This is a genomic window from Sulfurimonas sp. (genome assembly GCF_016744025.1).
In the GTDB taxonomy this organism is placed as follows: Bacteria; Campylobacterota; Campylobacteria; order Campylobacterales; family Sulfurimonadaceae; genus Sulfurimonas.
The window spans coordinates 1-45918 of the sequence record NZ_JADGFC010000009.1; the positions used below are offsets into that span (position 1 = coordinate 1).

The following is a 45918-nucleotide window of genomic DNA, read 5'->3' on the forward strand; positions in this document are numbered from 1 at the left end:
CAATCAATCATTACATCTCAATTTATTATTAACTATCTTTTAGTATAAAACATGACTTTACTCTAATATATACTTCTATTTACTACTTTATTGACTTCCCAGTTATTATTTATTTTTTCCATGTTTACTGTTTTTAGTCTTTTTATAAAATATTCTCTTGTAACTTCTTTAGCACCTAAACTCTTTAAATGATTTGTTGGAACCTGACAATCTATAAAGTCATATCCCCACTCTTTTAAGTGTTTTATTAAAACGGCATAAGCAGATTTAGAAGCGTCACTTACTTGTGCAAACATTGATTCACCACAAAATAATTTACCTATGACAATTCCATATAATCCACCTACTAGCTCATCATTATAATAACTTTCAATGGAATGTGCAATTCCCATCCCGTGTAGTGTTGTATATGCTTCTATAATCTCTTCACTAATCCAAGTACCTGCTTGATCATTCCTTTGTACTGTAGAGCATCTATTCATCACTTCTTCAAAGTTACTATCAAACTTGTATGTAAATTTTTTCATGCTTTTTTTAAGTGACTTACTTATTTTAAAATCATCTAGTTCCATTATAAGTCTTGGATTAGGTGACCACCAGATAATAGGGTCTCCATTACTAAACCATGGAAATATTCCATTTTCATATGCATGAATTAGTCTAGAAGGACTTAAGTCTCCTCCCCAAGCTAAAATTCCATCAGCGTTAGCTTTGGATACATCAGGAAATTTTAGTTCATACTTATTTAGCTGTGGAATCATTTAGTTGCTTAAACCTAAGAATGAGTTTTTTATTAAATCCGACTTCAACCTTACCACCATTTTTTAACTTACCAAATAGTATCTCTTCACTAAGTTTATTTGTAATATTATCTTGAATATATCTTTTTAATGGTCTTGCACCCATTTCTTTAGAATAACCACTCTCCGCGATATAATCTTTAGCCTTTTGAGATATTGTTACAGTTATTTTTTTCTTTTTAAGTTCTAGATTAAGCTCATCAATAAACTTAAGGACTATATCTTTGACCGTATCAATACTAAGTTGACCAAAGTCTACTATTGCATCTAGTCTATTTCTAAACTCAGGAGTGAAAAAAGATTTTAACTCTTCATTTTGCGAGATGTTCTCATCTTTATTAAATCCCATAACATTTCTTGCACTTGCTCCAATATTTGAAGTCATGATAAGAATAACATTTTGAAAATTTGCTTTATAACCATTGTTGTCAGTTAAAGTGGCACTATCCATAATCTGAAGTAAAATATTTACTAAATCTGGGTGTGCCTTTTCTATCTCATCAAGAAGTAAAACTGTATAAGGATGTTTTTTTATAGCTTCTGTTAAAAGACCCCCTTGCTCAAAACCGACATAACCTGGAGGCGCTCCAACTAATCGAGATAGTGCATGTTTCTCCATATACTCACTCATGTCAAATCTTTCAAAATTGACACCAAGTACCTTACTAAGTGAAATAGCGAGTTCTGTTTTTCCTACACCAGTTGGACCAGAAAACAAAAATGAGGCAATAGGTTTGTCTGAGGGAGTAAGTCCAGCTTTAGATATTTTAATAGCTTTTGTTACTTCTAAAACTGCTGCATCTTGACCTATAACTTTTTGTTTTAGATCACTTTCTAGATTCATAAGTGAATTAGTTTCATCTTTTGTAACTTTAGAACCTGAGATTCCAATAATTCCTGAAATTGTTTTTTCAATATCATAAGCAGTAACTTTTCTTTTCTTAGAATTTTTTAAATGAAACGAAGCTGCAGTTTCATCTATAATATCTATGGCCTTATCAGGTAAGAATCTATCAGTAATATATCTTTTTGATAATTCAACGGCATTTTTTAAAGCTTCATTCGTATATGTAACATTATGATGTTTTTCATATCTGCTTTTTAGACCTTTTAAAATTTTATAACTTGTTTTTACTGATGGCTCATTTATATCAACTTTAGAAAATCTTCTGCTAAGTGCCTTGTCTTTTTCAAAACCATTTCTATATTCTGCAAATGTTGTTGCACCCATACACTTTAACTCTCCAGATGCAAGTGCTGGTTTTAGCTGATTTGCTGCGTCCATAGTACCGCTTGTTGCTCCAGCACCGATAAGAGTATGTATTTCATCTATAAATAATATAGCATTTGGATGTGACTTTAACTCATCCATTACACCTTTCAAACGCTTTTCAAAATCTCCTCTGTATTTTGTACCAGCTAGAAGAGAACTCAGGTCTAGTCCAAATAGTTCTGCATCTTTTATAATATCAGGGACACTACCACTTGAGATATTTAGTGCTAAACCCTCGGCAATTGCAGTTTTACCAACACCAGCTTCACCAACTAAGATAGGGTTGTTTTTTTTACGTCTACATAAAATTTGAACAACTCTTTTTATCTCACTATCTCTTCCAATTACAGGGTCGATTTTTCCTTCTTTTGCTTTATTTAATAAGTTTATACAATACTTATCAAGAAAAGACTCTTTATCTTCAGATTCAGAGTTTGGTTCACGATGAGAGATTAGCTCTAGTATACCAAGTCTAGAAATCTGATATTCATTTAAAAGAATATAACTAAAACTATTTTCTTCATCATATAAAGCAGCCAATAAATCACCTATATCTGCACTTGCTTGTTGAGCACTTTGAATATGTTTTATCATATTGTCTATTAGTCTAGACAGAGCTACACTTTCATAAGGATCTTGTTTTATGTTTTGGGGAAGTGTGTCTATATTTTTTAATATATACTCATTCAGAGCCTTTTTCATACTATCTACATCGCCACCACAGGTTTGGATTATTTCTGCTCCATCTTTGGAACTTAACAGTAGGTAAAATACATGCTCTATTGTTAAGTACTCATGTCTTAATTCTTTTGCATAAAGAATAGATTTTTGAAATATATCATTTAAATTTGTACTTATCATTTTACTCTTCCTCCATAATGGCCATTAGTGGAAAACCATTGTCTTTAGCTTTTCTTCTCACTTGCATAATCTTTGTTTCAGCGATTTCATGAGTATATACACCACATAAACCACGCTCTTTTTTATGAATATCAAGCATGATTTGTTCAGCTTGTGCATAACTTTTATGAAATATACTCATTAATATATCTACTACAAAATCCATAGATGTATAGTCATCGTTTAAAAGAAAGACTTTGTATTTTTTTGGATGTTTTATTTTAACTTCATCATAAAGTTCTAAGTCTGTATTTGTAGCCATTATCTACTACCTTGCAGCTTGAATAAAATCGTTAATTATATCATTAGGATTTTCTAGACCGATAGAGACACGAATCAGTCCATCACTAATTCCTAAAAACTTTCTTATTTCATCATCAAAGTCTCTGTAAATTGTAGATGCCATGTGAAGAGCCAAGGTTCTATTATCACCAATATTTGCGGTTAGTGTAGCAAGTTTTGTTTTATTTAAAAATTCAAATGCTTTTTCTTTACTTCCCATGTCTATCGTAAATAGTGTTCCACAACCATTTTTAAAATCATTTAAATATCTCTCATTATGTGGATGTGATTTTATACACGGGTGGTTGATATTTAAACCAGATTTATCAAGGGCTAAAGCTATCACTTCTACACTTTTTGTAATTCTAGATAGTCTTAAAGGTAGAGTTTCTAGTCCTAGCATCGTTTGGTAACTTGCATTTGCATTGGCGCTCATTCCAAAATCTCTTAAGGCTCTTTTTTTAGCATTTGCAAATAGTGCCATCTTTCCAGCACCTTTTATAAAATTTGATAAAAAACTGTATCTTGGAGATTTTAGCTTATCATCGCCTTCTTTTAGAGCACGAAACACTGCACATCCGCCAAGAGCTGAAGAGTTTCCAGAGATAATTTTTGTGGTTGAATAGATGCTGATATCTGCGCCAAGCTCTAATGGAGAGATGCTAAGAGGAGTAATAGTGTTATCTACAGCCAAAATAATACCTGCGTCATTTGCAATTTTAGCGATGCGTTTAATATCTGGAAGTCTCATATTTGGATTTCCAACACTCTCTAAAAAGATAATTTTTGTGTTGTCATTTATTGTCTCTTTAATTTCTAAAAAATCATCAACATCAAAAAAGTGAGTCTTTATTCCAAAACGAGTTAGAGTTTCAGAAAAAAGTGCATATGTTCCACCAAAAAGACCACCGATTGAGATTATCTCATCTCCAGATGCAAGAAGTGACATACAAACAAGAGTTGTAGCTCCCATTCCAGAACTCGTAGCTATTGAGGCAATCCCACCATCCATCTCTGCCATAATTGATTCTAGTTTAGCTGTTGTTGGGTTTCCCATGCGAGAATAAAGTGGTTTTTTAACACTTCCCTCAAAAATTACCTCTGCTATTTCAGGTGTTCCATAAGCAAAAGATGCGGAATTTGTAAGAGCTGGACTAACAGCTCCTTCTTTATTTCCAACTGACTGGACAAATTTGGTACAATACTCTTCAAAATTATTCATTAATATAAGCCTTTAAATTATAAGAGATTATACCAAAGTAGAGATAAATATGAGAAAACGAATTTTTATAACAGCGACAAATACAGATATTGGCAAGACTTACACAACAAAACTACTACTTCGTGAGTTTGCATCTCGTGGTTTAAGGGTAGGTGTTATAAAACCTATAGAGACTGGAGTTGTTGATGATTTTGCACCTGATGGAAGTGAACTCTTAGAGTGTGTTAAAGAGCTAAATAGTCAATTTAAAAACTTATCTGTAAAAGATATAGTACCTATAACTTATGAACTGCCTGCTGCTCCTTTTATCTCATCAAACAATACAAAGTTAGACTTAGATGTTTTAGATGCAGCGGTAGAAAAATTAGAAAAGATTTGTGATGTTCTCCTTATAGAAGGGGCTGGTGGGCTTTTGGTTCCAATTGACGAAGATATGATGATGATTGATTTGATAAAATATTTTAAAGCTCAAACATTACTTGTGACTCACTGCTCACTTGGATGTATAAATGATACTCTGCTTAGTAAAAGACTACTTGAAAATGAAAATATTAAACACGTTGTTGCTTTTAACTGCCGTGATAATGATGATAGCTTTTCTAGTGTTTCTGAGCCTTATTTTTTAAAAACAGGATTTGAAGTTATGAAAGTTGACCGAAATATTGACACTATATGCGATGTCTTGTATAATCTGTAAATTAATTTAAAAAGATGAATATGCAACACTTAATTCGCACAGATGATTTTACAGTACAAGAGATAGAAGGTATTTTTGCAGATGCAAGAAAGTTTAGTGATGGAAAATTTGATCGAATATTACAAGATAAGATTGTAATAACACTGTTTTTTGAAAACTCTACAAGAACAAAAAGTTCATTTGAGATAGCTGCAAAAAGATTAGGCGCAGAGATGATTCACTTAGATGCAGCGAAGAGTTCTACTAAAAAAGGGGAAACTCTTGTAGATACTGCAATGAATCTAGATGCCATGAACCCACATGCAATAGTTGTTCGCCATCAAAATTCAGGTGTTCCTAAAATCCTCTCTAACCATACTAAATCTGCAATAATCAATGCAGGTGATGGTGCTCATGCTCACCCAACACAAGCACTTTTAGACTTGTTTACTTTAAAAGAGCACTTTGGCGATGTAAAAGGTAAAAAGATAGCGATAGTTGGAGATATAAAAAACTCAAGAGTTGCTAACTCAAATATAGAACTACTTACTAGATTTGGTATGGAAGTAATACTTGTTGCTCCTCCTCATTTTTTACCAAAAACTGCTCTAAAAACTACTCACTTTTTAAATGAAATAATAGATGATGTTGATGTTATTATGAGTCTTAGAACTCAGACAGAGAGACACTCTTCTCAAAGTTATGCATCTCTTAAAGATTATGCGAGTGACTTTTGTATAACAACAGAATTAGTAGGTGATAGAGATATTCTTATTTTACATCCTGGTCCAGTGCACAGAAACATAGATATCTGCGATGAACTTTTAGCAGATAAAAGATGTAAGGTACTAGAACAAGTTACTAACGGTGTATCAATAAGAATGGCGGTTTTAAAAAAACTCATCCATGACATTTAAAGATATTAACTCTCTTGGTAAAAATAGAGAGCCTTTTATATTTATAAGTGACTTTTTAGCACAAAATATAGAAGTGATTCCTTTATGTGAGTTAGACTCACACGATATAGAATTTTGTATCAACGAAAATTACACTCATAAAAAACATAAGAATTTTTTTAAAAAACACGCCATTGACTTTAAAGAGTATAAAAAAAAGTTTGATGAGGTAATTGAGCATATAAAATCTGGTGATACATATCTCTTAAACCTAACCGCGCCAACAAAAATTCACTCTGAGTTAACTTTAAAAGAAATATACGATAATGCGAATGCTCACTATAAGTTAAGGTACAAAGATAAATTTGTTTGCTTTTCTCCTGAAAAATTCATCCGTATAAAAGATTCAACAATAAATACATTTCCAATGAAAGGCACTATAGACGCATCAATAGAAGATGCAAAAAATAAAATTCTTCATGATGAAAAAGAGATGGCAGAACATACTATGGTAGTTGACCTTTTGAGAAATGATTTATCAATAGTTGCATCTGATGTAAAAGTAGAAGAGTTTAGATACGTACAAAAAATAGACTCTGGAGAAAAAGAACTATTACAAGTCAGCTCACATATCAGTGGTAATGTTGGTAATGAGTGGCATGAAAGAATAGGAACAATATTAGAATCACTTCTTCCAGCAGGAAGTATAAGTGGGACACCAAAAAAAAGTACATTAAAAATAATCAAAGATATTGAAGGATACGATAGAGGATTCTTTAGTGGTGTCTTTGGCATCTATGATGGAGAGAGCTTTGATAGTGGAGTTATGATTCGTTATGTTGAAAAAACTGAAAATGGATACATTTATAAAAGTGGTGGAGGTTTGACTTTAGATAGTGAAGCTAAACTCGAATACAATGAGTTACTAGACAAGGTTTATCTGCCATGATGTTCAAAAGGATAGTTTTTTTCTTAAGTGCACTATCTTCTCATATTTTATTACTCTATATTTTTGCTTCAAATTATTACACTCTTTATTTTATACTTTTAATTATTGCTTCATATCTACTGCACAAATTTTATAAATATTTTTCATATATAATTTTTTCACTTCTTTGCATCTTGGTACTAGTTTTGGTAAATCTAAATATATACGATGAGTACCTATTTGAAATATATCTATACTTTGACATGATTGGAAATATTATCTTTGTAAACAGTGAAGTAATATATATATTAATAACTCTTCATTTGATAGTTTTAATTAATTTAAAAAAGTTTGATAAACTTTGGGCTATAATAGATAAAAAATTATATAGGATTTAATAAATGTATATAGAAGATTTGAAGTTTTCATTATGGGCAGATTTTATTGAGAGAGATTATTTAGATAAAGGATTTAAAGAATTAATTAATGCTGGAATCATCAATGGAGCAACTTCAAATCCAGCTATTTTTAAAAATGCAATTTTAAATTCACCAGCATATAAAGAGCAACTTGCATCTCTAAGTGCTTTAAGTGCTAAAGAGAAGTATGAAGCTGTCGCTATTTACGACATCAAAAAAGCGGCTGATATCTTAAAACCACTTTATGATGCAGGAGATGATGGTTATGTAAGTATAGAAGTTGATCCATTTCTTTGTGATGATTCAGATGCAACAATAAAAGAAGGAAAAAGACTCTTTGCCCAAATAGGACGAGATAACGTGATGATTAAAGTTCCTGCTACAGAGGCAGGTTACATTGCAATGGAAGAGTTAAGTGCATCTGGTATCCCTGTAAATGCAACTCTCATCTTTAAAAAATCTCAAGCGATATCTTGTGCTAAAGCTTTTGAGCGTGGAGCTCAGAGAAATAAAAAGGGAGTTGATACTGTAATTAGCATCTTCGTTAGTAGAGTTGACCGTGCTTTAGATGCAACACTAAATAAGAATAGTGTTGAGGTGGCTCTAAGTGGCATCTACAACACTGCTGATATATATGCAACTATAGAAGATATGAACGTTAATGGATGTAGAACACTTTTTGCAAGTACAGGTGTAAAAGATGATTCACTTCCTGCGTATTATTATGTTGATAAACTTCTAGCATATAACAGTGTAAATACAGCACCAATTGACACTATAGAAGCTTTTCATAAGGGTGGTGAGAAGAAAAAAGCTCTTCCAATTTCTGAAAAAGTTATAAAAGAGCATTTTGTTAAAGTGAAAAATGCAGGTATTGATTTTGAAGCTGTTCTTGATAAGCAGATTTCTGATGGACTAGAATCTTTTAAGGACGCATTTAAAGATATTTTGGAGTCTTTATGAGTAATTCAGTAGATGTTAGTAAGTTAACTTTTGTTCAATTAAATAAGATAAGAGTCTATTTAAAAAAAATGATTGAGCTTGGAGGAAGTGATCTTCATGTAAAAGCAAACTCTGTTATTCGTGCAAGGATTAACGGTAATATCGTCCAATTCGCTGGTGAAATTTTTGCAAAAGAAGATGCTCTTACATTTGCTAAGGAACTGCTCAAAGGTAGATTTGGGGAGTTTATAGAAAATAAAGAGATAGATTTAGTTTATCCTTTTGATGAGCGAAATCGTTTTCGTGTAAATATTTTCTTTCAAATGGATGGAGTATCAGCAGTTTTTCGTGTTATCCCAATAAAAATTCCTTCAATTGCAGAACTAAATTTTCCTGATGTAATTAAAGACTTTACTCAATTAGAAAGAGGGATGGTTTTGGTTACAGGAGTTACTGGTAGTGGTAAGTCAACAACTCTAGCCGCTCTAATTAATGAGATAAATATTACAAAGAGAAAGCATATAATAACTATTGAAGATCCTATTGAATTTGTTCATAAAGATAAGGGATGTATAATTAATCAACGCTCAGTTGGGCAAGATACTCTCTCTTTTGGAACAGCACTTCGTGCATCTCTTCGTGAAGATCCAGATATTATCTTGGTTGGAGAAATGAGAGATAGAGAGACAATCAACCTAGCTTTACATGCAGCAGATACAGGTCACTTAGTCTTCTCAACTCTTCATACAATAGACGCAAAAGAGACTATTAACCGTATTATTTCTACTTTCCCTACAGAGGAGCAGAATCGTGTGAGAATATCTCTTGCTGGAGTTATTCAAGGAGTAGTTTCACAAAGACTCATTCCAACAGTTGATGGCGGAAGACGTGCTGCAATGGAAGTTCTTGTTCGTACTCCAACTATTGAAAAGCTTATTATGGAAAACCGTGATTATGAGATTAGAGACGCTATTGAAAAAGGTAGAGATCATTATAAGTCTCAAAGTTTTGATCAACATATTTTAGAACTATATAACGATGGAATCATTACAAAAGCTAAAGCAAAAGATTATGCAACTAGTGCATCTGATTTGGAGTTAAGAATGAGTGGACTGAGTTCGTCTAAAACAGTTAAAAATCCTACAACAAGTGAAGAAAAAGAGATTAAAATCAATAAAAGTGATGATATTTTTGATTTAAAGTAGATTTTAAATCTTTGTTGTGTATAATCCCGAACATTTTTTATTAAGGATTTAATATGTTAGAAGGCATAATTAGAGAGAGTATTGGCAAAAAAGGCACAAACGCACTTCGCCGCGATGGATATCTAATTGCAAACATCTACGGAAAAGGGCTTGAGAATATCAATGCTGCATTCAAAATGAATGAATATATCCGTGCTGTTCGCAACAAAGAAACTTTGGCGTTTGGAATATCACTGAATGGTAAAGAGTTGAATGTTGTTGTTCAATCATATGAAGCTCACGCGGTAACTGGTAATCTTTTACACGTTGATTTAATGGTAGCACAACCAGGTGTTGTAACTACTTATAATGTACCAGTTGTAGCAGTTGGTGAATCAATAGGTGTTAAAAACAAAGGTCTACTTCATAAAGCTAAACCTCGTTTAACAGTAAAAGGAGCTATTGAAAATGTTCCAAATACATTTGAAATAGATGTAACAGAAATGGATACTGGTGATTCTAAACTAATTCGTGATTTAGATGCAATTCCTAATGTTACTATGCTAGATTCTGATCGTGTAGCTGTAGTAAGTATTATTAAAGCTAAATAATCATGCTAATAGTCGGACTGGGTAACCCTGGCCCGGCATATGCAAAAAATCGCCATAATATAGGTTTTATGGTTATTGATGAGTTGATTCGTAGAAAAAATGCTAAAAAACTTTCATCTTCATCATTTAATGGTGAACTTTTCAAATTTTCAAATCATTTTTTATTAAAACCACTTACATATATGAACCTTTCAGGTAACTCTATTTTAGCTGTTAAAAAGTTTTATAAAATAGATGAAGTAGTTGTAATACATGATGATTTAGACCTTCCTTTTGGAACACTTCGTTTTAAGTTTGGTGGCGGTCACGGTGGTCACAATGGGCTTAAATCAGCTGATCAAATGATTTCTCGTGAGTATGCAAGAGTTAGACTTGGAATTGGAAAACCTGAACATAAGGGTGAAGTTGCATCTTATGTCTTAGGTGATTTTTCCTCAGCTGAATCAGAGCACGTTGATAACTGGATAACTCATGCTTGTGAAGCTGTAGAGAATCTATTGGAAAATTCATTAGAAGATGTTAGCTCCAAGTACACGATTAAAAAATTTCAGCTAAAATAAGAAAAAAAGGAATATACAATGATGGCATTTAAATATATTTCCTTTCATTATCTAAAATATTTTTCAGTCATCTTGATTGCACTTGTAATGTTCCTTGTTGGATTTGATTATATGGAAAATGCAGACTCATTATCGCAATCAGCTAACTTAGTTTTAATTTACCTTGTTTACAAAGCTTTTTTTGCCATAGATATGCTTCTCCCATTATCTCTTATATTTGCAATGGTATCTACAAAGATATTTCTTATTCGTTCAAATGCTCTGGTCTCTTTTTACTCTTTGGGTTATTCAAGAGTAGATGTGCTAAAGCCTTTCGTTGTTGTCTCAAGCACAATAGTAGTCATTTTTATATCTTTACATGCACTTCCAAGTTTTTCTCGCGCAGATGAGTTTTCAAATAATATTCGTAAAAACTCTGCTTACTTAAGTCCTACAAAAGACCTATTTTTTATATATAAAGATAAGTATATTTATTTCTCTCAAATGCTTCCTCTTCAAGAAAAAGCGAAGGGAATTAGAGTTTTTACTCTTAAAGAAAACTCACTCAAAGAGGTAGTTATAGCAAAAGAAGCTATATATAGAAATGAGTCTTGGCATATAGCTAAGGCAGACATAATTACTAAACCTGATAATATGAGTTATGAATCACTTGGTATAAAAGTTGACCATAAAGAAGGTCTAAATATCTTACATGGTTTTAGACCAAAAATGCTAGATCAGGTATATGAAGGTAAGGTGAACTTTACTATTAAAGATGCAATAGACGCACTCTTTTTGCTTAAGGATCAAAATATTAATACAAGCAGTATAAAAGGGGCACTTTACAAGATATTTGTATACCCATTTTTTGTACCATGTTTAGTAGTAATTATTTTCTTTTTTGTTCCTATTAGTGCAAGATTTTTAAATGTTTCTCTCTTTAGTTTTGGAGCTATTCTTGCAACACTTTTGGTTTGGGGAGTGCTTTTTATGCTTATTGAACTATCAAATAATAAAACAATTTCAAGTGAAGTTGGTGTTGTCGCACCAGTTCTCATTCTCTTTTTAATATCTCTTAGACAATGGCGAAAGTACCGCTTAGCTACTTAATTATAAGACAAGGTTAAGACTTCTTTTGTATCTATAAAAGTGCTTATATGTTTTATAACAAAAACATAAGCACTTTTTTGGTAAAATCATTTAAAAAATATTTGGAAATTTTATAATGAATTTTAAAGAACTAGCATCTGAGTATAAAACACCTCTTTACGTTTATGATTTAGACTACATGAGTGAACAATACCAAGAGTTAAAATCAGCCTTTAAAGGTAGAAAATCTATCTTAGCTTATGCTGTAAAAGCAAACTCAAATCTTAGTGTAATTAAGCACTTTGCAGATTTGGGTAGTGGAGCAGACTGTGTATCTATTGGTGAAGTACGTCGCGCATTTTTAGCAGGAGTTCCAGCATATAAAATTATCTTTTCTGGTGTTGGAAAGAGTGATGATGAAATTCGTGAAGCAATACAAAAAGATATACTTTACATCAATGTTGAGAGTGAAGCAGAACTCTTTCGTGTTGAAGTTATAGCAAAAGAATTAAATAAAACTTCTCGTATAAGTATTCGTGTTAATCCAAATATTGATCCAAAGACTCATCCTTACATTTCTACAGGACTACATGATAATAAGTTCGGTGTTGATATAGACACGGCTAAAAGAATGTTTATACTTGCAAAAAACTCAGAGTCTCTTGATCCAGTTGGAGTTCACTTTCATATTGGTTCACAGCTTACACATTTAGAACCAATATATGAAGCTGCAGTAATCGTAGCTGATATGCTTCGTTCATTAGAAGCAATTGATATAGAGTTGAAGTTTTTTGATGTTGGTGGCGGTCTTGGTATTACTTATGATGATGAAGTTACAATAAAACCATATGACTATGCACAAGCTATTTTAGGAACTCTAAAAGGTCTTGATCTGACAGTTATTTGTGAACCAGGAAGATTTTTAACTGCAAATGCAGGTTACTTCGTGAGTAAGGTTTTATATGAAAAACAAAATGGAGATAAAAAGTTTGTAGTTATAGATGGGGCTATGAATGATCTTCTTCGTCCAAGTCTTTATGGTGCTTATCATAAAGTGCAAGCTATTACTGATTCTACATCTGATGTGAGAAATGTTGATATCGTTGGTCCTGTTTGTGAAAGTAGTGATTTTTTCGCAAAAGACTGTCTATTACCTGAGTTAAATCGTAATGATTTGATTGTTGTTCACAGTGCTGGAGCTTATGGCTTTGGTATGGGAAGTAATTATAACTCTCGTGGTAGAAGTGCTGAAGTTGCAGTGCAAAATGGTGAAGCTAGACTTGTTAGAAAAAGAGAAAACTTTGAGGATTTAGTTGCTTTAGAGAAAGAATTTTTATAATTTGTACAGGTAATGGGCAAAATTCATTATCATGAGTTTTCTTTAGCAGAATGCTCACATATAGAAACCGTGTTCGAAAATATTAAAGGAGGGTGATTTGTATTTTATAGATGTTCAAGGTACTTTAATTAGCGACAATGATAAATCTCCTATCCGTGGAAGTATAGAGTTTATTGATATGTGTAATGAGAAAAATATTCCTTATATGGTCATTACAAACAATACTAAAAAAGCGTCTAATGATTTTTATGATTATCTTCGCTCTATAGGTTTTAAGTTTGATTTTTCTAAGTATCTTGATCCATTAATGCTATTGGAATCTAGAGTATCTAAAGAATCAGTTGCAGCTTATGGTGCTGATGAGTTTATAAAAACTCTTATCTCTATGGGTTACACACTTAATTATGAAAATCCTCAGACAGTGTTAGTAGCAATTAAAGAAGATTTTGACTCTAGTGAATATGCTCAAATGATAGACTTTTTACTCTCTGGTGCATCTCTTGTTGGCATGCATGAAACATCTATTTATGCTAAAAACTCTAAAAGATATCCTGGTGTTGGAGCAATTTTAAAAATGTTAGAATTTGCAACTTCTACTTCTTATGCAGTTGTAGGAAAACCAAGTGTAGCTTTTTATAGTGAATCTTTGGCTAAGTTAAAAAAACAAGATATTAGTGCTGAGTTTTCTCATGTTACAATGATCAGTGATGATGTTAAAGGTGACTTAGGCGGAGCTAAAGAGATGGGAATGAAAACAGTTTTTGTAACTAGCGGAAAATATAAAACACAAGAAGAGATAGTTCCATTTTTAAAACCTGAACTTAGACCAGATATGGTTTATGACGATATGCAAAAGATTTTGGAGGCAATATGAAAACATTAGATGATTGTAGACGATCGATAGATGCTATTGATAATGAGATGCTCTCCCTTCTTAACAAAAGAATGAAAGTTGTTGAGAGAGTTGGTGAGATAAAAAATGAATCTGGTGGTGCGATATACAGACCAGAGAGAGAAAAAGCAATTATCGAAAGACTTGAATCTCAGAGTATAGCTAGTTCTGGAGCTCTAAATAAGAGTGCAATTGAAGCAATATTTTTAGAAATTTTTGCAGTATCGAGAAATTTAGAAAGACCAGAAAAAATAGCTTATTTAGGACCAGAAGGCACATTTACGCATCAAGTTGCTGAGAGCCGTTTTGGTGCTATGAGTGATTATATTTCTGTAAGTTCTATCCACTCAGTGTTTAAAACATTAGAGTCAAAAAGAGCAAAGTTTGGTGTTGTTCCAATTGAAAATTCAAAAGATGGAATTGTTGGTGAAACACTTGATCTACTAGCTAAAAGCAGTGTGAAAATTGTAGCAGAACTCTATATGCCTATTCATATGTCCTTTGTCACTCAATCTATTAAACTCGAAGATGTAAAAAGAATATATTCAAAAGATAAGGGCTTTGGTCAGTGTAGAGGCTTTTTATCAGAACATGGTCTTACAAATGTAGAACATATTCCTGTTGAGTCAACTGCTAAAGCCGCAATACTTGCATCTGAAGATCCACATGCTGCAGCAATCTGCTCTCACATCGCGGCTAAACTTTATAATGTTCCAACTATGTTTGAAAACATAGAAGATGAACATGATAGTTCTACAAGATTTGTAATACTAAGTGACTTTAAAAATGCTAAAAGTGAAGATGATAAAACTTCAATACTTGTACGTTTAAAAGATGCTGTTGAAGCTGGGTCTTTAGTGCATTTCTTACAAGATTTTGATAAAGAAAAGATAAATCTATCAAAAATCGAGTCTCGTCCTTCAAAAGATAAGGCTGGATTTGGTTATTGGTTTTATATAGATTTTTATGGGCATATTGATGATGTAAATATTCAAAAAGTACTAGCCAAACACGAGAGTGAAGTAACATGGTTAGGAAGTTATGTAAAGGGTGAAGATGAACTTTAATTCTAAAATGAAAGATATTAAAAACTATGAAGCTGGAAAGCCAATAGAGTTAGTTGTAAGAGAGTTTGGAATTGAGCCAAAAGACATTATAAAACTAGCAAGTAACGAAAATCCTAACGGTTGTTCGCCAATGGTTCAAGAAAATGTAGCAAAAATAGTTTCAAAGATGGCTCTATATCCAGATGATTCTATGATGGCTTTAAAAAGTGCGCTTAGCAAAAGATTTGACGTAGAAGATGAAAACGTTATTATCGGTTCTGGTAGTGATCAGGTTATAGAATTTATAATTCACGCAAAGGCTAATGCTGACTCTAAGATATTGATGAATAGTATTACATTTGCAATGTATGAAATTTATGCGAAACATGTTGGTGCTGATATTTTAAGAACTTCTACACAAGAACATGATTTAGATGAGTTTTATGATATTTATAAAAAAGAAAAACCTTCTATAATATTTCTTTGTACTCCTAATAATCCAACCGGAGATGCAATAGATGCAAGTAAACTTTTTGACTTTATAAAAAAGATTGATAATGACACTCTTGTTGTTGTTGATGGTGCTTACATGGAATATGCAATTGCTAAAGATGCAAGTAAAGAAGTAAAACCAAAAGATTTAGTTGAACAGTTTGATAATGTAATTTATCTTGGGACATTTTCAAAAGCTTATGGACTTGGTGGTATGCGTGTTGGTTATGGATTAGCTGATGCTAAAATAATTAAAGAATTATATAAATTGAGACCTCCTTTTAATATTACTACACTTTCTTTAGAAGCTGCAACTATTGCTCTAAAAGATGAAGAGTTTGTAAATAAAAGCATAATTGATAATTTTAAAGAGATGAAACGCTACGAAGAGTTTGCAAAAGAGCAAAAAATAGATATAATTGACAGCTATACAAATTTTGTTACTTTATGTCTAAATCCGGATACAAAATCATCTTTAATTGCAGATCTTCTTTTAAAAAGAGGAATGATAGTTAGAGATTTAAGTGGTTACGGTATGAATGCAATAAGAGTGACAGTTGGAACGCAAGAGCAAAATAGTCGCTTTTTTGAACTAACATCAGAAATTTTGTAATTATAAAATGGGAAGTTAATGGATTTTAAAGTACTTTTTTCTCAGTTAGTTGTTCTTTATACTAAACTAACTTCGCAGCAACGAATTATTATTGCCGCTGCTATTATAGGTATAGTTGCATTTTTAATATTCATGGTCGTATACACGGCTAATAAAAATACTGATGATCAATATGAAATCCTTTTTAACTCCCTAAGCTCTGAAGATGCCGCTAAAATTGTTGAGCAATTAGAAAAAGATGGAATAACTTATAAGCTTGAAGATAATAACATCATAAAAGTACCTAAAGATGTAGTTTATAAAGAACGTATAACTATTGCTTCTATGGGAATTCCTAAAAATAGCGGTGTAGGATTTGAGCTTTTTGATACACAAGAGTTTGGAGCTACAAGCTTTGATCAAAATATTAAATATCTCCGTGCCTTAGAGGGTGAGCTATCTAGAACTATTAATGCTCTTGGTCCAATTGAATCAGCAAGTGTAAGTTTAGCTATTCCAAAAGACACTCTTTTTATTGCAAAACAAGTTGATCCAAGTGCTTCAGTTATGGTTCAACTTGTAGAAGATAGAAAACTCTCACCTAAACAGATTCGTGGTATTAAAAATCTTGTTGCAGCTGCCGTTCCTAAGATGAACTCTACTAATGTAATGTTAGTTAATTCTGATGGTGAGACTCTAGGTGATGAAGATGAGATGGCTCAAATGAGTGAGTTATCCCTTGTTCAGCAGAAGTTCAAAACAAAAGAAGAGAAAAAGAGACAGAGAAAAATAATGCAAGTTATTTCTCCTTTTGTCGGTGGGAATGAAAAAGTAGTAGCACAGGTAACAATAGAATTTGATTTTTCTATTCAAAATACTACATCAGAGACATTTGATCCAGAGAATGTTGTAAGAAGTGAGCAAGTAAGTGAAGAAAAGAGAGAAGGGGCTTCTCCTGCTGAAGTAGGTGGTGTACCTGGTACTGTAAGTAATATAGGTCCAGTGCAAGGTCTTAAAAGTAACCAAATTAATGAAAAATATGAAAAAAACTCAGGTACAACTAACTATGAAGTTGGTAAAACTGTATCAACTACAAAGTCTCAATTTGCAAGAATTAAAAGAATAAGTGCAGCTGTAATTGTAGATGGAAAGTATAAATTTAAACTAGATACAGATGGTAAAACAACAGAAGCTATGGAGTATGAAGCACTTCAAGAAAGTGACTTAGAAGCACTAGCCTCATTAGTTGGACGTTCTATCGGAATTAATGAAGCTAGAGGTGATGAAATAAGTGTTAAAAACCTACAGTTCAAGAGAAATGAAGCTCATATTGATGATGGTGTATCTCAAGCTGTTACATTCTCTCAAACTTACTTAGCACCATTTTCTGGAGTATTTAAGTATCTGTTTGTTCTTATTTTACTTCTTATTCTTTACAAAAAAGTTATATCTCCATTTGCTCTTAGAATGCTTGAAGTATCAAAAGAAGACGATGAACTTAATCGTCCAACTCTTGATATAGAAGATGATGAAGAAGAAGACTTGTTAGAAAAAGTTCAACAAATGCGTAGAAAAGTTGAAAATCAACTTGGTGTCGGTGAAGGCTTTGACGAAGATGGACTTAAACATGAAGTACTCCTTGAAAAAGTTAGAGCTATGGCAGAAGATGCTCCTGAAGAGATAGCATCCTTACTTCAGTCATTACTAAGTGAAGAAGAAGATGGCTCTTCTAAAGAAAGGTCAAAATGATGAATTTAAGTCCAACACAGCAAGCAACATTTGATGAAATGGGAATGGCGGAAAAAATCGCCATTTTATTAATGCAACTCGGTGAAGAAGTAACAGCTGCAATATTTTCAAATATGAGTGTGCAAGCTATAACTGAAGTCTCAAAATATATTGCAGGGAATAGGACAGTTGAAAAAGCCGTTGCTACTGCTATACTTGAAGAATTCCATGCAATTATACAATCTGGTCAGTTTATTACTACAGGTGGTATGGAGTATGCAAGAGAACTTCTATATAGAACTCTTGGACCTGAAGAGGCTAAAAAAGTTTTAGATAAACTATCCAAAAGTATGCAAAATATTCAAAATTTTGCTTATCTTTCAAAAATTAAGCCTCAGCAGTTATCGGACTTTATTATTAATGAGCATCCTCAAACTATTGCTCTTATTCTAGCTCATATGGATGCAACGGAAGCAGCAGATACACTTCAGTTTTTCCCAGATGATTTACGTTCTGAAGTTGCTATGAGAATGGCAAAACTTGGAGATATATCTCCTTCAGTTATTAAAAGAGTATCGGCAGTGTTAGAGTCTAAACTTGAGTCTCTTGCTACTTATAAAGTTGAAGTTGGTGGACCAAGAGCAGTTGCAGATATCTTTAATAGACTTGGTGCTAAATCTGCCAAAGCTACTCTTTCTCAAGTTGAACAGGTTGATGAAGAACTTGCTACTCTAATTACAGAGATGATGTTTACATTTGAAGATATAGTAACTCTAGATAAAAATGCTATTACAGAAATTTTGAAAACTGTAGATAAAAAAGAATTAATGCTTGGACTGAAAAGTGCACCAGAAGAACTTAAAGAGAAGTTCTTTTCTGCCATGTCTGAGAGAGCAAGAGAAGCATTTGATGAAGAGATGCAGTTCCTTGGTGCTGTTAAAATGAAAGATGTTGAGAATTCTCAGAGAAAAATTGTTGAACTTGTTAATGGTCTTGCTGAAGCTGGAACTATACAAATGGGTTCTGCCGATGAGATGATAGAGTAAAGGTTTTGCTATGGCAACTGTAATTTCAAATGATAAGCTAAATAAGCACTCTATTGATAAATATAACTTTAAAGTTTTTTCTATGGGTGGAGGCTATGAAGAAGAGAGTGAAAAATCTGTTCTTATAAAAGAGAGTATTCCAGCAGCAAGAGATAGTGAAGTTGACTCTAGTGCCATGAGTCAAAGTTCAAAAGATTCACTTATAGAGTCTTTAATGAAAAAAACTGATGAGATGTCATCAAACTTCATAAAACTTCAGATGAAACTCGAATCAATGAGTGATGAGCATACTGTTGAGCTAGAAAAAGTAAAAACTGAGTCTTTTAATGAAGGTGTTTTAGCTGGTAAAGATCAAGCTAGTAAGGATGAAGCGAATAGTCTAACAAATGGTTTAGCTCAATTTGCTACATCTGTTAGCACTTTGGAGAATTCTGCTCACGAATATGAGAGCGCATTAGAAGGTATCAAAAGTCAGCTAATAAGTGCAGCTGTCGATATTTCTAAAGAAGTTATAAATATTGAGTTAAATGAGAGTTCAACTGCAATAGCCCAAGTCCTATCAAATGAGTTAATAAAAGAGTTACAAAGCGCATCAAAAATTACATTAAAAGTTAACCCTAAAAATCATGGTGAAATATCCCAAAGTGTGGGTCTATTAGATCACGTTAGTATTATTTCCGACAGTGCAGTTAGTGAAGGCGGAGTCATTGCCATTAGTGATGCAGGAAATATAGACGCACAAATCTCAAAAAGATTTGAGAGAGTAAAAAGAGCAGCCTTAAGTGAATAAAAATATGAATATTAAAGAAAAAAGTATAAAAGAACTAACTGTTCTTTGCCAAGAAATCAGAGAAGAAATTTTAAGAGTTGTTAGCAAAAACGGTGGACATTTAAGCTCAACACTTGGCGCTACAGAGATTATAGTAGCAATGCATTATGTATTTGACTCAAAGAATGATCCATTTATCTTTGATGTTTCACATCAGTCATATGCACATAAACTTCTAACTGATAGATGGGAAGCTTTTGATACTCTTCGTCAGTTTGGGGGAACGTGTGGTTATACCAAACCTACAGAGTCTGAACATGACTATTTTGTAGCAGGACATAGTTCAACGTCAATATCTTTAGGCGTTGGTGCTGCTAAAGCAATTGCTCTAAAAAAAGAGCAAGAATCCAGAGTTCCTGTTGTTATGATAGGTGATGGTTCTATGACTGCAGGTATGGTTTATGAAGCATTAAATGAGTTGGGTGATAGAAAATATCCTCTGGTTATTATACTAAATGATAATGAAATGAGTATTGCAAAACCAATAGGTGCAGTTAGTAGAATGTTAAGTTCAGCAATGGCATCTCCATTTTATCAAAAGTTTAAAAAACATACTGAAAATTTTGTAGATAATTTTGGTGAAGGTGCTCATTATATCGCTAAAAGAATGGAAGAGAGTTTAAAACTTATTACTCCTGGTATGCTATTTGAAGAGATGGGAATAAATTATATTGGACCTGTTGATGGACATAATTTAACTCAGCTAATAGAGATTATGCAAACAGCGAAAAAGCTTAAACAGCCTGTAATTATTCATGTTCAAACTGTTAAGGGTAAGGGTTATGACATAGCAGAAGGAAAAGAAGAAAAATGGCATGGAGTAGGTCCTTTTGATTTAAGTAACGGACATAGTTCAAAGAAGGCATCTGCTAAGAATGCTACTCAGATATATACAGAGGCTCTATTGCATCTAGCAAAACATGATGAGAAGATTGTAGGTGCTACAGCAGCTATGCCAAGTGGAACAGGACTAAGCGAGTTAATGGAGCTTTATCCGGATAGATTTTGGGATGTTGCAATCGCAGAACAACACGCTGTAACTTCAATGGCAGCTTTGGCAAAAGAGGGTTTTAAACCTTTTTGTACGATCTACTCTACATTTTTACAACGTGGATATGACCAAGTAATTCATGATACTTGTTTGATGGATTTACCTGTTGTTTTTGCACTTGATCGTGCGGGAATAGTTGGAGAAGATGGAGAGACACACCAAGGTGTATTTGATATTAGTTTTTTAAGAGCTGTTCCAAATATGACTCTTTTTGCTCCAAGAGATGAGAAATCATTTCACCAAGCACTTGGTTTCGCAGCAGAGTATCAACATCCTTGCTCACTTAGATATCCAAGAGGGTCATTCATAAAAACTGACCTTCCTGAATCTTCTCCTTTTGAACTTGCTAAATCTCAACTGCTTCGCTCAAATGAGAGTGATATCCTTTTCATAGGTTATGGTAACGGTCTTGGTCGTGCGTATGAAACAGCGCAGCATCTAGATGTTGATGTTAACATACTTGATTTAAGATTTGTAAAACCATTAGATGCAGATATGTTACGTGAGCTTTCAACTAAACATAAAAAGTGGTTTGTCTTTAGTGATAGTTCTAAAATGGGTGGCGTTGGTTCTGCTATATTAGAGTTTTTAGCATCTGAGAAAATTTTAGATATTGAAGTAGAAAGCTTTGAATATGAAGATGAATTTATAACTCATGGAAATACAAAACTAGTAGAAGAATCTTTGGGTCTTTTACCCCAACAACTTGCTAAGAGAGTATCTACACTCTCTTAAGCAAACTCTGCGTCTATATACTTAATCATAACAACTAGAGGACACTTCATGCCATTTGAAATCTCAGATCTAAAAGAACATAATTCAGAACTTTTAAAACTTCTTACTCACAATCTACCCGACATGTTATGGGTTAAAGATTTAGAGGGCAAGTACCTATATTCTAATCAAGCGATTTGTGATGGTCTTTTAATGGCAAAAGACACTCAAGAACCAATAGGCAAAGGTGATGTCTTTTTTGCATTAAGAGAGAGAGAAGCTCATAGTGATAAAGCTCAGTGGCATACATTTGGAGAACTGTGTTTTAATTCTGATCAAGTTGTAATATATAAGAACAGAGCCATGAAGTTCGAAGAGTACGGAAATGTAAAAGGAAAATTGCTTTACTTGGAAGTATACAAAGCACCATTTTATGATAAATATGGAAATATAATTGGTACAGTAGGCGCAGGTCGCGATATTACTAAACTTAAAAAAATACAACTTGATTTAGAAGAAAGCCTCAAAACCTTAGCTCAGCAAAGAGAGCAGTTAGAATCATTTAATGAAGAGCTTGAAAAACGAGTTAACCAAGAGATAGAAAAACAACAAAAACAAGAAGGTCTTATGATTCATCAGTCTCGTCAAGCCGCAATGGGTGAGATGCTAGAATATATTGCACATCAGTGGAGACAACCATTAAATATTATTGGATTAGCGACCGCTAACTTAGAAACTCAACATGTAATGGGTTCTTTGGATAAGATTTAGTTTAAAGAGAAAATGGACTTGGTATCTTCAAATATAAATTATATGTCTGAGACAATTAATGACTTTAGAAACTTTTTAAATCCTAATAGAAAAATAATCACCTTTTCTCCACAAAAAAGTCTTGAAGAGGTTTTAACAATTCTTGACGCACAACTCAAATGTAATGAAGTTATTTACTCTTTAGTTAGTGATTGTAATCTGGATTTTTGTGGTGTTGAAAATGAGTTCAAGCAGGTAATGTTTATTTTAATAAATAATGCAATAGACGCGATTAAATTGAAAATACAAGAAAATATTATAAAAAAAGGTGAAATTAGCATTAAACTCAGTTGTTTAGATGATAAAGGAATTCTTGAGATATCAGATAATGGTGGTGGAATTGATGATAAAATCATAGAATCTATTTTTGATCCATACGTTACAACTAAATCTCAATCTCATTCTCATGGTATGGGAATAGGACTTTATATAGCTAAAAATATTATTGAGTCAAGAATGAAAGGTTCATTAAGCGTAGAAAATATCCAAGCCGGTAGTTGTTTTAGAATTTATTTAGCTTTAAAATAGACTTAGGTTATATTTGTATATAATAGGCCATGAAAATATGGATATCAGATACACAAGCCCCAAGTCATAGACTTATAAACCTTAACTGTGAAAATCGTGATAATTATAATTACCTTGGTGATTTTGATGATGATGAGTTAACTAAGTTCCTCTTAGAAGTTCAAGCCGATATAGATGTTTTAAAAAATATAAAACTACTCAAATACTATGGATATATACACCTTTTTATTATTGCAAAATAATTAAGATTATTATCATCCTTTCTCTCTTTAAATTAATTAAGTAATCTCGTGATAAAATAAGTAAAATTGATGTTTAGGGAATACGATGAGAATAGTCTTTATGACTTTAGTTGCTGTTATATTTACTGCATCTATATTTGCTTTGGATAATCAACAGAAGTATCATAAAGTAATTTCGACAATAGAAAAAAATTATTATCTCTCTCTTTCTGAAAATCAGATCATAAGTAAAGGCTTATTAGAATTTGTAAATACAACTTCTTTGTTAAGTAAAGCTCAAAAGAAAAAAATCTATATCAAATTTAAATCCTATAACACCAATAAAAAAATAAATATAATTAAAGAATTATTAGTACAAAATTTGTTTTCTAAAGAAGAAATTTACGAGATACTTATTAATGAAACAATGAAATCACTAGATGCTAACTCAAACTATCTAGATAAAAAACATATGCAGTCTTTGAAGATTCAAACAGAAGGTGTATATGGAGGATTAGGTCTAAGAATAAGTAAAAAGAATAGTGCTTTAACTGTTTTATCATTCTTGCATAATTCTCCTGCTTTTAAAGCCGGTATACAAAAAGGTGATATTCTTTTAAAGATTAATGACTTCTCCAGCGAAAACATCTCTTTAAGTGAAGCAGCAAATCTAATGAGAGGTAAGGTTAATACATCCATCAAATTGACAATACTGAGAAATGCTGAGATAAGACACCTAAGTGTTATAAGAAATTTTATACAGATAAAATCAGTAGATGCAAAAAAACTCTCAAATGATATTTTATATTTGAAAATCCTAACATTTGATAAACATACTCTTGAACATATTACTAAGCAAATGAAAGAAAATCTTGACTCTACTAAAAGTATAATAATTGATCTTAGAAATAATCCAGGAGGCTTACTTACACAAGCTGTAGGTATAGCTGATTTGTTTATGAATAGAGGAAATATTATTACTCAAAAGGGTCGCTCAAACATAGCCGAAAAAATATACAACGCTTCAAAAGAAAATACTCTTACAAATCTTCCTTTAGTTGTTCTCATAAATAAAGAGAGTTCATCTGCTGCTGAGATTTTAGGTGGAGCCTTAAAGATGCACAATCGTGCTACTCTTATTGGAGAGAAGTCTTTTGGTAAGGGAAATGTACAGGCGATTTTTCCTATAAATAAAGAAGAGTCTATTAAATTAACAGTCGCACAATATTTATTAGCTGATGGTAATAGTATTCACAATATTGGGATAAAACCAGATTACAATGTAAACACAGATATTGTAGATGGTTATGACCTTGCTTTAGACAAAGCTCAAGAGTATTTGAGCAATCAAAAACTAAAGATGAAGTAAGAAGATGTTTAAAAGCTTAATGATATTTTTGCTTTTATTAGTTTTTTCTTTTATAGTAAACTTTTCTTCATGTATAGTATTTATACTTTATATATTAGCATTTACAACACTCTTGAGTATTTCTTTGTCTGAGATGCAAATAGTAAAAAAATATGCACTTGCTCAGACAGTTTTTCATAAAAATACATCCATCTTTAGCATTGTTAAGAGTGTATGGTTAACACTTTTCTTATCACTTTTTATAGGGTTTGGAGCTTCTGTAATTATTTTACTAACTAGCGTCTATCTAGATTCTCTTATGTTTTTGATTTTAGGTTTAGATGTTCTTTTTATCTGGGTTACATATGAGAAGATTAAAAAAAGGTTATTATCAACTATAAAAGAAAACTTTTTAGATGCCATCTCTAGAAGATGGGCTGTATGGATAAATACATTTATATTGTTATGCATATTTATTATTTATCAATTTTTTACTGCACCTACTTATGAGGTGAATATTTTTAAGTGTGAAATATTAAACTTTCTCTCTTCAACTCTAAGATATAAAGAATTATTAGAGTGGAAGTTTATGAGTGCATCTACAAGTATAATAGGAAATAATAATGGAACTTTCTTTTGGTTTTTTTATCTCTTGATTTCTCAAGGAATATTTGCTTGGGCTTATTCAAAACTTCTTCTTAGTGTCTCTATCCCTAGGTCTATAATTAAAAAAGAAGATTCTAAAAGCAGAAATTACTTTATATTTGGTTTTATAGCTACTATACTTCTTCTTTTTGTTATAACAATGAGTATAAACCATCTTTACGAGAGAGAGCATCTACAAAATATTCAAACTCAAATAAACAAAGCTTACAAGGAAGTGGACAGAGTAATAAGCTCAAAACTAACTTCAAGTGAGAAATCTTTAATAGAGAATATTAATCTTGTTATAGATGCTGAAGTTGATATGGCTTTTAAACCTGTATATATGTCTATTCCTAAACTTAGTGATTATTACTACTCTGTAAAAGGTGAGTACACTCGCATCATTCTAAAGGGTTACAGTCTTTACTGTGGCTATAAAAATGACTATATGGTTCCATACTATAACCAATACCTTCCAAATGGCTATAAACTAAAGCAGTGTGACTCTAAGATGCTAGATAATGAGATAGAGTCTAAGATAAACTATTTCTTGTTTGAAGAAAATGATTTTTCTATTAAAGTGGATAATGCTTCTGGGAGCATAAATGAAAGTATAAAAAAATCTATGAAAGATTTTCAAAGTGAATTAAATGAAAGTTTAAACTCTTTAGAATCACAACATCAAATAGAATTTACTTCACTTGAGACAAACTTTGATAATATCTTTGAAGCAAACTCTAGAGACGTTGCAAAAAAAGGTTTAAGTGCAACAGGAACTCTTATTATTAGCGGGGCAATATCAAAGAGTGTAATGTCAAAGATGCTACTGAAATTTGGAGCAAAGGGTGCAGCAAAAGCTTCTTCATTTATTGGTGGTTCTGTAGCAGGATTAAGTATTTGTTCTCCAAGTGGACCTTGGGCTTTGTTGTGTGGAGTTGTAACTGGAACTGCTAGTTGGGTAGGTGTCGATGCCGCAATGACAGAAGTTGATCAAGCATTTAATGAGGATGACTTTGAGCTAAGTGTAAAAAAGATGATAGACGCTCAAAAAAACACTCTTAAAGAGCTTATGAAAGAGTCGTATAAAGAATGGGTACAAAACATCTTTGTGAAACTAAAAAGAGACACAGACGCTTTGAAATCACCATATGAACAAGTCAGATAATTTAGTTAATCTCGTTTTTGATTATTTGAGCTAACTCAGAACATTGTTTGATTTTATCAGAGTAACTAATAGAGTCTTTTAAAATTATATCTATAAATGCACTTCCAACAATAACCCCATCTGCACCTTTTACTTTATCCTTAGCTGTTTTAGCATTTACACCAAAACCAACATAAGTAGGAGTAGAAGAATATTTTTTAATAGAGCTTAAAAATGGTTGTAAATTTTCAGCTACTCCAGAACCAGTTATCCCTGTATATGCAACCATATAGATAAACTTTTGAGCATCACTTACAACTTCTTTGATTCTATCTTCAGAGTCTGTTGGAGCCACAAAACAAATATTACTCATAGAGTTAGCTTTAAATAAATCACTATATGCAGCCGCTTCTTCATGAGGTAAATCAGGAACTATAAGTCCACTTACTCCAAGCTTAGATGCCAAAGGAAGAAGTTTATTCATATCTTGTTGATAAAAGCTGTTGAAATAACCCATCCAAAGAGTGTCTACCTTTGGAGCTACTATCTCTGAGATCTCTAAAAGATCTTTGAATTTAAAACCAAGTTCAAGAGCTTTGTGATTTGCTTTTTCTATTAAAGGACCGTCTGCAACAGGGTCAGAAAAAGGAACACCTAGTTCAAGCATGTCAACACCGTTTTGACCAAGTGCCAGGCTCAAGTCTATACTAAAAGATTTTTCTGGGTAAGCAGAAGTTATATATGCTACAAGTTTTTTCAATTGTTTTCCAGTTTAATTATTTTTTAAAATAGGGTATTTTTAATAGAGAATACTTTATATGACTCAAGACATTGTCAACTTTAAAGTCTTCTTGCCACTGAGCATACATATCACTTATCTCAAGAAGCCATGTTACAACATCTTCACTAGCTAACTCATCTGTTTGTCTTAGAGACTCTAATGCATCTTCAACAAAAGCAGAAAGCTTTGCCATTGGTAAGATTTTTAAGTATCCAGAGGCTGATTTTATATTGTGAAAAACACGAAAAAGTTCATCAATACTAATCTTATACATATTAGGTTTTTCAAGATCCGTAATCATGACTTCCATACTCTCCACCATCATAGAGTAGTGGTCCAAAAATTCATCTACAACTTCATAATCAAAGTTACTATCTAAGTCACTTTTTATACCCATAAAGTAATTCTCCTATTTAGTGTAATTGTATCAGTTTTTAGTTAAAATACTTTTATGAATAAAAAAATGACAATAACTTCTATACAAAAAACAAAAGGTGTAAGACCTATTGTTATGATTACGGCGTATGATGCACTGTTTGCAAAACTACTAGAGCCTAGCTCAGATATGATTTTGGTAGGTGACAGTCTAAACATGAGTTTCGCAGGAAAAAGAGATACTCTTAGTGCAACAATGGACCAAATGCTTTATCATACAAATGCAGTATGTAATGGTGCAAAAAATACTTTTATAGTATGTGATATGCCATTTGGAACTTATACTAATAAAGACGATGCCCTCTGTAATGCAATAAGAGTTTTTCAAGAAACTTCGGCTGACTGTGTAAAAATAGAAGGTGGACAAGATAAAGCAGATATTGTGAAGCATCTTACATCAAATGGTATTGCAGTATGTGGTCATATTGGTCTACTTCCTCAATCAGTTAGAAGCGAAGGTGGATACAAAGTTAAAGGTAAGAGTGAAGAAGAAAAACTCAAATTAATCCAAGATGCTAAAGCTATTGAGAATGCTGGAGCATTTTGTATGGTAATTGAAGGTGTAAAAGCTGACGTGGCTACTGCTATTGCAAAATCTGTAAAAGTTCCTGTTATTGGAATTGGAGCTGGAGTTGATGTTGATGGTCAGGTTCTAGTCTTCTCAGATATGTTAGGCCTTTTTGAAGAGTTCACTCCTAAGTTTGTAAAAAAATATATGGATGGTGCAACTTTAGTAAAAGATGCAATTCAAAACTATGCAGATGAAGTTATAACTAAAGAGTTTCCAAAAGAGGAACACACTTATTAATGGTTGCATTTAATGGATAGAATAGTAGAGATAGAGACTTTTAATGCTGATGAAGAGATTGCAGAAACTACTCTACGTCCAGATGCTTGGAATGAGTATATTGGACAAGAACAAATAAAAAAGAATCTTAGTGTTTTTATCCAAGCAAGTAAAAAGAGAGATGAAGCACTTGACCATGTTCTTTTTTACGGACCTCCAGGTCTTGGTAAGACTACCTTAGCTCTTATCATCGCAAATGAAATGAATGCAAATATAAAAGTAACAGCAGCTCCAATGATAGAAAAAAGTGGAGACTTAGCTGCAATACTTACTAATCTAGAAGAGGGTGATATTCTTTTTATAGATGAAATTCACCGTCTTTCTCCAGCTGTTGAAGAGATACTTTACTCATCTATGGAAGATTTTCGTATAGATATAATCATAGGTAGTGGACCTGCTGCACAAACAGTAAAAATAGACCTTCCAAGATTTACTCTCATTGGTGCAACAACAAGAGCGGGAATGCTCTCAAACCCTCTTAGAGATAGATTTGGTATGAGCTTTAGAATGCAGTTTTATTCTTCTACAGAGTTGTCAAAAATTATTTCTCAAGCATCTACTAAACTTGATAAAGAGATAATTCATGAAGCATCTATTGAGATAGCAAAGCGAAGTCGTGGAACTCCTCGTATAGCTCTGCGTCTTCTTCGTCGTGTTAGAGATTTTGCTGAGGTTGCAGAAGAGCTTAGTATAGATCATTCTCGTACTCAGTATGCCTTAGACCAGCTTGGTATAAATTCTCACGGTTTTGATGAAATGGACATAAGACTTTTAAAACTTTTAGTAGTGGCAAAAGGAAGAGCAATGGGTCTTAGTACGATTGCAGCAGCTCTTAGTGAAGATGAGGGAACAGTAGAAGATGTGCTTGAACCTTACTTAATTGCAAATGGTTACTTAGAGCGAACAGCAAAAGGGAGAAAGGCTACTAGAAATACTTATGAAGTTTTAAATATCTCACTTCCTACTGAAGAGGGGAATATTTTTTAATGAAACCTCAATATTTTGTAGCTATCTTATTTGCCACTTCTCTTTACTGGATGTATTTGTTATATGCTCCATTTTTACTTAGTATTACTATAGCTGCTTTATTGGCTATATCAACTGCAAATATTCAAGACTTATTAGAGAAACTTTTTAACTCAAAACTTGCTGCAGCTTCTATATCTAGTTTTTTGTTAGCAGTTTTATTTTTTGCACCTCTTGGTTATTTTCTAGCAACTTTAACTATAAAACTAAACAGCATAGATCCTCAAGTTTTTGTAGGAATTGAAACTTATATAAAAGAGTGGATTAAAACACCTCCCGCTTATCTTTCTTTTATCAAACCGTACGCTGTAGATGCACTAAAAGATATAGATGTAAACTCACTTACAACAAAAGCAATTTCTCTTACAGGGACTATTGGTTCGTTTAGTGCAGGCTTTTTAAAAAATGCATTCTTAATTATTATCTTTTATTTCTTCTACCAATATAACGGAGCACATATAGTAGAGTTTTTAAAGCGTGTTGTGCAGATGTCAGTTGATGAGACAACAACACTTACTAAAGAGCTCTCTGCTGTTATGAGTGTGGTCTTTTACTCTATCATTGTTACTGCTATGTTTGAAGGCATACTCTTTGGTGTCGCAGTTTCATTTATGGGTTATAACGGTCTTCTTTTTGGAATTATGTATGGTTTTGCTTCTTTGATTCCTGTTGTTGGTGGAACTCTTATGTGGCTTCCATTTATGCTTTATGAATTTTCAATCGGAGATTCATCAAGTGCAATATTTATAGCTCTTTATTCTATAGTTGTTATCTCCATAATTGCTGATACATTTATAAAACCACTAATTATAAAAGAGATTAATAATAGACTTTTAAAAGAGGATGATACAAGAATAAACGAGCTTATTATTTTCTTCGCTATTATTGCTGGACTTGCAACATTTGGTTTTTGGGGAATGATTTTAGGACCTGCAATTACTGCATTTTTCCTAACTATTTTAAAACTATTTGAAGCAAGAACTAAAGAGTGTGAAACAAAAAATACTTAACTAGAGATTTACTTTTTGTAAACCTCTGGATAGTCATCTTTAAATCTTCTATGTAACCAAAACCAAGGTTCTGGAGCTTTTAAAATCTCTGCACTTAACCAATCAGTCTGCATCTGAGTTGATACTTTGATATCTTCTTGTTCATTGTCTGTTTTTGGTGGTACTATTTCATCGTAAAATTTTATAGTATATGTTCCATCATCGTTTGCATGTATAAGAGATGGAATCAAAGCAGCGTTAAACTTTCTCGCAAAGTAAGCAGTTGTTTTAATCTGACTTGTAGGCTTACCTAAAAAATCAACTGTAATAGCTTCTCTTTTATTTACATTAGTATCAATTAAAAGTGCAATAGCTCCACCTGAGCGAAGACGTTTAAGTATTCCTCTAGTTGCTCCACCTCTTTCCAAATATGTCATACGAGATTTTGAACGAGAACTTAAAAGATAATTTTGGAAATATTTATTGTTCATTTTTTTATAAACAATCATAATCGGTTCACGAAGAGCACTGAGCATCGCTCCAGCAAACTCCCAAGAACCATAATGAGATGTTACAAAGATGATAGGTCTACCTTCATTCTGTACCTTTTTTAGTACTTCATCATTCTCAAATCTAATTTTTTTGGACAACTCTTCTATGGGGTAGTATCTTATCTCCATAGTATGTAAAATGTTTAATAGAAGTTGTGTAAATGCATTTTTAGAAACTTTTTTTATAAAATCTTCATCTACATTATCTCCATATATAAACTGAAGGTTTTGTCTTATAACCTTGTTGTATCTTTTAGAAATTTTATATGCTAAAAAACCTAAGCCTAGAAAAAAAGAACGTCTAACTTTTCTTGGCAAGAACATTAAAAATTTTTCTAGTATTAAAAAAGCGTAAAAACCAATCATTTTAATAACTCCTTAGCTTCTCTAGTAATATTGTAAACAGGAATGTCTTTTATGGAAAAGTCATTTTTATCTATATGGTAAATATCTACAATAGAACTTGATTTGATTCCTATATTTATAGAAGTCTCATAAATCATTCTTGTAGTTGTTGGACCAAATAGAGTAACTGAAGGGATATTTTGAGCCCATGCCATATGGGTTGGACCAGTATCATTACCTATAAGCAAATCAACACTAGAAATTAGTGAAACTAAATCTATTAGAGATAGTTTAGGTGCAATATTTGCATAAGCAGAGTTTTTGGATATCCAAATAGCGTCTTCTTTTTCTGCATCTGAGCCCCATAAAATGATACTATTTTCTTTTAACTCATTACAAAGTTGCAGAACTTTTTCTTTTGGATATTTTTTTGATTCCCAAGAAGCACCTATTACAATTGCTATGTTTTTTTTACCATTCTTTTCTAGGGGATAAATCACTGTTTCAAAAACAGGGTTTTTACTCTTTAACATAATATCATCTATCTTAAATCCAAGTCCATCAGAGACAAGGAATGTATTTCTCTTAACAATATTTTCATCATATTCTATATGTGAAGTAGTTTTGTAAAATAAAGAAGACAATCCTTCTCTTGCAGAATTTTTATCAAAACCATGAGTGTTAGCTCCTACAAGCCTTGCAACAACAGCTGACTTTAAAAGTCCTTGAATATCTATAATAATATCAAAAGTACCTAATGAACGAAGTTGAGAGATTGTACGTTTTAAAAGAGAAAAGCTCTTAGACTTTTTCAATTCTTTTAGGTTTAGTGTATGAACGGCAGTGATTAAAGGATGATCTTGTAGTAGTGGAGCAAAAACTTCTTCAGTAATCCACTCTATTTTTGAATCTGGATATTTTTCATGGATAAACTGTAGAGTTACAGCGCTATTTACAATATCTCCAAGAGCAGATAGTCTTACTATAGCTATACGTTTTATGTCTTTTTTCATTCTCGGCATTATACCTAATTTAGCATAGCGCTTTGTTTTTTTAATTCAACAATTATCTCTTTTTGTCTGTCATAAACATATTCCATGAGTACGGCTTCGTATACTTGGTCTTCAAAGAGGTTAACAACAACTTTACAGAATTTCTCATCACAAAGTGTAAACATAACTTCTGCGGCAAGCATAATACTCATATATCCTTCTTCACTATTTTTCATAGGAAGGGTGAACTTCAGAGACACTTGCATATTTTTTAAAGATTCTATATTAGGGTGCATTCTTGTTTTAATTGCAATTGAATTCATAGAAATATCTAAGACTTCACCATTTAATGTACCTTTTTCAAGTACGATAGAAATTGGTGTTCTTTGTGAACAAGTTACACGAGAGTACTTTCTAGCATTTGCACTTCCCTGAACAAAATGAAAGTTCTTTAAAAGAGCAATTTTCTTTTTTGAATCTATATATTTTACATCTGCAACTATATCTTTTGAAAAACTTGATGACTGAAGTATTGTCTCTTTTTCAAAATTCATTACAGTACCTTGTAGTTGCTCATAAGTCACATATATTTCTTGCTCTGTTTTTTTCATTATTTTTGAAGAAGTATTTAAACATAAGCCTTTATATATATTTAAAAGTTTCATAGGCGTTTTATTTGTAAATGTTCCTTGAAGAAGCATATCAATTGCTCTATCATCATCAAGTTCATTGCTTATATCTATAACTCTATATTATTTTTCAGTTTCTATATCTTGTTTGGAAATATCTTCTTTAGATATGTCTGATATTGTTTTTAAGACAGTATCTAGTTCTAAATTGTTTATGTCAAAGGCATAAATACCAATTATTGGTTTAATACTCTGCTTAGAAGTATATGTAGAAATTTTATTTTGTATAGTAGTAGCTTTTTGTTTTGTAGCTTCAAAGTCTAGACCTTCAAAGAGTGTTAAGTAAAGGTTGTTGTCATATTGAGCTAGTAGAGTGTGAGAATCTATTTCTATTTCCACTTGTAAAAGTAAATCACGAATAGCCATCTCAATTTCATATTCATTCCAGTATTGACGTAAACTATGCATGTTCTCTACTTGGATTGTAATAATTGAAAATAGACTATAAGAAATACTTGCTTCTAAAATTTTATCTTTGATTATTTCTATAAAATAGATGCGATTTTTTATAAAATTTACGCTTTGGGAGAATTGTTTAGAACCTTGTATTGCATCTTTTATAATATGTTTTATAAATATATCTCCATTATAACCCGATGTAGTACTTGTGATATTATATGTTTTTTCAGAGCCGTTAAAGTTAAAATTACTTTGTTGAGAAATATCTTCTTCCAAAAATTTTACTAAATCAAGTTCCAAACATATTTTAGATTTTACCATTTCTAAATCTGAACATTTAAAATCATTATATAACTTGTCACTTGCATATTTTAATCCATTTGAATTAAAGATCATAAAGCATTTATCTTCTATTAAAGTCTTTGCTATAGAGTCATGGATTTGAAGCTCTCTTTTGAGTAAAAGTTCTGTTTTAATACTTGAGATTATTTTATCCGTAACATGTTTTGGAGTTATAATGCTTTTTACATTTAACATAGAAGTTAGTTGAAAAAGCATCAGATTATGTGAGTCGTTAATAAAAAAGTAAATTAAACTATCTGTTTTAGATGCAAGTAGTTTTTTTAGATGCGAGAGTAAATCTTTTTCTATTTTATCTATTTCAACTAGATAAATTTCATCATATTTAAGACTTTGAATCTTGCTAATATCAATAATTTAGCAAGACTCAAATGCGCTGATTGTGTCGATGTAGAAGTCTTATAATATAAATGAACCAATAGATACCTTTATAACTTGTTATTAACATATTATAGCATAGCTATCAAAAGAGCATGAAATAGTAAAATTAAGTAACCTTGAAATCTATAATTGTCCTTTATTAGTCTCTTAACACTTTTTTTACATATTTATCTCTTTAGTATATGAGTATTAAAATTAAAAGGATTAAAAATGTTTGATGATATATTAATTATGCCAGCAGTTCTTGTAGTAATAGGTGCGAGCTTTTTCTTTTTAATCTCTTCTTTAATAGGTATATTAAGCGATGGTATTTTAGGTGAAAGTAAAATAACTTAATTTTGCTATAATTGTGCATATTAAAAAGTAAAAAGGATATTTATATGGAACTAAGTTACTTAAGTATTTTGCTAATTATTGCAGGTCTTGCGATTGGTTATTTTATAAGTTATATTAAGTCTAGATTTGAAATGAGTTCATATAAGAGAGAATTAAAAGATTACAAAGAACACCTAAACAGACAGATGAAGATTACAAATGAAGGTAGTAAAAATCTTGAGAGTCAACTAGAAAAATTAAAAAAAGAAAATGAAAACTTAAGAATATCAGTTAAGACTTTAGGACAAAAACCAGGTCGTTCTGAGCTTAGATTATTAAATATTTATGATGGTGCTTTGAGAAAAATGATGTTAAAAGCCCCTGGGTTCTCATCTGCATGGGAAGTTGCATTACAAGAAGCTGAAAAAGAGTATGAAGAAAATGAAAGAGGGTTTAAGTCAATAATTAAAAAAGTATTTGGTCCTAGTATAACTCACCACACAGAATCTTCAATTATTGAAGATCAAAAAGAGGGTTTTAATTAAGCTAACCTCTTTGTTATTTAGCCTTTGCTATAATCACGATAATTTCATAAAAGGTAAGTAATAAGATGGTTGCATCTGATATTCAAGATTTCTCCGAAGGTCGAACTAAAGCAAGAGCGTATTTTTGTTACCTCTTTTCCAAAAATATTCCAAACAGACTTCCCTCACTAACTCAAGATATGATTGTCCCTCGTCTATTAAAGATAAAGGCTGATTTAGAGAATTGTGAAGGAGTCTATCTTTTGGACAACAAAGGTGTTCAAGTAACACCAACATATGCAGCAGATAAACAAATGGATGATGACGCTGGAAAAATACGGGCTGATCGAGCTTACTATTACCGTGCCGTTAGAGAAGGTCGATGCAGTATTACAGATCCATATCCATCTTTAATAACACAAAATCTTACTGTGACTGCTTCTCAACCAATTTATTGTGAAGATGGAAACTTAAAATATATAGCTTGTCTTGACATGCCTTTAGATGAAGTTTTAAAAATTGCTCATTTAAATACATCCGACGCATTCTTTTCAAAATTGTTTAAATTTTCATATGCTATGTTTGCTTTTGCTCTCATAGCAGTTGCACTATTTCTTTTTTCTCATGGAGTTAAAAGTTTTTTTGTAAATGAAATAACGATGTCAAATTTAATTATAGATGATATGTTTAAAGCAACTATTCTTTTAACTCTTTCTCTAGCCATATTTGATTTAGCAAAAACTTTGATAGAAGAAGAAATCTTAGGACGACATAAAGAACAAAATATTTCAGGTCCACATAAAACGATGGTCAAATTTTTAGGTTCAATTATTATTGCTTTATCTATTGAAGCATTAATGTTGGTGTTTAAATTTGCCATTACTGACCCTCCAAAATTGATGTATGCAATGTATATTATCACTGGAGTAGCACTACTGATAATATGTTTAGCAGTTTATATAAAATTTACAAAAGTGAAAAGTGATTCATGATAGCAATAGTTGATTATAATATGGGAAATTTAGCAAGTGTGCAAAATGCATTTACTAAATTAGGAAAAGAGACAGTTATAGAAAGTGACCCAAGTAAGTTTAAAGAGTATGACAAACTTATTCTTCCCGGTGTAGGTGCTTTTCCTGACGCAATGGAGCATTTAAAAGATAGGAATATGGTAACAGCATTAAGAGAATATGCTGCAAGTGGTAAATATATATTTGGCATCTGTCTTGGAATGCAACTACTTTTTGAAAGTAGTGAAGAGTTTGGTAAGCATGAAGGTTTAGGGCTTATTAAAGGTAATGTTATACCTTTTGACACTAATAAGTTTGAAGTATCAAGCAAAAATGAATTGCCTTTAAAAGTTCCACATATGGGCTGGAATAGAATGTTCACTTCTCAACATCCTTTGTTTAAAGATTTAGATGAAGAACATTATCTATACTTTGTACATACATATCATGTTAATTGTACAAACAAAGAAGATATTATTGGTCGAACTAATTACGGGTATGAATTTACATCAGCAGTGTCTCATGGAAATATAATGGGTTTTCAACCTCACCCAGAAAAGAGCCATAAAAATGGTTTACATATATTAGAAAATTTTATTTCACTATGATTGCTACGCTATCGAGAGTATACCCTCAAGGGGCACCACGATTTCGCTAGCTACGTTAACACTTGGTTCTCTTCAGCAGAGAACTCTTGCCACTGGTGGCTCTTAAAAATAATAAGGAAAATAATGACTTTATACCCAGCAATAGATTTAAAAGACGGAAAAGCAGTTAGACTAACTAAGGGTCTTATGGATAGTGCAAAGATTTATTCAGATGAACCTTGGTCATTAGTAAAAACATTTGAAGAAATGGGTGCTGAGTGGGTGCATTTAGTTGATTTGAACGGTGCATTTGCTGGAGAACCTAAAAACTTAGAACAAATTATAAAAATTCGAAAAAATTGTAATGTAAAGTTAGAGCTTGGTGGTGGTATCCGAGATGAAGAAACTATTAAAAAGATGCTCGATATTGGAATAGATAGAATAATTTTAGGATCAATTGCAGTTAAAGACCCTCAATTTGTTAGAGATATGGCATCTAAATATCCAATAGCAGTTGGAATAGATGCAATAGATGGTTTTGTTGCAGTTGAAGGTTGGGCAGATGTTAGCAGTATGAAAGCTACTGATTTAGCAAAAGAATTTGCTAATGCAGGTGTTGAAGCAATAATCTGTACTGATGTAGGAAAAGATGGAACACTATCTGGAGTAAATGTAGAATTTACCTTAGATATTGCACGAGCAAGCGGTATTAGTACTATTGCTAGTGGTGGAGTGAAAGATTCAAGTGATATAGAAGCCCTTATTGCAACAAAAGAAGTTGGCGGTGTTATTATTGGCAAGGCATATTACGAGGGCAAATTAGACTTACCTAAGATGTTTAAACTTCTTGATTAATGGTAAAAAAATAAAAATTTAGCTATTATTAGAGTATAAATTTTTGCAAATATATTTTTTAAAAAGGATTTCAATTGAAATTACTTGTTGTTGATGATAGTTCTACGATGCGTCGTATTATTAAAAATACTTTAGCGCGTTTAGGTTATAAAGACATTTTAGAGGGAGCAGACGGTCTTGAAGGCTGGGCTCAAATGGATTCTAATCCAGATATCGAGATGTTAATTACAGACTGGAATATGCCAGAAATGAATGGACTAGAATTAGTTAAAAAAGTTCGTGCAGATGCACGTTTTAAAGATACACCAATTATCATGGTAACAACAGAAGGTGGTAAATCAGAAGTTATCACTGCACTTAAAGCAGGTGTAAATAACTATATAGTTAAACCATTTACTCCTCAAGTATTAAAAGAAAAACTTGGTGCTGTTATGGGTGTTTCCGAATAATGAAGGAACACTACTACGAGTTAGTAGTTAAAGTTTCATCTCGCAAGGAGTTGTTTGCTGACTTTTTAACTGATACCATACCAATAGGCTTCGAAGAGTCTGATTCTGGGTTTACAGTTAGAAGCGAAGATGAACTTGATACTATTATGTGGGGACTGGAGCAGTTTCGTGAAGCTCTTCAAAAAGCTTTAGTTGAAACGATAGAACTTGAGTGTACTCAACAAAAACTTCAAAACAGTGATTGGGTTGAACTTTATCAAAAAAGTATAACCCCTCTTGCCATAGATAAATTTTATATTCATCCAACTTGGGATGAAGAAAACCCAGACTTAATTAACATAGCAATTGATCCAGCTTTGGCTTTTGGAACTGGTCACCATCCAACAACAGCCTCTTCATTAGGAGCAATCTCAAAATATGTAAAAGAGGGAAACTCTCTAATTGATGTTGGCTGTGGAAGCGGTATACTTGGTATTGCGGCAATAAAGTTAAAAGCATTTGTAGAGGCTTGTGATACTGATCCAGTGTCAGTTGAAAATAGTATTAAAAATGCTAAATTGAATAATATAGAATTTACAAAAATATGGGAAGGCTCATGTTCGTTAAGCTCATCAAAATATGATGTAGTAGTAGCAAATATTGTAGCTGATGTACTTACTTTTATAGCAAAAGATTTAAAAAGTGCTTTAAAAGATGGTGGTACGTTAATACTATCTGGTATTTTAGATAAGTATGAGAGTAAAGTTTTGGGTTTTTACAAAGATTGTGAAATCATTGAAAGAATAGCTATAGATGAGTGGGTAACGCTTGTCTTAACAAAAAATAAAAGAGATAAATAATGTCAAATCAAGATAAGAATAATGATAATAAAAATAATAATTTTTTTAATAAAAATCCATTAATAACTTTTGCAATATTTTCAGTAGTAATAATAGTACTATTTAAAGCATTAGTTGGTGAAGGTACAGGAATGGACAGTGCTGGCACGTCCAATAGAAAAACAAAACAGGTTAGCTATTCAGAACTAAAAACTTTAGTAGAGAGTAAAGCTGTTTCAAAAGTAAGCATAGGACAAACATACATCAAAGCTATTGGTTCTGATGGTTCAATTTATACTACTAGAATAGTTAAAGGTGACAATCGACTTGTAGAACTTTTAGATAAACAAGGTATAGAGTATGCTGGTTTTAGTGAAACAAATTGGTTTACAGAAATGTTTGGATGGTTATTCCCATTTTTAATAATTATCGCAATTTGGATGTTCTTCGCAGGTAGAATGCAAAAAAGTATGGGTGGCGGAATACTTGGTATGGGTAACTCTAAAAAAATGGTTAACTCAGAAAAACCAGATACTAAGTTTGATGATGTTGCTGGTGTAGAAGAGGCTAAAGAAGAAGTTCAAGAAATTGTAGACTTTTTAAAATATCCTGCTCGTTATGTAGAAATTGGAGCGAAAATCCCAAAAGGTGTTCTTTTAGTTGGATCACCGGGTACTGGTAAAACACTTTTAGCAAAAGCAGTTGCTGGTGAAGCAGATGTTCCATTTTTCTCAGTAAGTGGTTCTAGTTTTATAGAAATGTTTGTGGGTGTTGGTGCAGCTCGTGTGCGTGATTTATTTGAACAAGCTAAAAAAGATGCTCCAAGTATTATTTTTATTGATGAGATAGATGCTATTGGTAAGAGTCGTGCTGCTGGTGGAATGATGGGTGGAAATGACGAAAGAGAACAAACTCTTAATCAGCTACTAGCTGAGATGGATGGTTTTGGAACAGATACTCCAGTTATAATATTAGCTGCGACAAACAGACCTGAAGTCCTTGATCAAGCTCTTCTTCGTCCTGGTCGTTTTGACAGACAAGTTCTTGTTGATAAACCAGACTATCAAGGTCGTATAAAAATTCTAAAAGTGCATATGAGAAATGTTAAAATGGATGATGATGTACATATAGAAGAAATAGCTCGCCTTACAGCGGGTCTTGCCGGAGCTGATTTAGCAAATGTAATAAATGAAGCTGCTCTATTAGCTGGTAGAAAGAGTCAAAAAACTGTTACTCAAAAAGATCTTTTTGAATCTGTTGAGAGAGCAATAGCCGGACTTGCTAAAAAATCTCGTAGAATTAATCCTAAAGAGAAAAAAATTGTTGCTTACCACGAGAGTGGACATGCTCTTTTAGCTGAAACAACTGAAGGTGCTAAAAAAGTATCTAAAGTTTCTATTGTCCCTCGTGGCCTTGCTGCATTAGGTTATACACTTAACAAACCAGAAGAAGATAAATTTATGATGCAACGTCATGAAATGTGGGCTGAAGTAGATGTTCTTCTTGGTGGTCGTGCTGCTGAGCAAGTATTTATTAAAGAAATCTCTACAGGTGCTGGTAATGACTTAGAAAGAGCAACAGACATCATTAAATCTATGGTTCAAACATATGGTATGAGTGATGTAGCTGGTCTTATGGTTTTAGAAAAAAGTAGACAATCTTTTATCGGTACGGGACAACAAGCTACAAGAGAGTACAGCGATAAGATGGCTGAGAACATGGATGAGTTTATTAAGACATCTTTAACTGAGCATTATGAATCTGTAGTAGCTCGTCTTGAAGAATATAAGGGTGCTATTGAAGAGATGGTTGCCTTACTTTACAAGAAAGAAAATATTACTGGTGAAGAAGTAAGAGAAATTATTATAAATTTTGAAAAAGAAAATAATATAGAATCAAAAGTTTCAGGTGATCTTGATGATATCGCTCAAGAGCTAAAAGAAGATGCTAAAATGGCTCAAAAAGATAGCAAAAAAGAAGATGATGGAAAAGAAGATGAAGAATAATCTTTTACCAATTGCAAGAGAAGGGTTTAATCGCATAGGCTTTACTATTTTAGCATTTATTATTTGTGCTATTTTAGATTTTGAACTTTTAGAGTTTTTCTCTTTTTTAACGCTTGTATTCTTTATATTTGCATATAGAAATCCTGAACGTAGCACACCAAACTTTGAGCAGATGAGTGTAGTAAGTCCAGTAGATGGTGTTTTACTATCAATTGAAGAATTAAAAAATGAAGAATATGCTTATAAATTAGAAGTAAATAGTAGTTATCTAAATGTGCCTCTTATTCGTGTTCCACTGAGTAGCACAATAGAAAATATAAATGTAAAACATGGGACAAGACTTTCTCGAAAATCACCATTATATAAAGAAATAAATGAAAGAGTTGAACTTATTTTTCAAGATGAGAATGAAAATAAAGTTAAAATTTCTCATATATTAAAACAAAGTATTGATGATATAAAAATCAATGTTAGAACAAAACAAAAATTAGTTCAAGGTAGTAGATACGGACTTATGCTAAATGGTATAACAACTATATATTTACCTCAGAATTTTAGAGTTAATGTTAGTGTGGGACAAGAGTTAAAAGCGTCTCAATCATTAGTAGGGTATTTTTCATAAATATGAGAAAAACGCCTACTAATTTAATTTTTATCCTCCCAAACCTTTTTACTGCAGCATCTATTTTCTCAGGTATTTTTAGCATAATTAGTGCTGTTAATGGAGACTTTGAAAAAGCTGCTTGGCTTATTATGCTTTCACTTATCTTTGATGGACTAGATGGTAGAGTGGCTAGACTAACTAATACATGTTCTAAGTTTGGTGTAGAGTTTGATTCATTAGCTGATATGGTTGCTTTTGGTGTTGCTCCTGCTCTTTTGATGTACCTTTTTGTAGGTTATGAATTTGGTCGCTTTGGTATTGTGGCATCTGCATTGTTTGTAATTTTTGGTGCAATTAGATTAGCACGCTTTAATGTTATGACAGTTAGTAGTGAACCATCAGTATTTATTGGTGTTCCTATTCCTACAGCCGCAGTTTTTGTATCTTTACTTGTTTTACTGTTTCAAAAATATGGATTTCATGATGACTATGGTTTGATTATCATGTTCTTATCTATTCTAGTATCTCTTCTTATGGTAAGTAATATTAGATATCCAAGTTTTAAGAAAATAGATTTTTCTCCTAAACATGCAATGAAGTTTTTTCTTTTTATATTGTCAGCTTTATTTGTTGTATTTATGTATCCAATAGAAGGCTTTGCTCTTATCTTTGTAATTTATATTATGTATGGATTAGTTAGAGCTGCAATGTTAATGCCTAAGAGTTTAGGCAAAAAATAATATTACAATTTTGCAGCTTGCTCTTTTTCAAAGAGCAACTTATCTAGATCAATATCAAAGTTAAAGTAGTCAGAACTAAAACCATTATCTCCCATTCTTCCAAACTGAATAGAAGCCCCTTCATTGTTTTTTACTTCAAGATATAGTAAACCTAAAGCGTAACGATTTTCTAATAAACTACTGTCTTTCATTTTTGATAGTTCTAACAAAGCGATTGCATTTGCATGATGATTTGCAGCAGTAGATGCAACAGCACCTAAGAACAGAGTATAAGCGTCTCTTACCTTTAAATCATCAATAAGATAATTAAATAGTGTGTAGGACTCTTCAAAAGCTTTGTCATATAAAGATGCAAGTGCTAAGGCACTAGTTATTTCATGCGTATTACTATTAGTTGTCTCAAGTACTTCTCGAAGTTGTTTTCTAAGAAAAAATAACTTACCAGTAATAAGATTTTGTTGAGTGTATAAATATCTTGTAATATATGCTCCATAGTATAAATCATTGAAGTTAAACTGCTGTAGTTTAAGGTAGTTGAGAACTTTATTCGCATACTCTTTAGGCTTTAACTCTGAAAAGTATGAATCTATATACATCATATGAGGAAGTATTTCACTTGGAAGAAGAACAGTAAGTTTGTGAGAAGATTTCTTTGCAACATTAATATTATTTAATCCTAATGCTATTATTGTATCTAGAGCTAAATAAAGAGGTTTCTGTTTATAGTCTTTTTCCAACCATTCTGCTGCGTATATGATGTTGTCATCGATTATAGAAAGAATAGTTTTATAAAGATCTGTCTCTTCACTAGAGTCTTCTAATGATATAGAATCTTTAAGAATCTCAGTTAGCTTAACAGAATTTTTATTGATTATGTGACTTGTCATAACGGCAAAAACACCTGATAGATAATTCTTTGCATCTAAATGGTATGAAAGAAGAAAATGTTTATTAGCCATTGTCATATTGCCAATTTGAGCATAAGTTAAAGCAAGGTTATACTGAAGTATTGAATGTTTGGGTTGAATCTTTACGAGCTTTTGCAAGTCTGTATTAGCTTCTCTTAACTTGAATGATAATGCCTTTTTAATCGCTTTTACAATTCCTTGATTAACGCTAGATGCAGAGGCACTTCTTTTGAGATATCTTTGAGCAGATGAAAGATTGTCGATATAAATATTTGCATTACCTTTTTGAATTGAACTGATAGTTTGATCAGCATTAAAAATTTTGTATGGTGAGAAATAAAATATTTTATGAAAGTTAAGTATTTTAGATCGCTTAATACTATCTCTATATCTTAGTTGTGCTTTTAAGGGATCAAATAGAGACTCTTTTAACTTTACTGATATCGGGTATGGTTTATATACTTCTTGGGGAAACATATCTGTTACATTCTTTATCTGCTTACCAGCAGTTTGAATGCGTCCTGATTTAAGGTGTATAAGTGCTTGAGCTAAAGCAGATTTTACTGGTTCAATATTTTTTACTAAGGCTTCAGATAAATGTTTTTGAGCAAGGGTTAAGTCTCCAACTCTAGCATATAACATTGCGATACTAAAAGAATCTTCAACTTTAAAGTTTTCTTCCATTGCCTCTATAGCTTTATAATTATTTGAGTAAAGTGCATTAATCTTTGCTTTGAGATGTTTTTGAGTAGTTGGATATTCATCGCTAGTTGGATTTTCTAAAGCACTTAATGCTTCAAGATAGTTTTTATTGTAGTAATTAATCAATGTATAATAATAAGAATATTGAGGTGAATTTTTTTCTTTAGCAAGATAAGCATATGCTAAATCTATGTAGTAATTAAAACTCTTTTCATCTTTTAGATGCAAGGCACAAACAGCTGCATTAATTGCACTTACACATCTTTTTTCGTCATTTATAATAGCTTTTTTAAATGTTTTAAGAGCTAAATCATATGTCTCATCTTTTAACTGAGCTACTCCAAGGTTATATACAGATATCGCTTCACTATAAATTGCAATTTTTTCATATAAAAATAGAGCTTCATCTTTTGAACCTGTAGAATATAAATAATTTGCTTTAGCAATCATATTTTCAAGTTTACTTGCTTCTACATGTTTTGTATCATTTTGCTCTAGTTTAGTCTCTATAAAGTTAAGAGAACTAGTTTGCTCAGTATCTGAAGATTTAAAAATGAAAAGTAGTGCTATTATTATAATTAGAACTAGAACAATAGCTATAATACCAAAAAGTAGTATTTTTTTCTTTTTAGAAGAGCCATCATCTAAAATAAAGTCTGGAGCATGAGTCTTATCCGATCCAGCTGCATCACTCTCTTCAATAATAATTATATCTTCTATTTCTTCAGCCATTACCTACCTTGTTTTAGCTTTTTATAAGCAATAAAAGTACCATAAATCACTTTAAAGTCTTAAAAACAATTACAATATTTGAAATAAAAGTTGCTATAAGTGTAAATTATATATTATAGTTGTCTTACATAAAGAAGATAAGGACAGAAGATGAAGAAAGCTCACTTATTATTAGTAGGAATATATTTTAGTGTATCTCCTTTATTCGCTTATAATGCAGACAGTGGAGAGAAGTTATATCTAGAGGCTAAGTGTCAAAAATGTCATACTTCTGACAGCTTTACATCAGCAGATAGTAAAGTCAAAAATCTTGCAAAGTTAAAATGGCGTGTTAAAAAATGTAATTTTGCTATGGATGCTGAATGGTTTGATGATGAAGTTGATGATGTTGTTCATTATCTAAATAAAAAGTTCTATAAATTTGAGCCTAGTAGATTTAATTAATATTAATTAAGTAAAGCAAACAATAGCTAACAGCTTTTTTAGATATGAGACAAGATACTTTACTTAAAGGCTATTTATAGGGATTTATAGGTCTAAACAAAACGTAATATAAGTAACAAGTTGTATAATCTATTTTTTCGGATGGAGTGCATAAAATGTTTTTTACAAAATTCTTTAAAGACGAACAAAATATTTTAAAAATAATAAGATATCAGCCTATGGTTTTAATGTTGGTGATTGTTCTTATAATGATTCAAGTTTCTATTCAACAAGTCAATGAAGATTTTTCCAATGAAATTAATAAAGTAAGACAAGATTATTTAGATCAAAATAAAAAAAGAGTAAAAGAAGAAGTTAAAAGAGTTCTTTATGAAGTTGAAATAGAAAAAAATAAATCAGAATCTTACCTAAAAGAAAAAATAAAACTACAAGTAGACAATGCTTATCAAATCATTCAAAGCATATATAATAAAAATAAAAATACTAAATCAAAACAAGAAATTATAAAAGATATTAAAAATGCTTTACAAAATATAAGATTTAATAATGGTAGAGGATACATCTTTATATATGATTTGGATGCTACAAGTATATTTCACCCAACTAAACCTCAAAGAGAAGGTAAAAATTACTTTTATGACAAGGATATCACAGGAGTATATAGAAATCAAATAGCAATTAATATTGTCAAGGAAAAAGGTGAAGGTTTTTTTCACTGGTTCTTTCATAAGCCAAATGATGCAACAACAGAGTATAAAAAAATTGGTTTTGTTAAAGGCTTTAAAGAATACAACTGGTTTATAGGAACTGGTGAATATGTTCTTGATTATGAAAATGAAATGAAAAGAAGAATATTAGATGGAATTAATAATATAAAATTTGGAGACAATGGGTATATTTTTGTCTTAGATAAACAAGGTGAGGTATTATCTCATCCATTAAAAACATTACGTAATAAAAATACATACGATAAGAAAAATTCTAGAGGCGAGTATTTTATACAAGATATTATAAGCTTTTCAAATGAAAAAAAAGAAGGTTTTTTAACTCACTATAGTTCAATCGTTCCAAATATACTCAATAATAAAGATAGTTATAAAATATCTTATATAGAATATTATGATTCTTGGGAATGGATTGTAGGCAGTGGTTTTTATCAAGATATCTTAGAAGTTAATATTGCTGAAAAAAAAGAACTATTAGAATCTATTAAAAAATCATCTATTAAAAAGATTATAGAAGT

Annotated in this window: 47 protein-coding genes; 36 read left to right on the forward strand and 11 right to left on the reverse strand. The window is 31.8% G+C overall.

From position 1 onward, the window contains the following. Positions 1 to 62 precede the first annotated feature (62 nt). From aat to QZZ48_RS02700, 4 genes are read right to left on the reverse strand one after another with little or no spacing between them, the layout of a single operon-like run. Positions 63 to 761, reverse strand: coding sequence for a leucyl/phenylalanyl-tRNA--protein transferase (gene aat / locus QZZ48_RS02685; RefSeq protein ID WP_294961679.1), 699 nt, complete (start codon positions 759 to 761; stop codon positions 63 to 65). Next, positions 742 to 2934: an ATP-dependent Clp protease ATP-binding subunit ClpA gene (gene clpA, locus QZZ48_RS02690; RefSeq protein ID WP_294961682.1), complete on the reverse strand. Its 2193-nt coding sequence runs from the start codon at positions 2932 to 2934 to the stop codon at positions 742 to 744. The genes aat and clpA overlap by 20 nt, the downstream gene beginning before the upstream one ends. 1 nt (position 2935) lies before the next feature. Continuing rightward, positions 2936 to 3235, reverse strand: coding sequence for an ATP-dependent Clp protease adaptor ClpS (locus QZZ48_RS02695; protein WP_294961685.1), 300 nt, complete (start codon positions 3233 to 3235; stop codon positions 2936 to 2938). A 6-nt stretch (positions 3236 to 3241) separates the two neighbouring features. Next, positions 3242 to 4477 (reverse strand): aminotransferase class I/II-fold pyridoxal phosphate-dependent enzyme, encoded by a 1236-nt coding sequence (locus tag QZZ48_RS02700; RefSeq protein ID WP_294961686.1) that lies wholly within the window; start codon positions 4475 to 4477, stop codon positions 3242 to 3244. A 49-nt stretch (positions 4478 to 4526) separates the two neighbouring features. On the opposite strand from QZZ48_RS02700, the gene bioD reads away from it, so the two are divergent. From bioD to QZZ48_RS02805, 21 genes are all read left to right on the forward strand, one after another. After that, complete coding sequence (gene bioD, locus QZZ48_RS02705) at positions 4527 to 5174, forward strand: dethiobiotin synthase (RefSeq protein ID WP_294961688.1); 648 nt, start codon at positions 4527 to 4529, stop codon at positions 5172 to 5174. Between the two features lie 20 nt (positions 5175 to 5194). Then, positions 5195 to 6070 carry an aspartate carbamoyltransferase catalytic subunit gene (locus QZZ48_RS02710; RefSeq protein ID WP_294961691.1) on the forward strand — a complete coding sequence of 292 codons (876 nt, stop codon included), beginning with the start codon at positions 5195 to 5197 and terminating at the stop codon, positions 6068 to 6070. Next, positions 6060 to 6998 carry an aminodeoxychorismate synthase component I gene (locus QZZ48_RS02715; protein WP_294961693.1) on the forward strand — a complete coding sequence of 313 codons (939 nt, stop codon included), beginning with the start codon at positions 6060 to 6062 and terminating at the stop codon, positions 6996 to 6998. The genes QZZ48_RS02710 and QZZ48_RS02715 overlap by 11 nt, the downstream gene beginning before the upstream one ends. A gap of 380 nt (positions 6999 to 7378) precedes the next feature. Beyond that, complete coding sequence (locus tag QZZ48_RS02720; RefSeq protein WP_294961695.1) at positions 7379 to 8359, forward strand: transaldolase; 981 nt, start codon at positions 7379 to 7381, stop codon at positions 8357 to 8359. Beyond that, entirely contained in the window at positions 8356 to 9543 is a 1188-nt protein-coding gene (locus tag QZZ48_RS02725; RefSeq protein ID WP_294961699.1) for a PilT/PilU family type 4a pilus ATPase, read from the forward strand. Before QZZ48_RS02720 ends, QZZ48_RS02725 begins: the two co-directional genes overlap by 4 nt. A 53-nt stretch (positions 9544 to 9596) precedes the next feature. Beyond that, entirely contained in the window at positions 9597 to 10133 is a 537-nt protein-coding gene (locus QZZ48_RS02730; RefSeq protein ID WP_294961702.1) for a 50S ribosomal protein L25/general stress protein Ctc, read from the forward strand. A 2-nt stretch (positions 10134 to 10135) separates the two neighbouring features. Then, entirely contained in the window at positions 10136 to 10693 is a 558-nt protein-coding gene (pth, locus tag QZZ48_RS02735) for an aminoacyl-tRNA hydrolase (RefSeq protein WP_294961705.1), read from the forward strand. Between the two features lie 18 nt (positions 10694 to 10711). Continuing rightward, positions 10712 to 11782, forward strand: coding sequence for an LptF/LptG family permease (locus QZZ48_RS02740; RefSeq protein ID WP_294961708.1), 1071 nt, complete (start codon positions 10712 to 10714; stop codon positions 11780 to 11782). A gap of 115 nt (positions 11783 to 11897) precedes the next feature. Next, positions 11898 to 13100 carry a diaminopimelate decarboxylase gene (gene lysA / locus QZZ48_RS02745; RefSeq protein WP_294961711.1) on the forward strand — a complete coding sequence of 401 codons (1203 nt, stop codon included), beginning with the start codon at positions 11898 to 11900 and terminating at the stop codon, positions 13098 to 13100. 97 nt (positions 13101 to 13197) lie between these two features. Next, entirely contained in the window at positions 13198 to 13974 is a 777-nt protein-coding gene (locus QZZ48_RS02750) for an HAD-IIA family hydrolase (protein WP_294961713.1), read from the forward strand. Further along, positions 13971 to 15059, forward strand: a complete 1089-nt coding sequence (gene pheA, locus QZZ48_RS02755; protein ID WP_294961716.1) for a prephenate dehydratase — start codon at positions 13971 to 13973, stop codon at positions 15057 to 15059. Before QZZ48_RS02750 ends, pheA begins: the two co-directional genes overlap by 4 nt. After that, complete coding sequence (hisC, locus tag QZZ48_RS02760) at positions 15049 to 16143, forward strand: histidinol-phosphate transaminase (protein ID WP_294961719.1); 1095 nt, start codon at positions 15049 to 15051, stop codon at positions 16141 to 16143. Before pheA ends, hisC begins: the two co-directional genes overlap by 11 nt. Positions 16144 to 16161: 18 nt before the next feature. Beyond that, entirely contained in the window at positions 16162 to 17871 is a 1710-nt protein-coding gene (gene fliF / locus QZZ48_RS02765; protein WP_294961722.1) for a flagellar basal-body MS-ring/collar protein FliF, read from the forward strand. Continuing rightward, positions 17871 to 18896 carry a flagellar motor switch protein FliG gene (fliG, locus tag QZZ48_RS02770; protein WP_294961725.1) on the forward strand — a complete coding sequence of 342 codons (1026 nt, stop codon included), beginning with the start codon at positions 17871 to 17873 and terminating at the stop codon, positions 18894 to 18896. The genes fliF and fliG overlap by 1 nt, the downstream gene beginning before the upstream one ends. Before the next feature lie 10 nt (positions 18897 to 18906). Then, a complete protein-coding gene (fliH, locus tag QZZ48_RS02775; protein ID WP_294961727.1) occupies positions 18907 to 19686 on the forward strand; it encodes a flagellar assembly protein FliH in 780 nt (259 codons plus the stop codon). Positions 19687 to 19690: 4 nt separating this feature from the next. After that, complete coding sequence (gene dxs / locus QZZ48_RS02780) at positions 19691 to 21511, forward strand: 1-deoxy-D-xylulose-5-phosphate synthase (RefSeq protein ID WP_294961795.1); 1821 nt, start codon at positions 19691 to 19693, stop codon at positions 21509 to 21511. Between the two features lie 48 nt (positions 21512 to 21559). Beyond that, a complete protein-coding gene (locus QZZ48_RS02785) occupies positions 21560 to 22261 on the forward strand; it encodes a PAS domain-containing protein (RefSeq protein WP_294961730.1) in 702 nt (233 codons plus the stop codon). A gap of 42 nt (positions 22262 to 22303) precedes the next feature. Continuing rightward, positions 22304 to 22828, forward strand: a complete 525-nt coding sequence (locus tag QZZ48_RS02790) for an ATP-binding protein (protein ID WP_294961732.1) — start codon at positions 22304 to 22306, stop codon at positions 22826 to 22828. A 29-nt stretch (positions 22829 to 22857) separates the two neighbouring features. Further along, a complete protein-coding gene (locus QZZ48_RS02795) occupies positions 22858 to 23070 on the forward strand; it encodes a hypothetical protein (protein ID WP_294961735.1) in 213 nt (70 codons plus the stop codon). 85 nt (positions 23071 to 23155) lie between these two features. Continuing rightward, a complete protein-coding gene (locus tag QZZ48_RS02800; protein ID WP_294961738.1) occupies positions 23156 to 24418 on the forward strand; it encodes a S41 family peptidase in 1263 nt (420 codons plus the stop codon). Between the two features lie 4 nt (positions 24419 to 24422). Next, complete coding sequence (locus QZZ48_RS02805) at positions 24423 to 26207, forward strand: hypothetical protein (RefSeq protein ID WP_294961740.1); 1785 nt, start codon at positions 24423 to 24425, stop codon at positions 26205 to 26207. 1 nt (position 26208) lies between these two features. Here the strand turns inward: QZZ48_RS02805 and trpA are convergent, their stop codons facing one another. Next, the gene (gene trpA, locus QZZ48_RS02810; RefSeq protein WP_294961743.1) at positions 26209 to 26946 is read right to left on the reverse strand and encodes a tryptophan synthase subunit alpha; all 738 of its coding nucleotides are present in this window, start codon (positions 26944 to 26946) and stop codon (positions 26209 to 26211) included. Positions 26947 to 26962: 16 nt separating this feature from the next. Beyond that, positions 26963 to 27364 carry an Hpt domain-containing protein gene (locus QZZ48_RS02815; RefSeq protein ID WP_294961745.1) on the reverse strand — a complete coding sequence of 134 codons (402 nt, stop codon included), beginning with the start codon at positions 27362 to 27364 and terminating at the stop codon, positions 26963 to 26965. Between the two features lie 54 nt (positions 27365 to 27418). Between QZZ48_RS02815 and panB the strand changes: the two genes are divergently transcribed. The 3 genes from panB to QZZ48_RS02830 are packed head-to-tail and all read left to right on the forward strand — an operon-like array spanning position 27419 to position 30285. Continuing rightward, positions 27419 to 28210 carry a 3-methyl-2-oxobutanoate hydroxymethyltransferase gene (gene panB, locus QZZ48_RS02820; protein WP_294961748.1) on the forward strand — a complete coding sequence of 264 codons (792 nt, stop codon included), beginning with the start codon at positions 27419 to 27421 and terminating at the stop codon, positions 28208 to 28210. A 12-nt stretch (positions 28211 to 28222) separates the two neighbouring features. Continuing rightward, entirely contained in the window at positions 28223 to 29236 is a 1014-nt protein-coding gene (ruvB, locus tag QZZ48_RS02825; RefSeq protein WP_294961751.1) for a Holliday junction branch migration DNA helicase RuvB, read from the forward strand. Next, positions 29236 to 30285: an AI-2E family transporter gene (locus QZZ48_RS02830; RefSeq protein WP_294961753.1), complete on the forward strand. Its 1050-nt coding sequence runs from the start codon at positions 29236 to 29238 to the stop codon at positions 30283 to 30285. Before ruvB ends, QZZ48_RS02830 begins: the two co-directional genes overlap by 1 nt. 8 nt (positions 30286 to 30293) lie before the next feature. Here QZZ48_RS02830 and QZZ48_RS02835 read toward each other — a convergent pair whose 3' ends face one another. Genes QZZ48_RS02835 through QZZ48_RS02850 form a run of 4 tightly spaced genes read right to left on the reverse strand, consistent with a single transcriptional unit; the run spans position 30294 to position 33798 of the window. Beyond that, the gene (locus tag QZZ48_RS02835; protein ID WP_294961755.1) at positions 30294 to 31181 is read right to left on the reverse strand and encodes a lipid A biosynthesis lauroyl acyltransferase; all 888 of its coding nucleotides are present in this window, start codon (positions 31179 to 31181) and stop codon (positions 30294 to 30296) included. Continuing rightward, positions 31178 to 32173 carry a lipopolysaccharide heptosyltransferase I gene (gene waaC / locus QZZ48_RS02840; RefSeq protein ID WP_294961757.1) on the reverse strand — a complete coding sequence of 332 codons (996 nt, stop codon included), beginning with the start codon at positions 32171 to 32173 and terminating at the stop codon, positions 31178 to 31180. The genes QZZ48_RS02835 and waaC overlap by 4 nt, the downstream gene beginning before the upstream one ends. A gap of 14 nt (positions 32174 to 32187) precedes the next feature. Then, on the reverse strand, positions 32188 to 32853 hold the full coding sequence (locus QZZ48_RS02845; RefSeq protein WP_294961758.1) for a PilZ domain-containing protein: 666 nt from the start codon (positions 32851 to 32853) through the stop codon (positions 32188 to 32190). Between the two features lie 51 nt (positions 32854 to 32904). Further along, entirely contained in the window at positions 32905 to 33798 is an 894-nt protein-coding gene (locus QZZ48_RS02850; RefSeq protein WP_294961760.1) for a hypothetical protein, read from the reverse strand. 393 nt (positions 33799 to 34191) lie between these two features. On the opposite strand from QZZ48_RS02850, the gene QZZ48_RS02855 reads away from it, so the two are divergent. The 10 genes from QZZ48_RS02855 (at position 34192) to pssA (ending at position 41889) form a co-directional block, all read left to right on the forward strand. Next, a complete protein-coding gene (locus QZZ48_RS02855; RefSeq protein WP_294961762.1) occupies positions 34192 to 34317 on the forward strand; it encodes a hypothetical protein in 126 nt (41 codons plus the stop codon). Positions 34318 to 34361: 44 nt separating this feature from the next. Further along, positions 34362 to 34841, forward strand: a complete 480-nt coding sequence (locus QZZ48_RS02860; protein ID WP_294961765.1) for a hypothetical protein — start codon at positions 34362 to 34364, stop codon at positions 34839 to 34841. Positions 34842 to 34906: 65 nt separating this feature from the next. Further along, positions 34907 to 35812, forward strand: coding sequence for a PDC sensor domain-containing protein (locus QZZ48_RS02865; RefSeq protein ID WP_294961768.1), 906 nt, complete (start codon positions 34907 to 34909; stop codon positions 35810 to 35812). Beyond that, positions 35809 to 36438 carry an imidazole glycerol phosphate synthase subunit HisH gene (hisH, locus tag QZZ48_RS02870; protein WP_294961771.1) on the forward strand — a complete coding sequence of 210 codons (630 nt, stop codon included), beginning with the start codon at positions 35809 to 35811 and terminating at the stop codon, positions 36436 to 36438. The genes QZZ48_RS02865 and hisH overlap by 4 nt, the downstream gene beginning before the upstream one ends. 123 nt (positions 36439 to 36561) lie before the next feature. Next, positions 36562 to 37272: a 1-(5-phosphoribosyl)-5-[(5-phosphoribosylamino)methylideneamino]imidazole-4-carboxamide isomerase gene (gene hisA / locus QZZ48_RS02875; RefSeq protein ID WP_294961774.1), complete on the forward strand. Its 711-nt coding sequence runs from the start codon at positions 36562 to 36564 to the stop codon at positions 37270 to 37272. Positions 37273 to 37346: 74 nt separating this feature from the next. Next, positions 37347 to 37721 carry a chemotaxis response regulator CheY gene (locus tag QZZ48_RS02880; protein ID WP_294961777.1) on the forward strand — a complete coding sequence of 125 codons (375 nt, stop codon included), beginning with the start codon at positions 37347 to 37349 and terminating at the stop codon, positions 37719 to 37721. Then, on the forward strand, positions 37721 to 38560 hold the full coding sequence (locus QZZ48_RS02885) for a 50S ribosomal protein L11 methyltransferase (RefSeq protein ID WP_294961780.1): 840 nt from the start codon (positions 37721 to 37723) through the stop codon (positions 38558 to 38560). The genes QZZ48_RS02880 and QZZ48_RS02885 overlap by 1 nt, the downstream gene beginning before the upstream one ends. Then, complete coding sequence (gene ftsH / locus QZZ48_RS02890) at positions 38560 to 40545, forward strand: ATP-dependent zinc metalloprotease FtsH (protein ID WP_294961783.1); 1986 nt, start codon at positions 38560 to 38562, stop codon at positions 40543 to 40545. Before QZZ48_RS02885 ends, ftsH begins: the two co-directional genes overlap by 1 nt. Beyond that, a complete protein-coding gene (locus QZZ48_RS02895) occupies positions 40535 to 41167 on the forward strand; it encodes a phosphatidylserine decarboxylase (RefSeq protein ID WP_294961784.1) in 633 nt (210 codons plus the stop codon). Before ftsH ends, QZZ48_RS02895 begins: the two co-directional genes overlap by 11 nt. A gap of 2 nt (positions 41168 to 41169) precedes the next feature. Further along, the gene (pssA, locus tag QZZ48_RS02900; protein WP_294961787.1) at positions 41170 to 41889 is read left to right on the forward strand and encodes a CDP-diacylglycerol--serine O-phosphatidyltransferase; all 720 of its coding nucleotides are present in this window, start codon (positions 41170 to 41172) and stop codon (positions 41887 to 41889) included. A 2-nt stretch (positions 41890 to 41891) separates the two neighbouring features. Here pssA and QZZ48_RS02905 read toward each other — a convergent pair whose 3' ends face one another. Next, positions 41892 to 44231: a hypothetical protein gene (locus tag QZZ48_RS02905; protein ID WP_294961789.1), complete on the reverse strand. Its 2340-nt coding sequence runs from the start codon at positions 44229 to 44231 to the stop codon at positions 41892 to 41894. Between the two features lie 150 nt (positions 44232 to 44381). Here QZZ48_RS02905 and QZZ48_RS02910 point away from each other — a divergent pair, with 150 nt between their 5' ends. Continuing rightward, positions 44382 to 44675, forward strand: a complete 294-nt coding sequence (locus QZZ48_RS02910; protein WP_294961791.1) for a cytochrome c — start codon at positions 44382 to 44384, stop codon at positions 44673 to 44675. A 155-nt stretch (positions 44676 to 44830) separates the two neighbouring features. After that, positions 44831 to 45918, forward strand: a 1088-nt coding sequence (locus tag QZZ48_RS02915; protein WP_294961793.1) for a cache domain-containing protein, incomplete at its 3' end; no start/stop codon positions are given.

What these genes read in the sequence shown, in the direction of transcription:
- bioD (WP_294961688.1), top strand. Translation starts at nt 4,527, where the DNA reads ATGAGAAAACGAATTTTTATAACAGCGACAAATACAGATATTGGCAAG.
- lysA (WP_294961711.1), top strand. Translation starts at nt 11,898, where the DNA reads ATGAATTTTAAAGAACTAGCATCTGAGTATAAAACACCTCTTTACGTT.
- QZZ48_RS02740 (WP_294961708.1), top strand. Translation starts at nt 10,712, where the DNA reads ATGATGGCATTTAAATATATTTCCTTTCATTATCTAAAATATTTTTCA.
- QZZ48_RS02700 (WP_294961686.1), bottom strand. Translation starts at nt 4,477, where the DNA reads ATGAATAATTTTGAAGAGTATTGTACCAAATTTGTCCAGTCAGTTGGA.
- fliH (WP_294961727.1), top strand. Translation starts at nt 18,907, where the DNA reads ATGGCAACTGTAATTTCAAATGATAAGCTAAATAAGCACTCTATTGAT.
- QZZ48_RS02795 (WP_294961735.1), top strand. Translation starts at nt 22,858, where the DNA reads ATGAAAATATGGATATCAGATACACAAGCCCCAAGTCATAGACTTATA.
- QZZ48_RS02855 (WP_294961762.1), top strand. Translation starts at nt 34,192, where the DNA reads ATGTTTGATGATATATTAATTATGCCAGCAGTTCTTGTAGTAATAGGT.
- QZZ48_RS02865 (WP_294961768.1), top strand. Translation starts at nt 34,907, where the DNA reads ATGGTTGCATCTGATATTCAAGATTTCTCCGAAGGTCGAACTAAAGCA.
- QZZ48_RS02905 (WP_294961789.1), bottom strand. Translation starts at nt 44,231, where the DNA reads ATGGCTGAAGAAATAGAAGATATAATTATTATTGAAGAGAGTGATGCA.
- aat (WP_294961679.1), bottom strand. Translation starts at nt 761, where the DNA reads ATGATTCCACAGCTAAATAAGTATGAACTAAAATTTCCTGATGTATCC.
- hisC (WP_294961719.1), top strand. Translation starts at nt 15,049, where the DNA reads ATGAACTTTAATTCTAAAATGAAAGATATTAAAAACTATGAAGCTGGA.
- waaC (WP_294961757.1), bottom strand. Translation starts at nt 32,173, where the DNA reads ATGAAAAAAGACATAAAACGTATAGCTATAGTAAGACTATCTGCTCTT.
- QZZ48_RS02815 (WP_294961745.1), bottom strand. Translation starts at nt 27,364, where the DNA reads ATGGGTATAAAAAGTGACTTAGATAGTAACTTTGATTATGAAGTTGTA.
- hisH (WP_294961771.1), top strand. Translation starts at nt 35,809, where the DNA reads ATGATAGCAATAGTTGATTATAATATGGGAAATTTAGCAAGTGTGCAA.
- ftsH (WP_294961783.1), top strand. Translation starts at nt 38,560, where the DNA reads ATGTCAAATCAAGATAAGAATAATGATAATAAAAATAATAATTTTTTT.
- fliF (WP_294961722.1), top strand. Translation starts at nt 16,162, where the DNA reads ATGGATTTTAAAGTACTTTTTTCTCAGTTAGTTGTTCTTTATACTAAA.
- QZZ48_RS02715 (WP_294961693.1), top strand. Translation starts at nt 6,060, where the DNA reads ATGACATTTAAAGATATTAACTCTCTTGGTAAAAATAGAGAGCCTTTT.
- panB (WP_294961748.1), top strand. Translation starts at nt 27,419, where the DNA reads ATGAATAAAAAAATGACAATAACTTCTATACAAAAAACAAAAGGTGTA.
- QZZ48_RS02910 (WP_294961791.1), top strand. Translation starts at nt 44,382, where the DNA reads ATGAAGAAAGCTCACTTATTATTAGTAGGAATATATTTTAGTGTATCT.
- QZZ48_RS02785 (WP_294961730.1), top strand. Translation starts at nt 21,560, where the DNA reads ATGCCATTTGAAATCTCAGATCTAAAAGAACATAATTCAGAACTTTTA.
- QZZ48_RS02850 (WP_294961760.1), bottom strand. Translation starts at nt 33,798, where the DNA reads ATGCTTTTTCAACTAACTTCTATGTTAAATGTAAAAAGCATTATAACT.
- QZZ48_RS02845 (WP_294961758.1), bottom strand. Translation starts at nt 32,853, where the DNA reads ATGCTTCTTCAAGGAACATTTACAAATAAAACGCCTATGAAACTTTTA.
- QZZ48_RS02730 (WP_294961702.1), top strand. Translation starts at nt 9,597, where the DNA reads ATGTTAGAAGGCATAATTAGAGAGAGTATTGGCAAAAAAGGCACAAAC.
- QZZ48_RS02695 (WP_294961685.1), bottom strand. Translation starts at nt 3,235, where the DNA reads ATGGCTACAAATACAGACTTAGAACTTTATGATGAAGTTAAAATAAAA.
- pssA (WP_294961787.1), top strand. Translation starts at nt 41,170, where the DNA reads ATGAGAAAAACGCCTACTAATTTAATTTTTATCCTCCCAAACCTTTTT.
- QZZ48_RS02725 (WP_294961699.1), top strand. Translation starts at nt 8,356, where the DNA reads ATGAGTAATTCAGTAGATGTTAGTAAGTTAACTTTTGTTCAATTAAAT.
- QZZ48_RS02860 (WP_294961765.1), top strand. Translation starts at nt 34,362, where the DNA reads ATGGAACTAAGTTACTTAAGTATTTTGCTAATTATTGCAGGTCTTGCG.
- QZZ48_RS02790 (WP_294961732.1), top strand. Translation starts at nt 22,304, where the DNA reads ATGTCTGAGACAATTAATGACTTTAGAAACTTTTTAAATCCTAATAGA.
- dxs (WP_294961795.1), top strand. Translation starts at nt 19,691, where the DNA reads ATGAATATTAAAGAAAAAAGTATAAAAGAACTAACTGTTCTTTGCCAA.
- QZZ48_RS02835 (WP_294961755.1), bottom strand. Translation starts at nt 31,181, where the DNA reads ATGATTGGTTTTTACGCTTTTTTAATACTAGAAAAATTTTTAATGTTC.
- QZZ48_RS02895 (WP_294961784.1), top strand. Translation starts at nt 40,535, where the DNA reads ATGAAGAATAATCTTTTACCAATTGCAAGAGAAGGGTTTAATCGCATA.
- hisA (WP_294961774.1), top strand. Translation starts at nt 36,562, where the DNA reads ATGACTTTATACCCAGCAATAGATTTAAAAGACGGAAAAGCAGTTAGA.
- ruvB (WP_294961751.1), top strand. Translation starts at nt 28,223, where the DNA reads ATGGATAGAATAGTAGAGATAGAGACTTTTAATGCTGATGAAGAGATT.
- fliG (WP_294961725.1), top strand. Translation starts at nt 17,871, where the DNA reads ATGAATTTAAGTCCAACACAGCAAGCAACATTTGATGAAATGGGAATG.
- QZZ48_RS02805 (WP_294961740.1), top strand. Translation starts at nt 24,423, where the DNA reads ATGTTTAAAAGCTTAATGATATTTTTGCTTTTATTAGTTTTTTCTTTT.
- QZZ48_RS02720 (WP_294961695.1), top strand. Translation starts at nt 7,379, where the DNA reads ATGTATATAGAAGATTTGAAGTTTTCATTATGGGCAGATTTTATTGAG.
- QZZ48_RS02710 (WP_294961691.1), top strand. Translation starts at nt 5,195, where the DNA reads ATGCAACACTTAATTCGCACAGATGATTTTACAGTACAAGAGATAGAA.
- pheA (WP_294961716.1), top strand. Translation starts at nt 13,971, where the DNA reads ATGAAAACATTAGATGATTGTAGACGATCGATAGATGCTATTGATAAT.
- QZZ48_RS02830 (WP_294961753.1), top strand. Translation starts at nt 29,236, where the DNA reads ATGAAACCTCAATATTTTGTAGCTATCTTATTTGCCACTTCTCTTTAC.
- QZZ48_RS02800 (WP_294961738.1), top strand. Translation starts at nt 23,156, where the DNA reads ATGAGAATAGTCTTTATGACTTTAGTTGCTGTTATATTTACTGCATCT.
- QZZ48_RS02885 (WP_294961780.1), top strand. Translation starts at nt 37,721, where the DNA reads ATGAAGGAACACTACTACGAGTTAGTAGTTAAAGTTTCATCTCGCAAG.
- pth (WP_294961705.1), top strand. Translation starts at nt 10,136, where the DNA reads ATGCTAATAGTCGGACTGGGTAACCCTGGCCCGGCATATGCAAAAAAT.
- clpA (WP_294961682.1), bottom strand. Translation starts at nt 2,934, where the DNA reads ATGATAAGTACAAATTTAAATGATATATTTCAAAAATCTATTCTTTAT.